This is a genomic window from Streptomyces sp. NPDC021749 (genome assembly GCF_040640655.1).
GTDB lineage: Bacteria > Actinomycetota > Actinomycetes > Streptomycetales > Streptomycetaceae > Streptomyces.
The window spans coordinates 1-56,826 of record NZ_JBFACE010000045.1; the positions used below are offsets into that span (position 1 = coordinate 1).

The window sequence follows — 56,826 nt, forward strand, 5'->3', positions numbered from 1 at the left end:
AGCTACCTCGCGGGACTCCACCTCCGGGCCTCCGTGATCTGGATCAAGGACCTCACGCGAGCGGCCCCTTGATCACAACCAAATACGCTCCCTAGTGGTTGCTAGTTCCTTGTGGGGAGTGAGGGGCTTGGGAGGGCGGGGTGGGGTCGGGTGCGGAGGGTGAAGGCGGCGGTGATGCCGCCCACGAGGCCGAAGAGGTGGGCCTGCCAGCTGACCTGGCCAGCGGTCATGGGGAGGGCGCCCCAGAGGATCGACCCGTAGACCGCGCCGACGGCGAGGCCGATGGCGATGTCGAGGAGGGAGCGCTCGATGAAGCCGCGCACCAGGAGGTAGCCGAAGAGGCCGAAGATGACGCCGGAGGCGCCCGCGGTGTTGCTGCCAGGCGCTGCGGTGAGCCAGACGCCCAGGCCGCTGGCGCAGATGATCAGCAGCACGACGGCCAGGAAGCGGCGGATGCCGCTGCGCAGGGCGGCGAGGAAGCCGAGCAGCAGCAACGGCAGGGTGTTGGCAGCCAGGTGACCGAAGCCGAAGTGGAGGAAGGCGGCCGGTACGACGTCGACGAGCTCGGAGGGCTCGCGCGGCTGTATGCCGAAGGTGTCCAGGGCCCCGCCGGTGACGACGTCGACGCCTTCCAGCAGCCAGAGCAGCGCGACCCAGCCCAGCATCAGCATCAGGCACGTTACGGGCCTCGCCCGTCCGTCGCGCATCGCGTTCCGCCCCGTCGCCGCGGTTCGTCCTGTGCCGGTCATCCCTGCCTGCCCCTCATTCTCGTCCGCCCCTCATCGTCCTCGTCAGTTCCGTTCCGTTCTGTTCCCGCTCCGCTTCAGTGCCCGCCCGGACTGCCCGGACCCGTTCGTTCCGTACCCGTCCAGGCCCCCGTCCCACAGCTAAGAACGGCCATGACCGGGTTCCTGGTTCCGCCGGATAGGCTCGATGCGTGGAGCCGCCGCACAACAACACCAGTCCCGACGCCAGTGACGACACCAGTGACGACAGGAGTCACGACGGGAGTCACCACGTGAGTCACGACGTGAGTCGCAACCTCCGTCAGGACATTCAGCAGGACGCCCGGCAAGACGCTCGGCAAGACGACCGGCAAGACGCCCGTCAGGACGCGCGTGACGACGTCCATCGCGACGTCCATCGCGACGACCGTCTCGACATCCCTGCCGATGTCCCTGCCGATGCCCCCGCCGACACCGGCCGGCAAGGTGCCGAGGGGCGTCGGCCCTGGGTCGTCGGGGTTTCCGGGGCGTCCGGGACGCCGTATGCGGCCTCCGTGCTGCGGGGGCTGCTCGCTGCCGGGGAGGCGGTGGACCTGGTGGTGAGCCGGGCGTCGCGGTTGACGTTGCTGGATGAGACCGGGATTGCGTTCCGGGATGCGCATTGGCGTGCCGACCTGCGGGAATGGCTGGCGCGCGGGGCGGACGGAAAGCCGGAGACGTTTCGGGTGACGGACGCGGAGCTGGCGCGGGTGCGCTACTGGCCGGCCGGGGATCTGGCGGCCGGGCCGTCGTCGGGTTCGTACCCGGTGAAGGGGATGCTGATCGTCCCCGCCAGTACGGCGTGCGTGGCCGGGGTGGCGCTGGGGCTGTCGAAGGACCTGCTGCAGCGGGTGGCGAGCGTGACGCTCAAGGAGCGGCGGCGGCTGGTGGTCGCGGTGCGGGAGACTCCGCTGAACGGGCCGACGCTGAAGCATCTGGTGACGCTGGACGAGGCGGGCGCGATCGTGCTGCCCGCCTCGCCGGCGTTCTATGCGGGGGCGACGCACATCCAGGATCTGGTGGATTTCGTCGCGGGCCGGGTGCTCGATGCGGCGGAGGTGCCGCACGGGTTGTACCGGCGCTGGGAGGGGGAGCTTCGGGGTGGCTCCAAGGACGAGGAGGAGGCCCCGGACGCTCCTTAGCGCTTCTTCGCCGCGGCGGCGCGCCCGAAGCGGCGCCGGGCCCGCGGCTCGGCGGGCTTGTGGGCACGTGAACGATTGGCCTGGTCCTGCAGCTCGCGCATGCGGGCGTAGGCCATCTCGATCGAGTACACGGTGACAACTCCTGTGAGATCGTCTTTGATCGCTTGAAAATCGCAGGGTCAAGGCCCTGTATGCCTTAGATTCTACATGCAGAACTCGAAAATGCGTAAAGATTGGAAGGCTTGAGGGCATGGACGCGGTGGATAGGCAGCTCATCCAGGCGCTGCGTGAGAACGGCCGGGCCTCGTATGCGGAGCTCGGCCGGCTCGTCGGCCTCTCCGGGCCGAGCGTCACCGACCGGATCAACCGCCTCGAAGCGGCGGGTGTGATCACCGGCTACCGCGCGACGGTCAACGCCGCCTCGCTCGGCCTCGGCGTCACCGCCCTGGTCGGCATCTCGCTGTCGGACGCGGCCGACCACGAGGACGTGGCCCGCCGGCTGCGCGACCTCGAAGAGATCGAGGACTGCTGGTTCATCGCGGGCGACGACTCGTACATGCTCAAGGTCCGGGTGGGCGACGTGGACGGGCTGGAGCGCACCATCCGGCGGCTGTCCGGCACCAAGGGCGTCTCCCGTACGCGCACCACGATCGTGCTGTCCACCAAGTGGGAGAACCGCGTCGGGGAACTGCCCGAAGAGGGCGCGGAGTAGCGACCGGGGGCCGGCGGTGACCGGGGGCCGGCAGCGACCAGGCGGCGGGGCGGAGCGGAGGGGCCGAGCGTCCCCCGCGCGGACACACCGGCCGTGGGCGGGCGCGCCAAGGGCGCCCCGTCCGCGCCGATTACGGGGGAGTACGCTCGACGAAGCCCGTTTCCGGCACCGCAACCGTGCCGCGGGTCGGCACAGATACGGCAGAGACTGGGAGGCGACCGGATGGCTGCGTCGATGGATGTGGGCCTCAAGCGTGAGCTGGAGGCGAAGGTCCACGCCGGGGAGCGGCTGACCCGCGAGGACGGTATCGCCCTCTACGAGTGCGACGACCTGGCATGGCTGGGCGGTCTCGCCCACGAGGTGCGTACCCGCAAGAACGGTGACGTCGTCCACTTCAACGTCAACCGTCACCTCAACATGACGAACGTGTGCACCGCGTCCTGCGCGTACTGCTCCTTCCAGCGCAAGCCGGGGGAGAAGGACGCGTACACGATGCGCATCGAGGAGGCCGTCCGCCTCGCCAAGGCGATGGAGAACGAGAACCTCACCGAGCTGCACATCGTCAACGGCCTGCACCCCAACCTGCCGTGGCGCTACTACCCGCGCTCCCTGCGCGAGTTGAAGCAGGCCCTGCCGAACGTCTCCCTCAAGGCCTTCACCGCGACGGAGATCCACCACTTCGAGACGATCTCCGGCATGACCGCCTCCGAGATCCTCGACGAGCTGATCGACGCCGGCCTGGAGTCGCTCACCGGCGGCGGCGCCGAGATCTTCGACTGGGAGGTCCGGCAGCACATCGTCGACCACCGCACCCACTGGGAGGACTGGTCGCGGATCCACCGCCTGGCGCACGAGAAGGGCCTCAAGACGCCCTCGACGATGCTCTACGGGCACATCGAGGAGCCCCGGCACCGCGTCGACCACGTGCTGCGGCTGCGTGAACTCCAGGACGAGACCGGCGGTTTCCAGGTCTTCATCCCGCTGCGCTACCAGCACGACTTCGTCGACATGAAGGACGGCAAGATCCGCAACCGCCTCCAGGCGCGCACGACCATGGCGACCGGCGCCGAGGCGCTCAAGGTCTTCGCGGTCTCCCGTCTGCTGTTCGACAACGTCCCGCACGTCAAGTGCTTCTGGGTGATGCACGGTCTGCAGACCACCCAGCTCGCGCTCCAGCACGGTGCGGACGACATGGACGGCTCGGTCGTCGAGTACAAGATCACGCACGACGCGGACAACTACGGCACGCCGAACAAGCTGACCCGCGAGGACCTGCTGGAGCTGATCCGCGACGCCGGCTTCCGCCCCGTCGAGCGCAACACGCGCTACGAGGCGATCCGCGAGTACCCGGGCCCGGACCCGGACCGCCGTGAGTCGCCCCAGCCGATGCGCGTCTGAGCACCACGCCGGCGGAGGCCGCGGCTCACCCTGGGTGAGGTCCTGTAGGTCACGTAGGTCTCGTAGGGCTCGAAGGCAAGGCCCCGCCGGTGGGCCCCGTCCGTGGGGCCCGTTGGTGGGGCCGATGTATGCGGCAGGGGCCCGGAAGATCGCCCCTGCCGTTGTGCTTGACTGGAGGCGACCCTTTCGGTTGCCGTTGAGAAGAAGGTCCCGTCCGTGAGTAGCCCCAACTTCGCCACGCTCCGCTACACCGCCCTTCGCCTCGGCCTGTTCGTCGCCTGCTTCGCGGTGGTGTGGGTGCTGTCCTACTTCCGGATCATTCCGCTCGCGGTGGGTGCGTCGAACACCGTCTGGATGCTGCTGCTCGCCATCGTGATCTCCGCGCCGCTCAGCTTCGTACTGCTGCGCAAGCAGCGGGACGCGATGTCCGAGCAGATCGTCGCCAAGGTCGACCGCCAGCGTCAGCGCATCGCGGCCAACGCGGGCCAGGAGGACGACCTCTCCTGACGCCCGCCCCGGCGCCACCCCACCGGCGCCCGCGGCAGGGAGCCGCCCCGCGGCAACGAGCCACCCCGGGGCAGTGAGGCGCCCCGACCGCCCGTCCCCGCGGCAGTGAGACACCTCACGCCCCCTCATCCGTCCGGCAGGCGCCGGCCCCTGGAGTTTGTCTCCACGGGCCGGCGCCTGCCGCGTTGTTGACGCCCGTTCCGCTTCCGGTTCCCCGGGGCACCTCCATGGAACTCAAAGATTTTCTTTGGGTTCCTCAAAGTTCGAGTGTTAACGTACTTCTCATGAAGACAGCAGCTGCGCCTCCGACCCCCATGAGCGTTCCGCTCGTGGTGCGCCTGCACGTCGATCTTTGCCGCTGTATGTCCGCGGCCTGTCGTCGCCGCTGACCGACCTCTTGCAGCGGCCGGAGATCCTGCTCTTCCGTACGGACCTCCTGGCGCTTTTTCACGCCGTTTCCCGACGCCTTACCTGTTCCCGGAGTGTGTCCGTGTCCACCTCGTCCGCGCCTTCCACGAAGACGCCGAAGTCCTCCCGCATACCCAAGGTCCCGTTCTGGGCCCAGATCCTGGCGGGTCTCGTCCTGGGTGTGCTGCTCGGCTGGGTAGCCAAGAGCAATGACCTCGGCTGGCTCACCTCGACGCTTCAGCACATCGGCGACCTCTTCGTCCAGCTGCTCAAGCTGGCCGTCGCCCCGCTGGTGTTCTTCGCGATCCTGGTGTCGATCACCAACCTGCGGCAGGTCAACAACGCCGCCCGGCTCGCCACCCGCACCCTGCTGTGGTTCATGGCCACCTCGCTGATCGCGGTGGCGATCGGCCTGGCCATCGGCCTGCTCACCCACCCCGGCGCGGGCACCGGCCTCACCCCCAAGGACGGCAAGCTCCCCGACCACGCCGGCTCCTGGATCGACTTCCTGACCGGCATCGTCCCGACCGACGTCATCACCCCGTTCACCGAGCTGAACGTGCTGCAGATCGTCTTCATGGCGGCCGTCGCCGGTATCGCCGCGCTCCAGCTCGGCGAGAAGGCCGAGCCGGTCCTGGGGCTCAGCCGCTCGGTCCTCGAACTGCTGCAGAAGGCCCTGTGGTGGGTCATCCGCCTCGCCCCGATCGGCACCGTCGGCCTCATCGGCAACGCCATCGCGACGTACGGCTGGAACCTGATCGGCAAGTACGCGACCTTCACCGTCGACATCTACGTCGGCTGCGCGCTCGTCCTCTTCGGCGTCTACCCGCTGCTGCTGGCGACCGTCGCCAAGGCCAACCCGCTGCAGTTCTTCCGCGGCGCCTGGCCCGCCATCCAGCTGGCCTTCGTCTCCCGCTCCTCGGTCGGCACCATGCCGGTCACCCAGAAGGTCACCGAGCGGCTCGGCGTGCCGCGCGAGTACGCCTCCTTCGCGGTGCCGTTCGGCTCGACGACCAAGATGGACGGCTGCGCCTCGATCTACCCGGCGATCGCCGCGATCTTCATCGCCCAGATCTTCGACGTCCAGCTCGGCGTCGGCGACTACATCCTGATCGCGTTCGTCTCCGTCATCGGCTCGGCCGCCACCGCTGGCCTCACCGGTGCCACGGTCATGCTGACCCTGACCCTCTCCACCCTGGGCCTGCCCCTGGAGGGCGTCGGTCTGCTGATGGCCATCGACCCGATCCTGGACATGATGCGCACGGCCACCAACGTGGCCGGTCAGTCGGTCATCCCGATCCTGGTCTCCGCCAGGGAGAAGATCCTGGACCGCGAGGCGTACAACAGCGCCAAGAGCATCAGCCTGACCGCGGCCACTGCTCCTGACACGGAGGAGAAGGTCGCCGTGCCGGCTGCCGCATAGCCTGAGCCGGTTGCTTTCCGACTGCGCCCCGACCTTCTTTAGGTCGGGGCGCAGACGTTTCCGCCTCGTCTGCCGGCCGGGCTCTGTCGGCTCTCAGCTCTCCGGCTCCTCGCGTCGCGCGCGCCTAGCTGCGCTGGCGGACCCGGCGGGCGGTGGGGCCGGGGCCGGGGGTGGGGGTGCTCAGGTGGCCGGTGGCCAGGTGGGTGAGGAGGCGGAGGAAGGTTTCGCGGTCCTCGTCGGGGAGGGCTGCGAGGGCTCGTTCGTGCACCTCGTCCACGATCCGCTGGCTGCGTTCGGCGGTGCGTGCGCCCTCCTCCGTGACGGCGATGATCCGGGCCCGCCGGTCGGTGCTGGAGGGGCGGCGCTCGGCGAGGCCGGCCTTCTCCAGGGCGTCGACGGTCACCACCATCGTGGTCTTGTCCATGTCGCCGATCTCGGCGAGCTGGATCTGGGTGCGTTCCTCCTCCAGCGCGTGCACCAGGACGCAGTGCATGCGGGCGGTGAGGCCGATCTCGGCGAGTGCCGCCGCCATCTGGGTGCGCAGCACATGTCCGGTGTGGTCCAGCAGGTAGGAGAGGTCCGGCTGGGTGCGGGTCGGGGCCGGTGACATGGCGGTCATGGATCCAGCGTAATCCAGGTTCGGTCCGAGAAATATAGTCTGCAACGGAACTATCTGTTACGGTCCCTCTGTCGCGCCGCCCGGCGCGCCTCCGTACGTACTGCGACAGGAGGGCGCCACCGTGCCCATGTCCCGTTCCGTGCCTCCCCGTTCACCGCGACGCGGCCTCGCCCTCGGCGTCACCGCCGCCAGCACGCTGATGATCGTGCTGGACGGCTCCATCGTCACCGTGGCCATGCCTGCCATCCAGCACGACCTCCGGTTCCGCCCCGAGGGCCTGAGCTGGGTCGTCAACGCCTATCTCGTCGCCTTCGGCAGCCTGCTGCTCCTTGCCGGGCGGCTCGGCGACCTCCTCGGGCGCAAGCGGATGTTCGTCGCCGGCACCGCCGTCTTCACCGCCTCGTCCCTGCTGGCAGGTCTCGCCTCCGGCCCCGCCGTGCTGCTAGCCGCCCGCTTCCTGCAGGGCATCGGCAGCGCCATGACGGCGGCCGTGGGCCTCGGCATCCTCGCCGCCCTCTACCCCGAGGGGCGCGAACGGGCCCGTGCCCTCGCGGTGTTCAGCTTCACCGGCGCCGCCGGGGCCTCGATCGGCCAGGTGCTCGGCGGCCTGCTGACCGACGCCCTGGACTGGCACTGGGTCTTCCTGATCAACCTGCCCATCGGGGCCGCCGTCCTCGCCCTGGCCGGACCCGCACTGCCCGCAGGCCGGGGGCCCGGTCTGCGGGCCGGGGCCGACGCCTGGGGAGCGCTCCTGATCACCGCAGGCCTCATGGCGACGCTGTACGGCATCGTCAACACCGCGACGTACGGCTGGACTTCGCCGCACACGCTGGTTCCGGCGCTCGCCGGAACGGCACTGGTCGCCGCCTTCTTCCTGCGCCAGTCCCGGGCCCGCACCCCGCTGCTGCCGCCGCGCCTGCTGCGCTCGCGCGCCGTGGTCACGGCCAATCTCGTCCAAATGCTCATGATCGCCGCCCTGTTCGCCTTCCAGGTGCTGGTGGCGCTCTACCTGCAGGGCGTACGCGGCTACGACGCCGCCCGTACCGGGCTGGCGATGCTCCCCGCCGCCCTGGCCATCGGCGCCGTCTCGCTGGGCGTCTCGGCCCGGCTGATCGCCCGCTACGGGGAGCGCGCCGTGCTGCGTACCGCCCTCGTCCCGCTGATCGGCGCCCTCGCCCTGCTCGCCCGGCTGCCCGTGCACGCCTCCTACGTCACCGATCTGCTGCCCGTGATGCTGCTCGCGGCCGGATTCGGCCTGGCCCTGCCCGCGCTCACCGGACTCGGCATGTCCGGCATCGACAGCCGGGACGCCGGACTCGCCTCCGGCCTGTTCAACACCACCCAGCAGCTCGGCTCGGCGCTCGGCGTCGCGGCGCTGTCCACCCTGGCGGCCGGCCGCACCGACGCCCTCACCCGGCAGGGCAGCCCCCGCCCCGAAGCCCTCACCGCCGGCTACCACGTCGCCTTCGCCACCGGCGCCGGACTGCTCGTCCTGGCCCTGCTGGCCGCCACGGTCCTGCTGCGGCGGCCCACGGCGCCGGACGTGACCGTGGTGCCGGACGTGGCGGTGGCGGCCTGAACCGGCACCACACGAACGACCACAAGCCCCCCACCCACCGAAACGGAGCACCCCATGCCCGGCCCCGCCCCCCTCGTCCTCACCGACACCGAACTCGACGGCATCCTCCAGGAGCAGCAGTTCGGCGTGCTCGCCAGCGTCCGCAAGACCGGCCACCCGCACCTCGCCACCGTCCTGTACCGCTGGGACCCGGCGGAGCGGATCGTACGGGTCTCCAGCACGCAGGACCGCCTCAAGCCCCGCCACCTGCGCGCCGATCCGCACGCCGCCCTGCACGTCAGCCGCGATGTGTGGGCCTACGCGGTCGCCGAGGGCGAGGTGGAGGTCTCGCCGCCCACCACCGTCCCCGGCGACGCGGTCGGCCGCGAACTGCTCGCCATGGCGGCCGCGGGCGGGGCCCCGCTGGACGAGGACGCCTTCCTGGCGGAGGCCGTCGCCGAACGGCGCGTCGTCCTCCGCCTCAAGGTGTCCCGCCTCTACGGCACGGCACTGGACGTCACCGAAGGCTCCTGACACGCCCAAGGGGCGGGGAGTTCCCCAAGGGGGGCTCCCCAAGGGGCTCCCCAAGGGGTCTCCCGTTGGGGCAAGCGCGCACCTGTCAGGCCGTCGTCGCCGTCACCGCCCCCGTGTGCGCCAGGATCGCCTCCGCCAGCGGCCCCTGTACGGCCGGCGGCAGGGCGTGCCCCATCCCCGGGATCTCGACGAGATGCGCGCCGCCGATGCACTGCGCGAGGTGCTGCGGATGCGGCGGTGGGAACACCGGCTCGGCGGGCGCCGCGATCACCAGCGTGGGCACCTCGTTCCGCGCCAGCTGCTCCGTACGCAGCATCCCGCTGTCGTCCGCCCGCCCGTGCGCGGTGCCCACCCGGTGGTGCCCGGTGTGCTCGATGACCCGCCGATCCAGGGCACCGTAGTACTCGGCGTCGAACGGGAGTTGACTACCGGCGAGTACCCGCCAGTGTTCGAGCCGGCGCGCCACCTCCGCCGCCGGGCCGTGGTCCTCGACCGGGCGGGCCCACAGCTCCAGGACCTCGGGCCTGATACCGGGGAGCTCACCGACCGGTACGACGGTGCCGTCCGGCGCGGTGTAGGGGGTGGTGCTGAGGGCCATGGTGCCGATGAGAGTGGCGCCGATCCATCGGTCGGGGTGGTCGGCGAGCACCATCTGGGCCAGCATGCCGCCCAATGACATGCCGACGAGATGCGCACGCTCGATGCCCAGCCCGTCCAGGACGGCGATCACGTCGTCCGCGAGATCGGCGATCCGGTACGGCCGGTCGTCATACGACCAGGTGGAGCGGCCGGTGTCGCGGTGGTCGTAGCGGATCACCCGGTGGTGCTCGGCCAGCGCGTCGACCAGCTCGTCCGGCCAGCCGACGCCGCTCGCCTGGGCCCCCATGACGAGCAGCAGCGGGGGCGCATCGGCGGCGCCGCGCTGCTCGGTCCACAGGCGGATGCCGGGGGCGGCGTCGATGAACTGCTGCACGGTGATGTTCTCCAGGAAGCGAAGCGGGTGAAGGGGTGGTCAGCCCCTCGGCCCTGTGAGGAAACGAAAAGAAACGACGCCGACCGACCCGAATCGAAGCGGCCGACCGACGCGCGAAGCGAATCGAAGCGAAGGGAAGCGAAGGAAAAGCGAAGGGAAGCGAACCGAAACGTATCGTCTCGCCGCGCGCCCGGCGCTGTCAAACGGCTTCAAGAAAATCTGTGCAAGCAGAGGGAGGGGTGCTGTGGATGCTGCCGTCCTGCGGATGGCGGGAAGCCGTCGGAAACCCGGGCGCGGAAGGCGAAGATCGTAAACTTACTTTGCGGTAAAGGGGCGGGGCGGAGGGATATTCAGGGTGGGAGCTGTGAAGAGCAAGCGGGTGCCGAGGGCCGTCCGGGAGCAGCAGATGCTCGATGCCGCGGTGCGGACCTTCGCCCGGCGCGGCTACCGAGCGGCGTCGATGGACGAGATCGCCGAGGTGGCCGGGGTCTCCAAACCGCTGGTCTACCTCTACCTGAACTCGAAGGAAGAACTGTTCAGCACGGTGATCCGGCGCGAGTCGGCGGCGCTGGTGGCGGCCGTGACCGCGGCCGTGGAGCCCCGCGCCGCGGCCGACCACCAGCTGTGGAGCGGCCTGCGCGGCTTCTTCACGCACACCGCCGAGCACCCGGACGGCTGGGCCGTACTCCACCAGCAGGCCCGTACGCACGGCGAACCGTTCGCGCGCGAAGTCGCCGCCATGCGCGCGGAGGTCGTCTCCTTCGTCACGGACCTGATCGGCGTCGCCGCGAAGGAGGCGGGCTGCGCCGGTGAACTGGCCGAACGCGAGGTGGCCGGGCTCGCGCACGCCCTGGTCGGCGCGGCCGAGTCGCTCGCGGAATGGGCCAACGTCCGTACGGACGAGGGGCCTTCGGGGGAGCGCGTGCATCCGACGGCGAAGGACGCCGCCGCCACGATGATGAACTTCGCCTGGGCCGGCCTGGGCCGCTTGATGGCGGGGCAGCGCTGGGCGCCGGGTGGGCCCGCCGGCCCGGCGGGCCCACCCGGCAGCCACGGCGAGTACGCGTGAGTGCTCCTCACTCCGGCTCTTCCGCCTCTTGCGGCTGCTGTTCCTGATTCCGGTTCCTTCGGTTCCTCCGCCTCCTGCGGCTGCTGTTCCCGACTCCGGCTCCTCCGGGTTCCTCCGGCTTCCCCGACTCCTGCGGCCCCGGCGTCGCCCTCAAGGCCGCCCGCAAGCTCTACGACGCGCAACCGACCCCGACAGATGGCTCCCCACCGCGACCTGGGCGCCGTCGGCGACGCCAACGCGCTCGTCTCCCGCGCCGAGTCCATCCGCCGCTTCGCGGTCCTCCCCGCGGAATTCAGCGAACAGACCGGACATCTCACCCCCTCCCTGAAGCTGTGGCGGGCCGCCGCGGCGCGAGATTTCGCCAAAGACATAGAAGCCCTTTACGAAAGGACGTGACCCCCCTCTGGAGCCAGGGCCGTCCGCGCGTCAAACTGGAACCCCGTGTCACCTCTGTGGGGGAGGTGGCACGGGGCCTTTGCGCTGCCCGGGTGCTGGCGGGGCAGCGGTCCGGGCCGCGGCTACCCCGCGACCCCGCACCACACGGTCTTCCGGCCCGCCCCCTGCCGTACGCCCCACCGCACCGCGACCGCGTCCAGCAGCGCCATACCGCGCCCGGTTTCCGCGTCCTCCGCCGCCCGCACCAGCACCGGCAGCGCCCGCGGATCGGGATCGTTCACCTCGACACGGGTACGGCCCCCGGCCGCGCTCCTGATGTGCACGGTCACCGGAGTGCCCTCCCCCAGGTGCCGGATCACGTTCCCCACTATCTCGCTCACACACAGCTGCACGTCCGCGCACGGCCCGCCCAGATGCGCCCGCACCGCCCGCCGCAGCCCCGGCACCTCCTTCGGCACGGCGAGCAGCTCCAGCGTGAGCGGCCCGCCCGGCGCTCTCACCGCCCGGCCGCCTTCCGCAGCACGTCGGCGAGCCGGCGGGCGGTCTCCGTATTGCAGTTACCGAGTGCCACGAGCGGCAGCGCGTAGCTGCCCGCGAGCCCCGGCAGATCGACGCCGAGCGACGGCAACGTGATGTCGTGGGCCCGCAGCGCACTCCGTAGCAGCTCGGTGCAGTCGTGGACCTCGTCGTGGAGGTGGCTGGGCATGGGTGGTACGCCTTCCTGTCTGGCCCGCAGGCCGTGTGCGGATGGTGACGAACGCCTCACAGAGTGCCGTCACGCGGCGTAACGTTGAAGGGGTTCGGACCCCACTGCGCGAACCGTGGAACGGTGAACCATGCCCGCACGCAAAGACGTTGACGGATCGGCGAGCGTCCCCGCCTTCTACGGTGCCGAGCTGCGCTGGAAGCGGGAGGCAGCGGGCCGCACGCTCCAGGAAACGGTCGACGGCAGCTTCTACGGCGCGAGCTACCTCAGCGAAATCGAGCGCGGAACGCGACGGATGCCGCTGGACCTCGCCCGGCACGTCGACCGCGTGCTGGACACGGACGGGTTCTTCGAGCGGCGGTGCGAGGACGTACGGAAGGCGCGGCGGAGCGGGCATGCGGAGTACTTCGAGAAGGTGCTGGAGGCCGAGAAGCACGCGGACCTCATCGAGGAATGGTGCCCCAGCCTCATCCCGGGTCTGTTGCAGACGGGCGCGTACGCACGGGCGGTCGTCCGGGCCACTCATCCCGTCGAGCCGCTTGAGGAGACGGACGCCAAGGTCAACGCCCGGCTGGCGCGAGCCAGGCTGTTCGACGACCCGGTCAGGCCCGAGTACTGGGTGATCCTGCACGAATCGCTGCTCCGGCTGCCGATCCTCCCGCCGGACGCGATGGCCGAACAGCTCGACCACATCACGGCCTTGGCACGCCGGTGCCGCATCACTCCACAGGTGCTGCCGTGGAACTGCGGGGCGCACCCGTTCATGCTCGGTACGGCGAAGATCATGACCTTCGCCGACGCTCCGCCGCTGGTCTACACGGAGTCGCTGCACACGGGAGACACCATCGACGATCCGGCTCTCGTGAAGGAGTACCGCAGGTCGTACGATCGGCTCAGGGCCGCCACGCTGCCGCCGGAGGCGTCCCTCAACCTGATCGAGAATGCGGCTGAGGACTATCGAAATGGCAACCAGCCAGCCTGACTTGAGCGCCGCACGCTGGAGAAAAAGCAGCTACAGCAATGGCAGCGGAGGAGACTGCCTCGAAGTGGCGGAGGGTTTCAGCGGCGCTGCCCAGTGGCGTAAGTCCAGCTACAGCAACGGCAGCGGCGGCAACTGCCTCGAAGTCGCCGACACCGTAAGCGGCGGCGTGGTCCCCGTCCGCGACTCCAAGGACCCCGCCGGCCCCGCCCTGGTCATCCCCGCGGCGGCCTGGTCCGCCTTCGTCTCCGCGGTCAAATCCGCAACGTTCTCGCCTCGCGTAGCGCGGTGACGCGGCGACGCGTCAATTGCGGCACGTCTTTCACCGCCTGGCTGAACGCCCGGTGGTCGGCCTCGCCCGCCAGCCAGTCGTCGAGGGTCTGCCAGGCCGCCGCGTACCCCGTGGAGAGCCGCTGGACCACCTTCGCGTCCAGACGGGTCACCCCGTTCGCGGCGGCCTCCCGCAGCACCCGCTGACCCCGCTGGCAGTTGGCGTAGGGCCGGTCGAGAGCACCGCTCGCGCGGGCGAGCGCCCGTCGCCTTTCCAGATCGTGCTGGAGAGTGGTCAGCGATTTCTCGATCTCGCCGGAATCCGGGTGACCGTTCTGCCCGGCAGTTTCGTCCGGGACCAGCGGGGGCGGGAAACCCAGCGCGGACGTCGCCGCGGGCTGGCAGTTCGCCTGCAGGTAGCGGATGAAACTCACCCGGTCCTGCCATCTGCGCCGGCTGTCCGGATCGGCGATCTCCCGTACCGACTTCCAGATGCCGCGCTCCGTCCGGAGCCATTCCGTGGCGAGCCGGATATCCGCGTCGCCCTGCGCGTAGCGCTGGCTCCAGAGCTCCTGCATGACCTTGGCGATCTCTTCGAGGAGCCGGTAGTCGTATTCCCGTAGTTGCGCCTCGGAACGGCTGCTGGGCGGGCTCTGCTCGAACGTCTCCGCGCTGGGGTACATCGTCCGCACGAAGTTGTTGAAGAGCGTGCTCGTGGGGTTGTCCTTGTCCTGCAGCGCCTTGAGATCGGCGTCCTCCTTGACCAGCCATGACCGTTCGACGGCGGCAGCCTTGCCCCGCGTGGCCTGTATCGCATGGTCGAGGTGGGAGATGGCGCGCCCGGCGAGTTTCCGCTGCACGGTCGTGTCCGAAGCGGGTGCATTCATGGCCACGGCATACACACATGCGGTGTTGTAGTGCGTGTGCCAGTCATGACGCGCCCAGAGAAGCGCCGCGAGAGCGAGCCGCCAACGGAGGGGCCGGATCTTCAGTTGCTTCCAATGGAGCGGGTTCACCGGGAGGCGCCAGGTATAAGGCAGCCGCCACTCGTACGGGTGCCTGGTCTCGTCGTATGTGCTGGTCGCCCAGGCCAGACGCAGCGGGGCCCACACCCTCCGGTTGATGTGGAATGCGCCACGGGTGACGGAGGAGGCCCCGCCGCGCACGCTCTGGTAGTAGGAGACGGGCCAGAAGAACCGGGTCCAACTCCACACCCACGAAGGCCAGTAGAGCCAGAACCGGGCCCAGGTGTCATCGGCGGCGAGGCGCGCCGTTTCCTGCATCGCGGCCCGCTGCATCACGACCCGGATTTCGGCGACGTCGTCGCTCTGCAACGTCTGCCGCAGCGAATCCCGGCCCGCTTCTTTCCGCACTTTCCGCTTCTTCCGGCACATGAAGAAGGGCACGCGCGTGTAGTCGAGGTCGAGGGCGGCCGGCCAATACCGGTTCACCAGCAAGGGAATGAGGTTCTTGCTGGTCCGTTCTCCTTGGGTGCCCGTTTCCCCGACCCAGTCCTCTGCGGTTCTCTCGGACGTGCCCAGGATGACCGAATTGCGGTACCGGAGGCCGAGCAGTTCGCGGTACACGCGCGGGTGCACGAAATACCGCAGCCGCCGCCACAGGTTCGGGTTCCAGTGGCTCAGCCACAGCCGTTTGCGGTATTCACGCGCGCTCTGCCCGTCGAGGGTGAGCGCCCGCTGGCAGGTGTCCAGTGCATCGATGTGCAGCCCCATCTTCTCCTGCGTTTCGGCGAGTTCCGCCCGGAGGTAGGGGTTGACCGGATCCAGACGTACAGCGGTGAAGTACTGCTCCAGCGCCTCGTGCTGGCGGCCCGCGCGGCTCAGCGCGTTCGCCTCCTGGTACGCCTCGTACAGCTCGGGCGGGAACTCCTGGCCCCACCAGCGGCGCCAGGGCGGCATCCGTCCCGCGCGGGTCACCGGCAGCAGGGTGCAGATGGTCCAGCTGCCCGCTTTCCGGATGACGTCGTCCCAGTCGCTGCCCCAGACGTCCTTCGCGCGCGAGCCGCCGAAGAGGAACGCGGTCACGGTGACCGTCATGCCGTACGGGTCCGGTCCGTCCGCCTTGTACTGGAGCACTCCGCTGACCCGGTACGCCAGCTTCGGGCGCAGCCGGCCGAGCAGCTTCGGCAGCGCGGTCCCCAGCTTGTCCGGGTCGATCTCGACGTCGCCGAGCAGTTCCAGGAAGGACTCGGCCGGGGCCTGCGCGGGGAGCGTGGCCGGTGGGTACATGCTGCTGTCGGAGAGGCGGCGGCGCAGCCGGGCGGTGAGGTCTGCATCGCTTGGCTTCGGCGTCCCCTCGGGGGTGGCGTCCTCCAACTGCTGGACGTCCACCGCGCCGGGCTTGTACGCCAGCCACGCGCGCGTCGCCCGCCACAGGAAGTACAGCAGCACCAGGATGATCAACAGGATCGCCAGTCGCACACCGATCGACGCGCCGCCGTCCCCCGGCCTGAAGACGGCGCCCAGGCCGCCGAAGACCTGCCCCACGAATCCGAAGGGCCCGGGGCCCTTCCATGCGGCCTGGGTGCCATCTCCCACCTGCCCCAGGGCGGCGATCAGCCCGGCGAAGCTCATCGCGCTCCACACCCACCAGCCCACGTACCGGGGCGCCGGCAGCGGCGCGTTCAGACTGCGTTCGGATTCTGCGCTGTTGAACATGGCGCCCACGCCTCGTGCGACCGTGTCAGGCTCATGCCTTACGGCCCACGCTACCCGTGGGATGGGTGGTAGACAGGGCAACCAACGGGGCGTCCGGCGGCGAGCCGGGCCGGTCACCGGGGTGGACGGGGCCGACCACCGTGTAGACCGGGCCGGATGGGGCAGAACGGGCCGGTCACCGAGGCGGACGGGGCGGAGCGGGCCGGTCACCGGGCCGGACGAGGCGGACGGGGCGGACGGGGCCGGTCACCGAGGCGGACGGGGCTGGACCGGGCCGGTCACCGCAACGGCTGCGGGCCGGTCACCGCGGCGGCAGCGCCACCGCCGTCTGCATCTCGCAGGAGTTGCACCAGAACGCCCAGCCGTTCGCGTCGACGGACCGCGAACCGCACGCCAGACATGGATCACCGACGAAGCTCGCGGCGACCCAGCCCCCGGCCGTCGCCGCCCGCCGGCCGGCCGCGGCGCACTCGTCGGCGTAACAGGGGATGCAGACCCCGCCCTGGCGTCCGGGCAGCTTCATCGACCGTATGCCGCAGAGGCAGCACGGCAGCCTGCCGACGTACTGCGCTTCCAGGCCGACCGGCCTGCCGTTCCTGCCGAAGGCCGCTGATGATGCCGCTGCCATGACGTCGCCTTCGTCTCCTCTACGCCAGGACGGTGCCGGTGCCGCCGCACCCGGAACACTGCGTGGTGACCTTGTCGCCGGTCGGTGTCTCCCAGTCCACGGTTCCTCTGCCGCAGCAGTCGGGGCAGGGCTTCTGCGGAGGCAACTGCTCGCTCATTCTGCCCACGGTAGAGCGCGGCATGTTGTCATGTGACCACTTTCCGTGATCACTTTGGCGCACATTTATCGCACATTTGTTTGCTGGGTCTGATCGTGCTTTGCGGTGCTACGGAGGCGGGTGGAGCGGCGCGCCGACATCTCCGTCATCGCGCCCCGGCAACGGTGCGTAGCGGCCGAGCAGAGCAACCAGACGTAATGCGCCGGCCGGAAAAAGTTCATCAAGCCGCCATTGTTGTGTCGCTGCCGTTGCTGTTGTCGCTGCCGTTGCCGCTGCCACAAAGGCGCCGCCGGTGGGCGCATTCTGCGCGGCGCAGCTAGCGGGGGAGTGGCCGGGGCGACAGGTGACACAAAAAGCGGGCGGGGAAAAGGCGCGAGCGGTGAGGGCGCGCGGGAGAAGGGGAGAGCGGGAGAGGGGGAAGGCGGAGAAGGGAAGGGCGGAGAAGAGGAAGGCAGGAGACAGAAGTCAAGGAAGATTCGGCAAGGCGCGGCGTGGAAAAAAGGCAGGAGCCCCGCTGCGCCACCGAAGTGACGGAGCAGGGCTCCTTGGGTACTACTTTGGTGCGACCAGGAAGAATTCCGGGCCGGGCAACTTAGCTCGCGGTCACGTTCTCCGCCTGCGGACCCTTCGGGCCCTGCGTGACGTCGAAGGTCACCTGCTGGTTCTCCTCCAGGGAGCGGAAGCCAGAGGCGTTGATCGCGGAGTAGTGGACGAAGACATCCGGGCCGCCGCCGTCCTGGGCGATGAAGCCGAAGCCCTTTTCAGCGTTGAACCACTTGACGGTTCCGGTAGCCATAAGCCCTCCTTGGGCCAAAGGGTTGCCCTGCTCCAGAACCTGCAAACAAGTCTGAAAACTACAAAAGCCTGCGGGTCACATGCTCCGCAGGCTCTGTACTGCAAGGGAAACCAAACTGCAACTTGCGCTGAGCGTAGCATGGTGACCTCGTGAGGCGGAAGAGCCAAAGATCACGTTTAACCGTCAGCACTAACGTCCATACGTTGCCTCTGCCGGGGTCTCTGTCGGAGTCTGTGCCGGAGTCTCTGTCGGCGGTCGATAGATCACTCCGCCGACGTGCGCGTTGCCTCACCCAAGGCGCGTGCCTCGCCACCCCGCCGAGGTCCATCCGAGGCACCGCCGACGGCCGCACGCCGGGCCGCCACCCATACGCCGGGCCGCCGGCGTCCCTCCGCAGGAGCGCTGACGGCCATCCGCGGGACCGTCCCCGCCGGTGCGTCGCCCCCGCCGCTCCGGCCCGAAGCCGCCGGGTCTAGCCTCCGCATGTGGACAATTCAACCTTCGAAGACGCATCCGCAGAAGCCGACGCCGACCACCGTCGCAGCCGGCCGCGGGTGGGCCACATCCAGTTCCTGAACTGCCTGCCCCTTTACTGGGGCCTCGCCCGCACCGGCACCCTCCTCGATCTGGACCTCAGCAAGGACACGCCGGAGAAGCTCAGCGAGCAGCTCATCCGCGGCGAACTCGACATCGCCCCCGTCACCCTCGTCGAATTCCTCCGCGCCGCCGACGACCTCGTCGCCTTCCCGGACCTCGCGGTCGGCTGCGACGGCCCGGTGATGTCCTGCGTGATCGTCTCGCAGAAGCCGCTGGAGCAGCTCGACGGCGCCCGGGTCGCCCTCGGCGCCACCTCGCGGACGTCCGTACGCCTCGCGCAGCTGCTGCTCGCCGAGAAGATCGGCGTACGGCCCGACTACTACACCTGCCCGCCGGACCTCGGCCTGATGATGCAGGAGGCGGACGCCGCCGTACTGATCGGCGACGCCGCACTGCGCGCCAATCTGCACGACGGCCCGCGGCTCGGCCTGGAGGTCCACGACCTCGGCCAGATGTGGAAGGACTGGACGGGGCTGCCGTTCGTCTTCGCCGTATGGGCGACGCGGCGCGACTACCTGGAGCGTGAGCCGGTCGTGGTGCAGAAGGTGCACGAGGCGTTCCTTGCCTCCCGCGACCTGTCCTTGGAAGAGGTCGGCAAGGTCGCCGAGCAGGCTGCCCGCTGGGAGACCTTCGCCGAGCCCGTACTGGAGCGCTACTTCACCACCCTGGACTTCCGCTTCGGCCCCGACCAGCTGCGCGGCGTCAGGGAATTCGCCCGGCGGGTCGGCCCGACGACCGGCTTCCCGGCGGACGTGAAGGTGGAACTGCTGGGGGCTGCGGACAGCCGCTGAACGGCAGCAGCCCCTGAACGGCAGCAGCCCCTGAACGGCAGCAGCGGTTGAGCTGCGCCCCGTGGCCCGCGTACTCCGTGGGCCATGCACCCCGTGGGCCACGCGCCCCATGGCCCTGCCACGTGCCCTGCCATGGCGCTGCCACGCGCCCGGTCATGGCCCTGCCACGCGTCCGGACCGGGACGCTAGGGGACCCCTAAGCTGGGGCCGCCGTATCGAGGGGGAGGCGGGGCCATGGAGCCGCTGTCAGGGGACGATCCGCGGGTCCTGGGCGGGTACCGGCTGCTCGGCCGGCTCGGCGCGGGCGGTATGGGGCGCGTCTATCTGGGCCGCAGCGCCGGCGGGCGCACGGTCGCCGTGAAGGTCGTACACGCCCACTTTGCGGTCGACGACCAGTTCCGGGCCCGCTTCCGGCGGGAGATCGAGTCGGCACGGCGGGTCGGCGGCGCCTGGACCGCGCCCGTACTGGACGCCGACCCGGACGCCGCCGTCCCCTGGGTCGCCACCGGCTACGTCGCCGGGCCGTCGCTCACCCAGGCCGTCACCGAGTACGGGCCGCTGGCCGAACGCTCCGTACGGGTGCTGGGCGCCGGACTCGCCGAGGCGCTGGCCGCCGTCCATGCACTCGGCCTCGTCCACCGGGACGTCAAACCGTCGAACGTGCTGCTGACGCTGGACGGCCCGGTACTGATCGACTTCGGCATCGTGCGGGCCACGGAAGGCACCGCCTCCCTCACCACCACCGGGGTCTCGGTGGGTTCCCCCGGCTACATGGCACCGGAGCAGATCCTGGGGAGGGGCGCGGAGAGCGCCGCCGACGTCTTCTCGCTGGGCGCGGTCCTCGCGTACGCGGCGACCGGCACCAGCCCGTTCCCGGGCGACTCCTCGGCCAGCCTGCTCTACAAGGTCGTCCACGAGGAGCCGGAACTCGGCTCCCAACTGGTCGGCGAACTGCGGGAATTGGTGGCCCAGTGCCTCTCCAAGGACCCGGCGGACCGCCCCGCTCCGGCCGACCTCGCGGTACGCCTCGCGGGGGAGGCGGGAGAGGGCAGCGGCGGCGCGGCAGGCCTCGTACGGGCCGGCTGGTTGCCCGGCCCCCTGGTCGAACGGGTCAGCCGCCAGGCCGTGGAACTGCTGAACCTCGACGCGGGGGTCGGCGGGCCGGGGCAGCCAGGGGCGGGGGCGGCCGCACCGGGAGAGGCGACGTCGGGAGAGGCGGCCCCGGGGCTGTCCGTGTCGGGAGAGGCGGCCCCGGGGCTGTCCGTGTCGGGAGAGGCAGTGTTGGGGGTGGCCTCGGGGGTGGCCTCCTCGGGAGGGGTGGCCTCGGGGCTGGCCTCATCGGGGCTGGTGCCGTTCGACGCGCCGGCACAAAACCCGGGGGCCGGCTACCCCAGCGGAGCCGCCCACCCCCCGACCGCCCCCGACCTCGCCGGCCTGCCGACCGGCACGGGCGGTGGAACGGGCGGGCTCGTCCCGGAGGGGCGGCCGGCTCCCGGGGAGCGGAGGTTCGCGCTGACCGGTGCGGTCGGCGGCAAGGACGCGGACCGCCCACGCCGGGTGAGCTGCACCCTCGTCCTCTCGGTGGCCGGTGCGCTGGCCGCCGCGACGACCGCGGGCTTCGTCTTCACCCTGCTGCCCAATACGGGCGGTGACGCCGCCGGCGGCGACCACGCGGGCGCCAAGCCGCCTGCGACGGGCCACACCCCGTCCGGCCGGCCCACCGACCCCGGTGGCTACAACGGCCCATCCGCCGTCGCCAAGCCGTTCCTCGGCACCTGGACGGGCAGCATCACCACTTCGCACGGCTTCCCCAACGGCACCATGACCAGCACCATCACCACGGGTGGCAAGGGCGACTACGTCATCCACACCACCTACGACGCGGTGCTGGTGAGCTGCGAGGCCAAGGCGAAACTGGAATCCGCGACGGACCGGCGCCTGATCCTCATCGAGCGCCCCGACGGCAAACAGGGCCCCGGCTGCACCGGCAACAAGTCCCGGGTGACGTACACGCTCGCCAAGGACGGCACCACGATCGCGTTCACCTCGAACGACCCGGCGGGCGGCACACCGAAGGCGACCCTGACGAAGAGGTGAGGGGCGGGCAGGTCAGAACTCGGGTCAGTGGTCAGGTCAGGACTCAGGTCAGTGGTGGTCGGGTCGGTGGTCAGGTCAGGGCTCAGGTCGGGTGGTCGGGTCAGTGGTCAGGGCCTGCCAAGGGACTGTCAGAGGGCTGACGTACGCTGGGTCCGTTGTGATGCCCGCCTGCGAAAGGGACGCCCCGGTGACCGAGAACGCCGACCTCCAGTCCGTACTCGACCGCGCCGCGCAGGGCGGCCGCATCACGCCGGAGGAAGCCCTCGACCTGTACCGCTCCGCGCCGCTGCACGCGCTGGGCCGGGCCGCCGACGCCGTGCGCCGCCGCCGTTACGCCGGCACCGAGCACATCGCGACGTACATCATCGAGCGCAACATCAACTACACCAACGTGTGCGTGACGGCCTGCAAGTTCTGCGCCTTCTACGCCGCGCCCAAGGACACCGCCAAGGGGTGGACGCGGGATCTGGACGACATCCTGCGGCGCTGCGCGGAGACCGTAGAGCTGGGCGGCACCCAGATCATGTTCCAGGGCGGCCACCACCCCGACTACGGCGTCGAGTACTACGAGAAGCACTTCTCGGCCATCAAGAAGGAATTCCCGGAGCTGGTCATCCACTCCCTCGGCGCCTCCGAGGTCGAGCACATGGCCCGTATCTCCGGGGTGTCGATCGAGGAGGCGATCCAGCGGATCCACGCCGCCGGCCTCGACTCCTTCGCGGGCGCCGGTGCCGAGCTGCTCCCCGCCCGTCCGCGTAAGGCGATCGCCCCGCTGAAGGAGTCCGGCGAGCGCTGGCTGGAAATCATGGAGGCGGCCCACAAGCTGGGCGTCGAATCGACCTCCACGATGCTCATGGGCACCGGCGAGACCAACGCCGAGCGGATCGAGCACCTCCGGATGATCCGCGACGTCCAGGACCGTACGGGCGGCTTCCGCGCCTTCATCCCGTACACCTACCAGCCCGAGAACAACCACCTGAAGGGCCAGACGCAGGCCACCATCTTCGAGTACCTGCGGATGATCGCGATCGCCCGGATCTTCCTCGACAACGTCGCCCACATCCAGGGCTCCTGGCTGACCACCGGCAAGGAGATCGGCCAGCTGTCGCTCCACTACGGCGCGGACGACCTGGGCTCCATCATGCTGGAGGAGAACGTCGTCTCCTCGGCCGGCGCCAAGCACCGTTCCAACCGCATGGAGATCATCGACCTGATCCGCAAGGCGGACCGGGTCCCGGCGCAGCGCGCGACGACCTACGAGCACCTGGTGGTCCACGACGACCCCGCCAACGACCCGATCGACGAACGCGTCGTCTCCCACCTCTCCTCGACGGCCATCGAGGGCGGCACCGCCCACCCCGAACTGAAGCTCATCGAAGCCAGGTAGGCCCCCCATGCTGACACTTCACCGAGCCCGGCGAGGTGTCCACCTCACCGACACCCCCGACGCCCCCGACGCCACCCGTGCCGCCGCTCGCAGCACGAACGCCGGCGAGAGCGGCGCGGGTGTCGGCGACATCAGCGCGCCGACCAGCGCGCTGACCAGCGCGCTGACCGGTGACAGCGGCGTGGTCGTCGACGGCTCCCGAATCGCCGCCATCGGCCCGTACGACGAACTCTCCACGAGCTACGGCGACCGCGCCCGCCTCCGCGACTGGGACGGCATCCTCACCCCCGGCCGCTACGAACCCGACGGCGCCGCACTACTGGAGGCGGCCTACCACCCGGACCCGCGCGAGGCCGACGAACTCGGCACCGAACCCCTCACGGGCGAGGCTCTCGCGGCTCTCGACATGACCGAGACCCGCTGGGGCGCCAGCGCCCGTCGCGGCCTGCAACGCCTCCTCGCCACCGGCACAACGGCCCTGACCGGCCCCTTCACCCGCCCCGCGGTCCGCACCGCCGTACAACGTTCCGGCCTCGAAGAACTCCCCGACGCCCGCCCCCGCACCCTCCAGGTAGGCGGCCCCGCCAACTTCGCCGTCTTCGCCCCCGACGGCACCCCGCTGGCCACCATCCTCTCCGGCCGCCTCCTCCACCGCCGCCACTAGCCCACCGCCGCCAGTGGCCGATCTCCTTCCCTGGGCCCAGATGCGTGCCCCGGGCGGGGTGCGGGCGGGGCACGGTGGAGAATGGCCGGGTGACCCGAGCATCCCTGGACAAGCAGCCGCACGAAGTCGCCGCGATGTTCGACGACGTGGCGGCGCGGTACGACCTCACCAACGACGTGCTCTCCCTGGGGCAGGCGCGGCTGTGGCGCAAGGAGGTGGAACGCGCGGTGGCCGCGCGGCCGGCCGAGCGAGTGCTCGACCTGGCGGCCGGGACCGGCACCTCCTCGCTGCCGTTCGCCCGGAACGGTGCGTTCGTCGTGCCCTGCGACTTCTCCGTGGGCATGCTGACCGAGGGCAAGAAGCGGCATCCGTGGTTGCCGTTCACCGCGGGGGACGGCACTCGGCTGCCGTTCGCGGACGACGTGTTCGACGCGGTCACCATCTCCTTCGGGCTGCGCAACATCCAGGACATCGACGCGGCGCTGGCGGAGCTGTACCGGGTGACCAAGCCCGGTGGGCGGGTGGTCATCAGCGAGTTCAGCGAGCCGACCTGGGCGCCGTTCCGGACCGTGTACACCGAGTACCTGATGCGGGCACTGCTGCCGGTTGCGCGGGCGGTCAGCAGCAACCCGGACGCGTACGTCTACCTGGCCGAGTCCATCCGTACCTGGCCCAACCAGCCCGAACTCGCGGCTCGGTTGCAGGGCGCGGGGTGGACGAAGGTGGCCTGGCGGAACCTGACCGGGGGGATCGTGGCGCTGCACCGGGGCACCAAGCCGGCCTAGCGAGGCGATGGGGACGCGACTGGAATCGAGGCGGTCTGGGCGTCAAGGCGGTCTGGGCGCCAAGGCAGCCTAAGCGCCAAGTGGTGTAGGCCTGTTGGGGCTGACGGGCGGGCGATGGTCGGCGCTTGGCGGCCATCGCGTCGGCCTGGGGTGGCGCGTGGGGCTGGGGTGGCGCGTGGGGCTGGGGGTGGCATTCTGGCTGGGGTGGCGTTCTGGCTGGGGTTGGGGGGAACCGGGGGTGCTGGGGTGGTGTCTGTAGGTTACGGTCGCTCGCGGTAGGCGCGGGCGATGTTCCTTGACCTTCCCGGAGTCCGTCTTGTCGTCGTTCTGTCCGGATTGTGGTTCCGCCTCGCCGCCGGAAGCCCGTTTTTGTATGGACTGTGGGCGGGAGCGGCAGGGTGCCGCGTCGCCATCACCTGTTTCGCTGTCTGGGCCTGATGGGTCTGCTGGGCCTGATGCGTCTGCGCCTTCCGCCGTGCCGCCTGTGCCTTCTGTGCCTCCTGTTCCGAGTGGGGCGCCTGTGGCTTCTGCGCCTTCTGGGGTGGGGGCGTATGGGGGGACCGGGCGGGCCTCGGGTGTTGGGGGGCTGCTTGTTCGGGCGGCCAAGGGGGACTGGCTGGCGGCGGTGAAGGTGGCCGTGTGGCCGACGCTGTTGCTGCCGGTGCTCGCTGGTGTGGCGGCGATGTTCTTCGCGGACGATGCACACTCGGGCGGGCTCGGGTGGGGCGTACGGATGCGGATCGCACTGGCGTTGCTGCTGCAGAGCGTGGGTGGTGGCGTCACGATATCGGGCAACATGTCTGAATCGTTTGGGCCGTTCGGTGGGCGGCTCGGGGGTGAGGCGACGCTGTCCCTGGTGCCGTTGGTGGTGACGGCGGCCTGGGCGGGGGTGTTGGTGTTCGCCGCTCGGCGGGTGCTGCGGCCGGCTTCTATCTCGTCGGTTGGCGCCCCGATGGCGGGCAGTGCCCCGATGGCCGGCGGAGCTGCTGGCGCGCCAGGGGTCGGTGCGGACGGTGTGGTCGGTGCGGCCGGTTCGGTCAGGGCGGCCGGTGTGGCTGGTGTGGTGGAAGCGGTGCTGCGGGTTGCGGTGCTGTGTGGGGCGGGAAGCTTCGTGTTGGGGCTGCTGGCGCAGCCTTCGTACGACGGTGTGGAGTTGTCGTCGGCGCCGTTCCTCTCCTTGCTGTGCTCGTTCCTGCTGGCCGCCGTGGTTGTCGGGATGGCGACGGCCGGGGCCGAGGCGGGGGCGTGGCTCGCCGCCCGGCCCGCGTGGCAGCTCGCCGTCGGCGCGCTGCGTACCGCGCTGCTGACGCTGCTGATCGTGGTCACCGTGGCCGGGATCGTCACGGTCGTGACGCTGCTCGCCACGGCGGAGAAGGACATCAGCGGCGGCGCTGTAGTGGCGATGCTGGTGCTGCTGCCCAATATCGGTGCGTTGGCGCTCGCGATGGCCTGGGGCGCGCCGTTGAACGCGGAGTGGACCCTTCCCGACATTCCGTTCCTCGATCCCTCGGGCCGTCAGTCGATCGGCTACGGAGAGTTGGGGGATCAGGGCGGCGGCTGGGTGCTGTTCGGGGTCATCGTCGGCGGGCTGGTGTGTGCGCTGCTGATCGGATTCCTGGTCGTACGGCGTAGCGCCGACCGCCGTGAACAGCTGCTGTCCGCGGGCTTCTTCGTCGCTTCCCTGATGGCGCTGGTGCTGGTCGCGGGGGCGAGCGCGAGCGCGGCGTTCCGGGCGGGCGGTGGCTACGGCTCCGGCGGTGGCTATGGCTATGGCGAGGGCTACGGCGGTTACGGCGGCGGTTACGGCGGTGGGTACGGCGGCGAGGCCATGGGCGCTCATGGCGAGATCGCCGTGGGCGGTGCCGAGACGCTGCTGTTCGCGCTGCTGTGGGTGTTCGGCGCGGTGCTGGTCGTTCCGTATCTGCGGCGGGTGACGGGGGCTGCGACGGGGACTGCGAGCGGGGCTGCGACGGGGGCTGCGGGGGCGCCGTTGATGCCTCCGACGCCCCCGCTGGCGGCTGGGCTGCCGGGTGCGGTTCCTGGGGCTGCGCCGTTCGTTTCGTCCCCGGGGTCGGGTGGTGTTCCCGTACCGTCCTCCGCGTCGGGCGGGGTTCCCTTTGCGTCCCCCGCGTCGGGCGACGGTCCCGTACCGTCCTCCGCGTCGGGCGATGGTCCCGCCCTGTCCGCGCCCTCTGCCCCCTCCGCGCCGCCCACCCTTCCGCAGGCCGCCCCGGCGGCCGGCTCCCCGTCGGTCGGCGCCCCGCCCACCAACGCCACACCGACCTCCTCCACACCGACCTCCTCCACACCGACCTCCGCCACACCGACGTCCGCCCCACCGCCCGTCGCCCCGCCCCAGGGGCGGCCCCGGCGTCGGGTCGGGAAGTGGGTGGCGCTGGCGCTGGCTGCGTTTCTGGTCGGTGGGGGTGCGATGGCGGGAGCGCTGTATTTCCTGGGGCATCGGGATGCCGGCAACCACAAGGGCGCCGGCAGCGGCAAGGTTGGCGATGCCGGAAAGGGCGGCGGGGCCGGGGAGTCGGCATCGGCGTCTCCGTCGCCGTCCCCTGCGCCGACGGGCACCGGCGGACCGAGCGCGACGCCCACGGGTGACCCCGCGGGAGGCCCCACCCCGGGCTCGACCGCCGGCCTCCCTGACGGGTTCGTCCAGAAGTACGACCCGTACGGGTTCTCGCTCGCCGTGAAGAGTGACTGGACGCGTTCGGTGAAGGGCACCCAGGTCGACTACACGGCCCCGGCCGGCAAGCAGTACCTGCGCATCGGCGTCATCGCGCACGCACCGACCTCGTCGTACGGGAACTTCGTGAATCTGGAGAAGGGTGCCAAGAAGCGGACGAACTACCAGCGGGTGGAGCTGAAGAAGAACACCTTCGCCCACCGCCCGGGCGCCCGCTGGGAGTTCACGTACGTCAACGAGACCGGGAACACCGTGCACGCCATCGACCAGGCGTACGTGGCCGAGGACGGGACCGAGTACAGCGTCTACTACGAGTGTCTGGACGTGCTGTACGACCCCGAGAACGACAAGGTCTTCAGCACGGCGCTCAGCACGTGGTCCGTCAGCGACGTGGATGTGGATTAGGCAAGGAAGGAGGTGGATGGCACCCCCACCCCCACCCCCACCCCCACGCTTACCCTCACCCCCACGCCCACCCCGGCCCCCTCACACCTCCAACCGATAGCAGTGCCCCGTGCGCCCGCTCACCGGCGTCAGCAGGGTTTCGGCGTGGTGCATGCCCAGGCGCCGGGTCACCGCGATCGAGCGGGTGTTGCGGGCGTCGACCATGGCGACGACGTGGCGTACGCCCGCTGCTCGTACGGATTCCAGGGCCGCGGTGGCCGCGGCGGTGGCGTAGCCCTTGCCCCAGTACGCACGGCCGAGGCGCCAGCCGATCTCGATCTCGCCCACCGGGCCCCAGTCGCCGGGCCAGGGCTGGGCGCCGGTGAAGCCCATGACGGCGCCGTCGGCCGGGTCGAGCAGGGTGTAGAGGCAGAAGCCGAGTTCGGCGTGGTGGCGGCGCTGGCGGGCGGTGAGTTCTTCGTAGACGGAGGGTTCGGCGGGGGCGCCGCCGTGGAACTCCATGACGTCCCGGTCGTTGAAGACCCGGTGCCAGTGCAGGGCGTCCTCGTCGGTGGGCACGCGGAGTTCGACGGCGGGCAGCGGCCGGTCCGCGTGCGGTCCGGGCAGGGCCGACGGGATCGGGGACGGGGAGGGGGAGGGAGCCGGGGTCGGGGCGGGGGACGTGGCCGGGGTCGGGGTCAGCGGGGTTGGCGAGGTGAGCGGGGGCAGCGGGGTCCGGTGTGCGGTCGGCGGGGTCTGGGACGTCATGGCACAACCCTTCGGCTTCATGGGACAGCCCTTCGGCTTCATGGACGGACAACCCTTCAGGCGCTGATCACCAGGGCCCCCATAGACTGCACATGCCCGGTGCCGGTCGGCACCCAGATATCCAGATATCGACTTCCGGGAGACACCGCCGTGACCGAGTCCGCGTCCGAGCCCGCGCCCGAGTCCGAGTCCGTGTCCGAGCCTGCGACGTCCGAGCCTGCGACCGGGTCTGCGACCGGGTCCGTGCCCGCGACCGAGTCCGTGACCGCCGTCGGCGCGAAGCACAGCGTCGGCTCGGAGCCCACCGTCCTCTCGGAGCACACCGCGGATGTGATCGTCGTCGGTGCCGGGCCGGCCGGCTCGGCCACCGCGTACCACCTCGCCAAGTCCGGTCTGGACGTGCTGCTGCTGGAGAAGACCGCCTTCCCCCGGGAGAAGGTCTGCGGTGACGGGCTGACGCCGCGCGCGACCAAGCAGCTGGTGGCGATGGGCATCGACATCTCGGAGGAAGCGGGCTGGCTGCGCAACAAGGGTCTGCGGATCATCGGCGGCGGCTCCCGGCTGCAGCTGGACTGGCCGGAACTCGCCTCCTTCCCGGACTACGGGCTCGTCCGCAAGCGCGACGACTTCGACGAGCAGCTGGCACGGCAGGCGCAGAAGGCGGGCGCGCGGCTGTACGAGCGCTGCAACGTGGGCGCGCCGATCGTGAACGAGCTGACCGGCCACATCACGGGCGTGCACGCCAAGCTCGGTGAGGAGAAGACCCCGGTCACCTTCCACGCCCCGCTGGTGGTCGCCGCCGACGGCAATTCCAGCCGGCTGTCGCTGGCGATGGGCCTGCACCGCCGTGAGGACCGTCCGATGGGCGTCGCGGTCCGTACGTACTTCACGTCGCCGCGGCACGACGACGACTACCTGGAGTCGTGGCTGGAGCTGTGGGACCGGCGCGGGGCCCAGGACCGGCTGCTGCCCGGTTACGGCTGGATCTTCGGGATGGGTGACGGGACGAGCAACGTCGGGCTGGGCGTGCTGAACACCTCCGCGTCGTTCCGGGAGCTGGACTGGCGGGAGATCCTCAAGGCGTGGTGTGCGTCGATGCCGGAGGAGTGGGGGTACACCCCGGAGAACATGACCGGCCCGATCCGTGGCGCGGCGCTGCCGATGGCCTTCAACCGCCAGCCGCACTACACCAAGGGGCTGCTGCTGGTCGGTGACGCGGGCGGGCTGGTCAATCCGTTCAACGGGGAGGGCATCGCGTACGCCATGGAGTCGGGGGCGATCGCGGCGGAGGTGATCGTGCAGGCGCAGGCGCGTGCCACCTACGCCCAGCGGGAGCTGGCCCTGCAGCGGTACCCGAAGGTCCTCAAGGACACCTACGGCGGTTACTACTCGCTGGGCCGGGCCTTCGTGAAGCTGATCGGCAACCCGAAGGTCATGCAGATCGCCACCCAGCGCGGGCTGACCCATCCGCTGCTGATGCGCTTCACGCTGAAGATGCTCGCCAACCTCACCGACCCGACGGGCGGCGACGCGATGGACCGCATCATCAACGGGCTGAGCAAGGTGGCGCCGAAGGCCTAGCGGGAACGCGGAGCGGGAAGGCGGGGCGGGAAGGCGGGCGCGAGGGCGTACCGCGATCGCGATCTGCTTCAGGGCGGCCGGGAATTCCTTCCGGCCGCCCTGTCGCATTCTCCTGTCACCTTCTCCTGTCACCTTCTCCTGTCACCTTCCCTGTCACCTTCTCCTGTCACATTCTCCCGGCGGGATCCGTCAGTGCGGTGACGAAGGTTGTTCCGCCGATCCCTTGAGGAGCGCAGTGATGGACGCACGTATGAAGAACCCCGCGGTGGTCATCCCCGAGGCCATGCAGCCGCTGCTCGACGTGGTCAAGGCGACGCGTGCGGGCGGGGTGTCCGAGGAGGTGCTGGAGCTGGTGCACCTGCGGGCCAGCCAGATCAACGGGTGCAGCTTCTGCGTCGACGGGGGGGTGAAGAGCGCCCGCAAGGCGGGGATCAGCGACGACAAGCTGTTCGCGGTGGCGGCCTGGCGGGAGGCGCCGTACTTCTCGGACGAGGAGCGGGCCGCGCTGGCCCTGGTGGAGTCGGCGACCCGGCTCGCGGACAGTGCGGACCCGGTGCCGGACGCGGTGTGGGACGCGGCCGCCGACCACTTCGACGAGAAGCAGCTGGCCGCGCTCGTCCTGTCGATCGGCATCGCCAACCTCTTCAACCGGCTCAACGCCACGACCCGGCAGCCGGCCGGCGCGGGCTGGTGACACCCGGGAGCTCCGGTAGCGGCCACCCATGAGGTCACGGCCACGGCGCACCTGCCCTGACCTCACGGCCACATGACCTCATGGGTAATTGAGCCGCCGGTGGCCTGCCGCGAAGCTTGTGTGCGTCAAGGACACGGGCGGCAGGGGCCGCTCACAGCGGGGAGGAAGCGGCATGTTCTTCGAGACGCACGACGGTACGCAGCTGTGGTACGAGGAGTACGGCACCGGCGAGACGCTGGTGTTCGTGGCGAGCGCGATGCTGAACACCGAGATGTGGGAGTACCAGCTCCCGTTCTTCGCGGAGAACGGCTTCCGTTGTGTGGCGTTCGACCGGCGCGGTCACGGCCGTTCGGACCGGCCCTCCGGCGGGTACGACATCGACTCCACCGCCGACGATCTCGCCGCGCTGCTGGACCACCTAGACCTGCGGGACGTCACCCTCGTCGGGCACTCCCTGGGCGGCGCGGAGATCGCGCGCTATCTGGCGCGGCACGGCTCGGGGCGGGTCCGCCGGGCGGTGCTGATCGCGGCGATGCTGCCGTTCCTGGCCCGTACCGAGGACAACCCGGACGGTCTGCCGGAGGAGGCGGTGGCGGCGACGATGGCGCAGCTGCGGGCGGACCGGCCCAAGTGGCTGACCCGTCAGGCGCAGGCGTTCTTCGCCACCCACCTGGGCAACGACGTCTCCCCGGCCCTGGTGGACCACACGCTGGCGCAGTGTCTGTCGGCCTCGCCGTGGGCGACGCTCCAGGCGCAGCGGGAGGCGTTGTTCAACGATCAGCGGGCCACGCTGCCGGAGATCGACGTCCCGGTGCTGGTGATCCACGGCGCGGCCGACATGTCCGCCCCGGTGGAGATCACCGGCCGGCGGACCGCCCGGCTGATCCCCGGGGCGGTGTACGAGGAGTACCCGACGGCCGGGCACGGCATCTACGCCAGCCACCACGAGCAGCTCAACGCGGATGTGCTGGCCTTTGTGAAGGGGTGACGCGGGGGTCGGCGGGGTGACGCGGGGGTCCGCGGACGGGAGCCGGCCGACGTACGCGAGCCCCGGCCGACGTACGCGAGCCGGCCGACATGGGCGAGCCGGTCGGGGCGCGGGGCCCCGGCCGGCTCGCCCATGTTCAGACGGTTACGCCCGAATTGACGCCAAGTGGGCGTGATTCAGTGTGAGTTCACCGGGTCCCGGCCCGGCTCGGGGTTCCGGTCCGGGACCGGCAGGCGGCGGGCCGGGTCGGGGGAGAGCCGGCGGGTCGGGGCGGTCAGCCGTTCCGCGCCGGGCGGGACCGGGACCGCCGCGAAGATCGCGTCCTGCTTCTCCTGGAGCTCGCGGACGCGCTCCGGCGGGGTGTTGGGCAGCCGCTGCTCCTCATACAGCTTGTGCGTCTCCAGTTGGGCCGCCTTGCTCTGCGGGGTGTGGAACTGGACCTCGAAGAGCTGGTGGGAGCGGGGGGCGCGCCAGGCGGAGTTGATCGCCTTGTAGCCGGTGGGGCGGTGCCAGGTGTTGGACCAGCGGGTGGAGTCGTTGCCCCACGCGGACAGCAGGGCGGAGGCGGTGGTGACGCCCTGGCTGTACTTCGCGTCCGGCCACTGGAGCGTGAACCGGACCGCGTCGTTGATCTTGCCGAGCGACTCGTCGACGGTCCGTCCCGGGTTCTCCCGCATGGCGGTGGCGACCTTCCGCTTCAGCGAGTCCGGTGACTTCAGCCGGTGGTCGAACCCGACGAGTTCGGCGTGGCTGATCTTGGCGGCGGCGCGGACCTGGGGGCTGATGGAGCGCTCGGCGCGGCGGGCGCGGGCCGCGAAGGCGTCCACCCTCTTGTTGTCGGCGGCGGTCAGCGACAGACCGTCCTGGTGCCAGCCGCCGCCGTCGGCCGTACCGGCGGCGGCGGGGACGGCGCCCAGGCCCAGGCCGAGGCCGAGGGTGGTGGCGAGGGCGGCGGCGGTGGCTGCCCGCCCGCCGAGGCAGTGGCCTGGATGGCGGGCCGCGCTCGGGACGGGCCTACGGACGGGCGTACGGGCGGGCCTACGGACGGACGTACGGGTGGTCGTGCGGATGGTCAGGCGGATGGTCATCGGTGCGCGTGATCCCTCTCTCGTGCCCGGGTACGGGGTACGGGCATGGCGAGAGATGCAACGGCGCGCACCGCCCCTCGGTGACGGCGCGCCTACGGATAACCGGGAACGGCGCGCCTACGGATAACCGGGAACGGCGCAATATGGATCACTGGTAACGCAAAAGACCGCCCCTCCCGAAGGAGAGGCGGCCCTCGTACGTGACTTGTCCGCGACTCGTACGCGACTCGTGCGCGCCCCGGCGCAGTCCTACAGGACGCGCACCGCGCCGGTCGGCATGTCGTAGCTGAGCGGGCGCTCGACGATGCCGGTGCTCGGGTTCTGGGCGCCGATGAACTTGCCGTCGCCGACGTAGACGGCGACGTGGTAGGCGCTGCCGGCGCTGCCCCAGTAGAGGATGTCGCCGACCTGGAGGTTGTCGAGGCCGACCTGGGTGCCCTGCGTCGACTGGTCCTGCGACACGCGCGGCAGGTCGATGCCGATCTGGCTGAAGGCGGCCTGGGTGAGGCCGGAGCAGTCGTACGAGGAGGGGCCGCTGGCTCCCAGGACGTACGCCTTGCCCAGCTGGGCCTTGAGGAAGGAGACGAGGGTGGCGGTGGAGCCGGTGCCGGTGGAGGGCGCCGACAGGGTGGTCCGCTCGGCGGAGCGCGAGGCCCGGGCCTGGGCGGCCTCCTTGGCCTTGCGGGCCGCCTCGGCCTTCTTCTTCGCCTCGGCCTTGGCCTTCTTCACGGCCTCGGCCTTGTGCTTCTCCGCTGCCTTGGCGGCCTTGGAGAAGGCACTGTCCTGGAGCGCCTGACGCTCGTAGTTGAACGCGACCTGCTCGGCGGTGTCGGCGCTCTTGGCGGCGCTGGTGGCCAGCGCCGTCGTGATCGTCGGCATCTCCTGCGTCTCGGAGACGGGCTTTTCCGCGGCGCTGGCCGGCACGTTCGCTCCGGTCACCGCGAGGGTGAGGAAGCCACCGGTCACACCCGCGCGCAGCGCCCGGGAGGACGCGGAAGGGCGGCGGGGCTTCCGGTGGCTGGGTATGTGTGCGTTCGGGGACATGGCCCAACGGCTATCAGGAGCCGCTGGTTGCTGCCAACAAGAGTGCAGTGCGCCACACTTGACGCGTACGCGATGAATAAAAGGGACTTTTTGCCGCTCGCGGCTCCGCCGGTGCGATGCCCGAATTTCGCGATCATGTTCCTACGCACGGCATTTGAGGGTCCGTAGGGGCTCAAAGGGGGCCTACCACTTCCCTACGCGCCACGCCAAGGCTTCCCAGGCGTCAAGGACTTAGTGCTCGAAATAGCGTGGGATAGGTCACTCCTGAGTGTCCGTTATGTTCCCGTGACGTGGTCCGTTATGTCCCCGTGACCCGCTGCCCCGCCGGAGTTCGTGAACGCGAGCACGTGCCGACGATCACGGCGGGGTCACGAGCGGGTCACGGCCACGGGGCGGGCCGCGTATACCAGTTGAATCGGCCAGACGCCAATTTGCCCTGGGCGGGCACCCCTTGATATTGGCCAATCCGCGCTGACCAGCGGTAACCCGTGTGAATGTCACCTCTGGTGATCACTCGCGCGCTTCACGTATGAAGATCACCGCTCATCCGGCTTCATGATCCTTCGCCGGGTGGTGAAGATCACAAAGGCGTTGTTCACCCCCGTGTCGCAGATCACAGACCAGCAGGCATAAGATGCAGGCGGTTCGGGCTTGTGAACTGCCTCACATGTGCACGATCTCCGAGGGGCGGTGAGCGGGCCCGGGCGGACCGCCATCCAGTCATCGTCGACTGAAGGGAGCGGGGACGGTGAACGCTTACGCGCCCATCCTCGTACTGGGAGCCCTCGGGGCAGGCTTTGCGATCTTCTCCGTCGTCATGGCCACGCTCGTCGGGCCCAGGCGCTACAACCGGGCCAAGCTCGAAGCGTACGAATGCGGAATCGAGCCGACGCCACAACCGTCCGGTGGCGGCCGCTTCCCGATCAAGTACTACCTGACGGCGATGCTCTTCATCGTCTTCGACATCGAGATCGTCTTCCTCTATCCCTGGGCCGTCACCTTCGACGCCCTGGGGTTGTTCGGGCTCGTCGAGATGCTCCTCTTCGCGCTCACCGTCTTCGTCGCCTACGCCTACGTCTGGCGTCGCGGCGGCCTGGAATGGGACTAGGGGCCACCCATGGGACTTGAAGAGAAGCTGCCCAGCGGCTTTCTGCTGACCACCGTCGAACAGGCCGCGGGCTGGGTGCGCAAGTCATCGGTCTTCCCGGCGACCTTCGGTCTGGCCTGCTGCGCCATCGAGATGATGACGACCGGCGCCGGCCGCTACGACCTGGCCCGCTTCGGCATGGAGGTCTTCCGCGGCTCCCCGCGGCAGGCGGACCTGATGATCGTGGCCGGCCGGGTCAGCCAGAAGATGGCCCCCGTGCTGCGGCAGGTCTACGACCAGATGCCGAACCCGAAGTGGGTGATCTCCATGGGGGTTTGCGCCTCCTCGGGCGGCATGTTCAACAACTACGCGATCGTGCAGGGCGTCGACCACATCGTGCCCGTCGACATCTATCTCCCGGGCTGCCCGCCGCGCCCCGAAATGCTGATGGACGCCATCCTCAAGCTCCACGACAAGATCCAGCACACCAAGCTCGGGGTCAACCAGCAGCAGGCCGCCCGCGAGGCCGAGGAAGCCGCGCTCAAGGCGCTCCCGCTGATCGAGATGAAGGGGCTGCTGCGGTGAGTGAGCAGAAGAACCCCGAGCGTCCGGACGACGAGCCGCGCGGCGGCAACGCCGCGGAGGACGCCGTACCGGCGCAGCGCGACGACACCGGCGAGGTGATCGCCACCCGCCGCGGGATGTTCGGCGCCAACAACGGCGGCGACACCAGCGGCTACGGCGGCCTGGTCCGGACCGTCCGGCTGCCCGGCGCGACCCCCCGGCCGTACGGCGGGCCCGGTGCCCGGGACGGGTACGGGGACTTCGACGAGATCGCCGACGAACTGGAGGGCGCCCTCGACGAACAGGGGCTGGTCCCCGAGAACGTGATCTCCAAGACCGTCGTCGACCGCGGCGAGCTGACCTTCCACATCGAGCGGGAGTACCTGCCGACGGTCGCCCGGACCCTGCGCGACGACCCGGCGCTCCGCTTCGAGCTGTGTACCGGCGTCAGCGGCGTCCACTTCCCCGGCGACACGGGCCGCGAGCTGCACGCCGTCTACCACCTGCGCTCGATCACCCACAACCGGCTGATCCGGCTGGAGGTCTCCGCGCCGGACGCGGACCCGCACATCCCCTCGCTCGTCGCGGTCTACCCGACCAACGACTGGCACGAGCGCGAGACCTACGACTTCTTCGGCCTGGTCTTCGACGGCCATCCCGCGCTGACCCGGATCATGATGCCGGACGACTGGCAGGGCTTCCCGCAGCGCAAGGACTACCCGCTCGGCGGCATTCCCGTCGAGTACAAGGGCGCCCAGATTCCGGCTCCCGACCAGCGGAGGTCGTACAGCTGATGACTACTGCACCGCACTCCCACTCCCCGAACGGCCACCGCACGTCCAGCGACTTCGACACGACCGAGTCGCTCGCCCGGGAGACCACCGAGGGCACCGTCTACAACGTCACCGGCGGCGACTGGGACGAGATCGCGGCGTCCGCGGCGAAGTCCGACGACGAGCGGATCATCGTCAACATGGGGCCGCAGCACCCGTCCACGCACGGCGTGCTCCGGCTGATCCTGGAGATCGACGGGGAGACCGTCACCGAGGCCCGCTGCGGCATCGGCTACCTCCACACCGGCATCGAGAAGAACCTCGAATACCGGACCTGGACGCAGGGCACCACCTTCGTGACGAGGATGGATTACCTCACCCCCTTCTTCAACGAGACGGCCTACTGCCTGGCCGTGGAGAAGCTGCTCGGCATCACCGACGACATCCCCGACCGGGCCTCGGTGGTCCGCGTGATGCTGATGGAACTCAACCGGCTCTCCTCCCACCTGGTGTGCATCGCCACCGGCGGCATGGAGCTGGGCGCCACCACGATCATGATCTACGGCTTCCGGGACCGCGAGCTGATCCTCGACATCTACGAGCTGATCACCGGCCTGCGGATGAACCACGCCTACATCCGGCCCGGCGGCCTGGCCCAGGACCTGCCCCCGGGCGCCGTCGACCAGGTGCGCGCCTTCGTCAAGAAGATGCGCAAGAACCTCCCCGAATACGACAAGCTCGCCACCGGCAACCCGGTCTTCAAGGGCCGCATGGAGGGCATCGGCTACCTCGACCTGGCCGGCTGCATGGCCACCGGAGCCACCGGGCCCATCGTCCGCTCCGCCGGCCTGCCGCACGACCTGCGCAAGACGCAGCCGTACTGCGGATACGAGGACTACGAGTTCGACATCCCGACCGCCGACACCTGCGACGCCTACGGGCGGTTCCTGATCCGGCTGGAGGAGATGCGGCAGTCGCTGCGGATCATCGAGCAGTGCCTGGACCGGCTCGAACCGGGGCCGGTGATGGTCGCGGACAAGAAGATCGCCTGGCCCGCCCAGCTGGCGCTCGGCCCGGACGGCCTGGGCAACTCCCTCGACCACATCAAGAAGATCATGGGCACCTCGATGGAGGCCCTGATCCACCACTTCAAGCTCGTGACCGAGGGCTTCCGGGTCCCGCCCGGTCAGGCCTACGCGGCCGTCGAGTCACCCAAGGGCGAGCTGGGCGTGCACGCGGTCAGCGACGGCGGCACCCGCCCCTACCGGGTGCACTTCCGCGATCCGTCCTTCACCAACCTGCAGGCCATGGCGGCGATGTGCGAAGGCGGCCAGGTCGCCGACGTCATCGTCGCCGTCGCGTCCATCGACCCCGTGATGGGAGGCGTCGACCGGTGACCACTGCGTCTTCTCCGCAGGGAGCCTCCGCAAGCCCCACCAGTCTGGGGATGCCCGCGCTCCCCGCCCCCGACTACCCGGCCGACGTCCGGGCCCGGCTGGAGGCGGACGCCAAGGAGGTGATCGCCCGCTACCCCGGCCCGCGCTCGGCGCTGCTGCCGCTGCTGCACCTCGTCCAGGCCGAGGACGGGCACGTCACCCGCACCGGCATCCGCTTCTGCGCCGAGCTGCTGGACCTCACCACCGCCGAGGTCACCGCCGTCTCGACGTTCTACTCCATGTACCGGCGCAAGGCCGGCGGCGACTACCAGGTCGGGGTCTGCACCAACACCCTGTGCGCGGTGATGGGCGGCGACGCCATCTTCGAGGAGCTCCAGGAGCACCTCGGCGTCGGCAACGGCGAGACCACCGAGGACGGCGCCGTCACCCTCGAACACATCGAGTGCAACGCCGCCTGCGACTTCGCGCCCGTCGTGATGGTCAACTGGGAGTTCTTCGACAACCAGACGCCGGAGTCCGCCCGGCGGCTCGTCGACGACCTGAGGGCCGGCCGGCCCGTCGCACCCACCCGCGGCGCGCCGCTGTGCACCTTCAAGGAGACCGCCCGCATCCTCGCCGGCTTCCCCGACGAGCGGCCGGGCGCCACCGCCGCCACCGGGAGCGCCGGGCCCGCCTCGCTGATCGGGCTCCGCCTGGCCAAGGGGGAGGCCGCGCCCGGCCGCGGCGCCGGCGCGGACCACGTCGTGTCGCCCCGTACCGGAGAGGGCGGCCGGCCCGACGAGGGCACCGCGGGGGAGCCCCCCAGCGGCCACCCCCGGGAGGAGGCGCCCGCGGGGCACCCCAGCTCCCACGACGCCCCGCAGGAAACCTCGGACTCCGACGCAGACCACCCTGCCGGGCCCACCGCTAAGGAGGGGGAGTGATGACCGTGGCAGCCGAATACGGCGGCTCCTCCCGGCCAACGGCCGGGGGAGAGGCCAGCCCCGAGAAGCTCCTCGTGCCCGTCCTGTCCGCCCTCTGGGACCAGCCCGAGTCCTGGACGCTGGAGACCTACCGCCGGCACGAGGGCTACGAGGGCCTGCGCAAGGCGCTCGCGATGTCCCCCGACGACGTCATCGCCTACGTCAAGGACTCCGGTCTGCGCGGCCGCGGCGGCGCGGGCTTCCCCACCGGAATGAAATGGCAGTTCATTCCGCAGGGCGACGGCAAACCGCACTATCTCGTTGTCAACGCCGACGAATCGGAGCCGGGGACCTGCAAGGACATCCCCCTCCTCTTCGCGAACCCGCATGCCCTCATCGAAGGGATCGTGATCGCCTGTCACGCGATCCGTGCGCACCACGCCTTCATCTACCTGCGCGGTGAGGTCGTACCCGTCCTGCGCCGGCTGCACGAAGCCGTGCGCGAGGCCTACGCGGCGGGCTTCCTCGGAAAGAACATCCTCGGGTCGGGACTCGACCTGGACGTGATCGTGCACGCGGGCGCCGGCGCGTACATCTGCGGTGAGGAAACCGCGCTGCTGGACTCCCTGGAGGGCCGTCGCGGACAGCCCCGGCTGCGTCCTCCCTTCCCTGCGGTGGCCGGCCTCTACGCCTGCCCCACTGTCGTCAACAACGTCGAATCCATCGCGTCGGTTCCCGCGATCCTCAACAAGGGAAAAGACTGGTTCAGGTCGATGGGCAGCGAGAAGTCCCCGGGCTTCACGCTGTACTCGCTCAGCGGCCATGTCGCCAACCCCGGCCAGTACGAAGCCCCGTTGGGCATCACCCTGCGCCAGCTGCTCGACATGAGCGGCGGGATGCGCCGCGGCCACCGGCTGAAGTTCTGGACGCCCGGCGGCTCCTCCACGCCGATGTTCACCGACGAGCACCTCGACGTGCCCCTCGACTACGAAGGCGTCGGCGCGGCCGGCTCGATGCTCGGCACCAAGGCGCTGCAGTGCTTCGACGAGACCACCTGCGTCGTGCGGGCGGTCACCCGCTGGACCGAGTTCTACGCCCACGAGTCCTGCGGCAAGTGCACGCCCTGCCGTGAAGGGACGTACTGGCTGGTGCAGTTGCTGCGCGACATCGAGGCGGGCAATGCCCAGCCGGCCGACCTCGACAAGATCGCCGACATCGCCGACAACATCAACGGCAAGTCGTTCTGCGCGCTCGGCGACGGCGCCGCCTCGCCGATCTTCTCCTCGCTCAAGTACTTCCGCGAGGAGTACGAGCAGCACGTCACCGGCAAGGGCTGCCCGTTCGACCCCGACAAGTCGACCCTGTGGGCCGACGACGACGCTCACCTGGGGGTGAATGCATGACCGTCACCACTACGGGGTCGAGCAGCGGCGCCGCCGCGGTCCCCCCGGAAGACCTCGTCACCCTGACGATCGACGGCATCGAGATCTCCGTCCCCAAGGGGACGCTGGTCATCCGCGCCGCCGAACTCCTCGGCATCGAGATCCCGCGCTTCTGCGACCACCCGCTGCTGGACCCCGCGGGCGCCTGCCGGCAGTGCATCGTCGAGGTCGAGGGCCAGCGCAAGCCCATGGCGTCCTGCACGATCACCTGCACCGACGGCATGGTCGTCAAGTCGCAGCTGACGTCCCCGGTGGCCGAGAAGGCGCAGCGCGGCGTGATGGAGCTGCTGCTGATCAACCACCCGCTGGACTGCCCGGTCTGCGACAAGGGCGGCGAGTGCCCGCTGCAGAACCAGGCGATGCAGGTCGGTGAGCCGGACACGCGCTTCGAGGGCAAGAAGCGCACGTTCGCCAAGCCGGTGCCGATCTCCACCCAGGTGCTGCTGGACCGCGAACGCTGCGTGCTGTGCGCGCGGTGCACCCGCTTCAGCAACCAGATCGCCGGCGACCCGATGATCGAGCTGGTCGAGCGCGGCGCGCTCCAGCAGGTCGGCACCGGGGAGGGCGACCCCTTCCAGTCGTACTTCTCCGGCAACACCATCCAGATCTGCCCGGTCGGCGCGCTCACCTCGGCCGCGTACCGCTTCCGCTCCCGCCCCTTCGACCTGGTGTCGTCGCCGTCGGTGTGCGAGCACTGCGCGGGCGGCTGCGCGACGCGCACCGACCACCGGCGCGGCAAGGTCATGCGGCGGCTGGCCGCCAACGACCCGGAGGTCAACGAGGAGTGGATCTGCGACAAGGGGCGCTTCGCCTTCCGGTACGCGCAGCAGCGTGACCGGCTGGAGCACCCGTTGGTGCGCAACGCGGAGTCCGGGGAACTGGAGCCGGCGAGCTGGCCGGTTGCCCTGGAGGCCGCGGCCCGCGGACTGGCCGCGGCCAAGGGCCGTACCGGTGTGCTGACCGGCGGCCGGCTGACCGTCGAGGACGCCTACGCGTACGCCAAGTTCGCCCGGATCGCGCTGCACACCAACGACATCGACTTCCGGGCGCGGGTGCACAGCGCCGAGGAGGCGGACTTCCTGGCCGCCCGGGTCGCCGGCCGCGGCCGCGACCTCGGGGGCGGCGGGGTCACGTACACCGCCCTGGAGAAGGCGCCGGCGGTGCTGTTGGCGGGCATCGAGGCGGAGGAGGAGGCGCCCGGCGTCTTCCTGCGGCTGCGCAAGGCCCACCGCAAGTACGGTCAGCGCACCTTCGGGCTCGCCGCCTACGCCTCCCGCGGGCTGATCAAGGCCGGCGGGACGCTGCTGCCGGCCGCGCCCGGCACCGAAACGGAATGGCTGGACGCGCTGGCCGGCAATGAGGGACACGCCGCGGCCGAGGCGCTGCGGGCGGACGGCGCGGTGATCGTCGTCGGTGAGCGGCTGGCGGCGGTGCCGGGCGCGTTGACCGCCGCGGTGCGCGTCGCCGCCGCGACCGGCGCGCAGCTGGTGTGGATCCCGCGGCGGGCGGGCGAACGCGGGGCCGTGGAGGCGGGCGCGCTGCCCGGTCTGCTGCCCGGTGGCCGGCCGGCCACCGACCCGCGGGCCCGCGACGAGGTCGCCGCCGTCTGGGGTGTGGCCGCGCTGCCGCACCGGCACGGCCGGGACACCGGCCAGATCATCGAGGCCGCGGCGACCGGTGAGCTGAGTGCGCTGCTGGTGGCCGGTGTCGAGGTCGCCGACCTGCCGGACCCGGCCCGGGCGCTGACCGCCCTGGACGAGATCGGTTTCCTGGTCAGCCTGGAGTTGCGGCCCTCCCAGGTCACCGAGCGGGCCGATGTGGTCCTCCCGGTGGCGGCCGTGGTGGAGAAGGCCGGAACGTTTCTCAACTGGGAGGGCCGGGCCCGGCTGTTCGAGGCCGCGCTCAAGCCCGACCAGATGACCCGCCGCCATCTGCTGCCGGACTCCCGGGTGCTGCACATGCTCGCCGACGCCCTCGACGTCCACCTGGCGCTGCCGGACGTCGCCTCCGTACGCCGCGAACTGACCCGGCTCGGTACCTGGGGCGGCCCGTACGCGGGCGACCCGCTGGAGATCGGGCAGCCGCTGCCCCGGACCGGCGCCGGTGAGGCGGTGCTCGCCGGGCACCGGCTGCTGCTGGACCAGGGCGTCCTCCAGGAAGGCGACGAGGCACTGGCCGGCACCCGGCACGCGGCCGTCGCCCGGCTGTCGGAGGCCACCGCCGCCGAGACCGGGGTCAAGGACGGCGACCTGCTGGCGGTCAGCGGGCCGGCCGGTTCGGTGCGGCTGCCGCTGCAGGTGACGCCGATGCCCGACCGGGTGGTGTGGCTGCCGCTCAACTCCACGGGCGGGGGCGTGGCCGCCGACACCGGTGCGCGCCCCGGCGAACTGGTGAGGATCTCCGCCGCCCCGGGCACGCCGAAGCCGGCCAAGGAGGTGGACGCATGATGCAGCTCGGTCAACTGGCCTCCGCGCAGACCGCGCTGGCCCAGGAGGACCTGTCGATGTTCGGCCGCGACCCGTGGTGGCTGGTCGTCATCAAGGCGGTCTTCTGCTTCGCGTTCCTGATGCTGACGGTGCTGTTCTCCATCGTGTGGGAGCGCAAGGTCGTCGCCTGGATGCAGTTGCGCATCGGCCCCAACCGGCACGGGCCCTGGGGCATGCTCCAGTCGCTCGCCGACGGCATCAAGCTGATGCTGAAGGAGGACCTGGTCGTCCGGCGGGCCGACAAGGTCGTCTACGTCCTCGCGCCGATCGTGGCGGCCATCCCGGCGTTCATGGCGATCGCGGTGATCCCCTTCGGCCCGGCCGACAACGAGGTCTCGATCTTCGGCCAGCGCACCACGATGCAGCTGACCGACCTGCCGATCGGCGTCCTCTACATCCTGGCCACCGCGTCGGTCGGCATCTACGGCATCGTGCTGGCGGGCTGGTCCTCCGGCTCGACGTACCCGCTGCTCGGCGGTCTCCGCTCGTGCGCGCAGATGATCTCGTACGAGATCGCGATGGGCGCCGCCTTCGCCTCGGTCTTCCTGTACTCCGGGTCGATGTCGACCTCCACCATCGTGGAGTCGCAAGCGAACAGGTGGTACGTCCTGCTGCTGCCGGTGTCGTTCCTCATCTACATCGCGACGATGGTGGGGGAGACCAACCGGGCGCCGTTCGACATGCCGGAGTCCGAGGGCGACCTGGTCGGCGGCTTCAACACCGAGTACTCGTCCATCAAGTTCGCGATGTTCATGCTCGCCGAGTACGTGAACATGGTGACGGTCTCGGCGGTCGCGACCACCCTCTTCCTCGGCGGCTGGCGGGCCCCGTACCCGATCTCGGCGTTCTGGGAGGGCGCCAACCACGGCTGGTGGCCGATGCTGTGGTTCACGATCAAGGTCCAGCTGCTGCTGTTCTTCTTCATCTGGCTGCGCGGCACGCTCCCCCGGGTGCGCTACGACCAGCTGATGAAGCTGGGCTGGAAGGTCCTCATCCCCCTCTCGCTGGTCTGGCTGATGCTCGTCGCCACCGTCCGGGCGCTGAAGAACGAGGGCTACGACTTCTCCCAGATCGTGCTCTACGTCGCCGGCGGCGCGGTCGTGCTGCTGCTGATCTCGCTGCTCGTGGACTTCTTCCGGCGCGGTGCGGTGGAGGAGGAGCCGGACGGTGAGGGCGCGTTCGACCCGATGGCCGGCGGGTTCCCGGTGCCGCCGCTGCCCGGTCAGAGCCTGCCGCCGGTGCCGCGCCGACGCCCGCGCCATGACCGTGAGTTGATTGTCAGTGGTCGGATGGACACTGTCAGTGACGGAAACGAAACCGACGGAAAGGGGGGCGACGGTGCCTGAGTTCCAGAACCCCGTGGCCGGCTTCGGCGTGACCTTCAAGGCCATGTTCAAGAAGCGGCTGACCGAGCAGTACCCGGAGGAGAAGAAGCCGACGGCGCCGCGTTTCCACGGCCGCCATCAGCTCAACCGCCATCCCGACGGGCTGGAGAAGTGCGTCGGCTGCGAGCTGTGCGCCTGGGCCTGCCCGGCGGACGCGATCTACGTCGAGGGCGCGGACAACACCGACGAGGAGCGCTACTCCCCGGGCGAGCGCTACGGCCGCGTCTACCAGATCAACTACCTGCGCTGCATCCTGTGCGGCCTGTGCGTGGAGGCCTGCCCCACCCGCGCACTGACCATGACCAATGAGTACGAACTCGCCGACCGGTCCCGCGCCTCGCTCATCTACACCAAGGAGGAGCTGCTCGCCGGCCTGGAGGACACGATGGTCGACACGCCGCATGCGATCCACCCGGGCATGACGGAGAAGGACTACTACAGCGGCCTGGTGACCGAGGCCGCCCCGGGGACGGTCCGTCAGGTCGCGGTGTCCAAGGGGGAGCAGCCCCAGGAGGCCGCCGCCACGACCGGCCCGCAGGAGCCCGCCGCGCGGGAGGTGACCGAGCGATGATCTCCCTGGCCGCCGCGGCCTCCACCGGTGAGGCCGTGCAGTTCTGGCTCCTGGGCACCGTCGCCGTCGTCGGCGCCCTCTGCACGGTCCTGATGAAGCGGGCCGTGCACAGCGCCCTGTCGCTGGCCGGCACCATGATCGTCCTGGCGGTCTTCTACCTCGCCAACGGTGCGTACTTCCTCGGCGTCGTGCAGATCGTCGTCTACACCGGCGCGATCATGATGCTGTTCCTGTTCGTGGTCATGCTGGTCGGCGTCACCGCGGCGGACTCTCTCAAGGAGACGCTCAAGGGCCAGCGCTGGCTCGCCGCCGGACTGGGCCTCGGCTTCGGCATCCTGCTGATCGCCGGCATCGGCAACGCCTCGCTGAAGGAGTTCAACGGCCTGGGCGAGGCCAACGCCGGCGGCAACGTCCAGGGGCTGGCCGCGCTGATCTTCACCAAGTACGTCTTCGCCTTCGAGATCACCGGCGCCCTGCTGATCACCGCGGCCGTCGGCGCGATGGTGCTCACCCACCGGGAGCGCACCGAGCGCGCCCGGACCCAGCGCGAGCAGTCCGAGGCCCGTGTCCGCGAGGGCAAGCAGGTGCCGCCGCTGCCCGCCCCCGGGGTCTACGCCCGGCACAACGCCGTGGACATCCCCGGCCTGCTGCCCGACGGCACCGCGTCCGAGCTGACCGTCAGTCCGACGCTGCGCGCCCGCGGCCAGCTCCGGGACGTCTCCCGCGAGTCGCTCGCCGACCTGAAGGCGCTGGAGCGGCGCTCCGAGGAGTGGCTGGGCCGCGGCTCCGGTGAGGAGCCCGAAGCCCCGCCGTCCGGCGGCGCGTCGCCCAAGGAGCACAAGGAGGGCGCCAAGAAATGAACCCGGTCTACTACCTGTACCTCGCCGCCCTGTTGTTCACCATCGGCGCGGCCGGGGTGCTGATCAGGCGGAACGCCATCGTGGTGTTCATGTGCATCGAGCTGATGCTCAACGCCTGCAACCTCGCCTTCGTCACCTTCTCCCGGCTGCACGGGAATCTGGACGGCCAGATCATCGCCTTCTTCACGATGGTCGTCGCCGCGGCCGAGGTCGTGGTCGGCCTGGCGATCATCGTGACGATCTTCCGCACCCGTCATACGGCCTCGGTCGACGACGCCAGCCTGATGAAGCTGTAAGGGGTCGCCCAAAGTGGAGAACTTGATCGCGCTGCTCGTCGCGGCACCGCTGGTCGGTGCGGCCCTGCTGCTGTGCGGCGGAAAACGGCTCGACCGCACCGGCCACTGGATCGGCACGCTCTTCGCGGTGGCCTCGTTCGCCGTCGGGGTGGCGCTCTTCGCCGACATGCTCGGCAGGAGCGCCGACCACCGGACGCTGCACCAGCACCTGTTCAGCTGGATCCCGGTCGGCGGCTTCAGGGCCGACGTCGCCTTCCAGCTCGACCAGCTGTCCATGACCTTCGTCCTGCTGATCACCGGCGTCGGCTCACTGATCCACGTCTACTCGATCGGCTACATGGAGCACGACGAACGGCGCCGCCGCTTCTTCGGCTACCTCAACCTCTTCCTCGCGGCGATGCTGCTGCTCGTCCTCGCCGACAACTACCTCCTGCTGTACGTCGGTTGGGAGGGCGTCGGCCTCGCCTCGTACCTGCTGATCGGCTTCTGGCAGCACAAGCCCAGCGCGGCCACCGCCGCCAAGAAGGCGTTCCTGGTCAACCGCGTCGGCGACATGGGCCTGTCCATCGCGATCATGCTGATGTTCACGACGTTCGGGACGTTCGCGTTCGGCCCGGTGCTGGCGTCCACCGGCGCCACCTCCGAGGGCAAGCTCACCGCCATCGGACTGATGCTGCTGCTGGCCGCCTGCGGCAAGTCGGCCCAGGTGCCGCTGCAGTCCTGGCTCGGGGACGCCATGGAGGGCCCCACCCCGGTCTCGGCCCTGATCCACGCCGCCACGATGGTCACCGCCGGCGTGTATCTGATCACCCGCTCCGGGGCGATCTTCAACGCCGCACCGGACGCCCAGACCGCGGTCGTCGCGGTCGGCGCGGTCACCCTCCTCTTCGGTGCGATCGTCGGTTGCGCCAAGGACGACATCAAGAAGGCCCTGGCCGGCTCGACGATGTCGCAGATCGGCTACATGATCCTGGCCGCCGGCCTCGGCCCCATCGGCTACGCCTTCGCGATCATGCACCTGGTCACCCACGGCTTCTTCAAGGCGGGCCTCTTCCTCGGCGCCGGCTCGGTGATGCACGGCATGAACGACGAGGTGGACATGCGCCGCTACGGCGGCCTGCGGAAATACATGCCGGTCACCTTCGTCACCTTCGGCCTCGGCTATCTGGCGATCATCGGCTTCCCCGGCCTGTCCGGCTTCTTCTCCAAGGACAAGATCATCGAGGCGGCGTTCGCCAAGGGCGGCACCGAAGGCTGGATCCTCGGCGGCGCGGCCCTCCTGGGCGCCGCGATCACCGCGTTCTACATGACCCGGGTGATGCTGATGACGTTCTTCGGAGAGGAGCGCTGGCGCAAGGCACCCACCCCGTCGCCCGACCGGCCCTCCGTCGAGCCCGCGGCCGAGACCCGGGGCGAGTACGCTCCGCCACACCCGCACGAGTCGCCGAAGGTCATGACCCTCCCCATGATCGTGCTGGCCATCGGATCGGTCTTCGCCGGCGGCCTGTTCAGCCTCAACGAGGCCTTCGTGAAGTGGCTGGAGCCGGTCACGTCCTTCGCACACGGCCACTCCCCGGTCAGCGCCACGACCGTCACGGCCGCCACCATCGCCGTCCTCCTCCTCGGCGTCGGCGTCGCCTGGCTGATGTACGGCCGCCGGCCCGTCCCGTCGCTCGCCCCCCGCGGCTCGCTGCTCACCCGCGCCGCCCGCCGCGACCTCCTCCAGGACGACTTCAACGACATCGTCTTCGTCCGCGGCGGCGGCCACCTGACCACCACCCTCGTCCAGCTCGACCACACCCTGGTGGACGGCGCGGTCAACGGCACGGCCGCCGCCATGGGCGGACTCTCCGCCCTGCTGCGCCAGTTGCAGAGCGGCTTCGTCCGCTCCTACGCGGTCCAGATGCTGGGCGGGGCCGCCGTACTCGTCGCCGCGACCCTGCTGATGAGGGGTGTCTGAGCCATGTCGTTTCCCCTGCTGACGGCGACGGCCGTGGTACCGGCGATCGGCGCGATCGCCACCGCCGCGCTGCCCGCCGCCAAGCGCACCGCGGCCAAATGGCTCGCGCTGCTGTTCTCCCTGCTCACCTTCGCGCTGGCCCTGATCGTCGCGTTCCGCTTCGACCCCGGCGCCCAGGGCCCCTTCCAGCTCACCGAATCACACGCCTGGATCAGCGACTTCGGGGTCCGCTACGAACTCGGCGTCGACGGCATCGCGGTCGCCCTGATCGCGCTGACCGCCCTGCTCGTCCCGTTCGTCATCCTGGCCGGCTGGCACGACGCCGACCCGCTGGAGGAGGCCACGCCCAACCGGCGCTGGCGGCCCACCCAGGGCTTCTTCGCGCTGATCCTCGCCGTCGAGGCGATGGTGGTGATCTCCTTCGAGGCCACCGACGTCTTCCTCTTCTACATCTTCTTCGAAGCCATGCTGATCCCGATGTACTTCCTCATCGGAGGCTTCGGGGACCGCGCCGGCGCCGACGGCGAGGAACGCTCCGCCGACCGCAGGTCGCAGGCCGCGGTGAAGTTCCTGCTCTACAACCTCGCCGGCGGACTGATCATGCTGGCCGCGGTCATCGGGCTGTACGCCGCCACCGCCGACCAGCTCGGCACCGGCACCTTCTCCCTGACGCAGATCGTCGAGGCCCGCGCGGCCGGCCGGCTGGACCTCGGCGCCACCACCGAACGCCTGCTGTTCCTCGGCTTCTTCTTCGCCTTCGCCGTCAAGGCCCCGCTCTGGCCGCTGCACACCTGGCTGCCCGGTGCCATGGGCGAATCAACCGCCCCCGTCGCCGTGCTGATCACTGCGGTGGTCGACAAGGTCGGCACCTTCGCCATGCTCCGCTTCTGCCTCCAGCTCTTCCCGGAGGCCAGCAGCTGGGCCACCCCCGTCATCCTGGTCCTCGCCCTGATCAGCATCGTCTACGGCGCCCTGCTCGCGGTCGCCCAGCGGGACATCAAACGGCTGATCGCCTACGCCTCGATCTCCCACTTCGGCTTCATCATCCTGGGCATCTTCGCCATGACGTCCCAGGGACAGGGCGGCGCCACGCTCTACATGGTCAACCACGGCATCTCGACCGCCGCCCTGATGCTGGTCGCCGGCTTCCTCATCAGCCGCCGCGGCTCCCGGCTCATCGCGGACTTCGGCGGCGTCCAGAAGGTCGCCCCCGTCCTCGCCGGCACGTTCCTGATCGGCGGCCTGGCCACCCTCTCCCTGCCCGGCCTGGCCCCGTTCGTCAGCGAATTCCTCGTCCTGGTCGGCACGTTCAGCCGCTACCCGGTCATCGGCGTCATCGCCACCCTCGGCATCGTCCTCGCCGCGCTCTACGTCCTCGTCCTCTACCAGCGGACGATGACCGGGCCGGTGAAGAGCGAGGTCAGCACCATGCCCGACCTGCGAACCCGGGAACTGGTGGTGGTCGCGCCGCTGATCGCGCTGCTGCTCTTCCTCGGCGTGTACCCCAAACCGCTCACCGACCTCGTCAACCCGGCGGTCGAGCACACCCTGTCCGTCGTGGACAAGAAGGACCCCAAGCCCACTGTGCAGGTGAACGCCGTGCCCGGCAGCGGCCGGACCGGACACGCCGCGAGTGATCAAGATGTGGAGGCCGCGAAGTGAGTTCCGTGGCAAGTGTCCACAGCCTGTGGACAGCGGCGGCCGGAGCGCCGGGCAAGATCCCGGGGCCGCACATCGAGTACGCCCAGCTCTCACCCACCCTGATCGTCCTCGGCGCCGCGGTGCTCGGCATCATGATCGAGGCCTTCGTCCCGCGCCGCAGCCGCTACTACTCCCAGCTGCTGCTGTCCCTGGTGGCGCTGGCCGCCGCGTTCGCCGCGGTGATCGGACTGGCGGCCGCCGGATTCGGCTCGTCCAAGGCCCATGTCGCCGCGATGGGCGCCGTCGCCGTCGACGGCCCCGCTCTGTTCCTCCAGGGCACGATCCTGCTGGTCTCCCTGATCGCGGTCTTCACCTTCGCCGAGCGCCGCCTCGACCCGGCCGCGCATGGCGCACATGTGGACTCCTTCGCCGCCCAGCCCGCGGCCGTCCCCGGCGGCGCCGCCGAACAGGCCGCCGTCAAGGCCGGGTTCACCACCACCGAGGTCTTCCCGATCCTGCTCTTCGCGGTCGGCGGCATGCTGATCTTCCCGGCGGCCAACGACCTGCTGACGCTCTTCGTCGCGCTGGAGGTCTTCTCCCTCCCGCTGTACATCCTGTGCGCACTGGCCCGCCGCCAGCGGCTGCTGTCGCAGGAGTCCGCGCTCAAGTACTTCCTCCTCGGCGCGTTTTCCTCCGCCTTCCTCCTGTTCGGCATCGCCCTGCTGTACGGCTACGCGGGCACGGTGACGTACGCCGGCATCGCCGAGGTGGTCTCGGACGGAGCCAAGCAGATCGACCCGGCGCTGGCCGGCACGATGAGCAATGACGCACTGCTGCTGATCGGCGGCGCGCTGGTGCTGATGGGCCTGCTGTTCAAGGTCGGCGCGGTCCCGTTCCACATGTGGACCCCGGACGTCTACCAGGGCGCCCCGACTCCGGTCACCGGCTTCATGGCGGCCGCCACCAAGGTCGCCGCGTTCGGTGCGCTGCTGCGGGTGCTGTACGTCGTCCTGCCGGGCATGCGCTGGGACTGGCGGCCGGTGATGTGGGGCGTCGCGATCATCACGATGCTGGGCGGTGCGATCGTCGCCATCACCCAGACCGACATCAAGCGGCTGCTGGCGTACTCCTCCATCGCGCACGCCGGGTTCATCCTCGCCGGTGTCATCGCCACCAGTAAGGACGGCGTCTCCTCGGTGCTGTTCTATCTGGGCGCCTACTCCTTCGTGACGCTCGGCGCGTTCGCCGTCGTGACCCTGGTGCGGGACGCGGGCGGCGAGGCCACCCAGCTCTCCAAGTGGGCCGGCCTCGGCCGGCGTTCGCCGCTGGTGGCCGCGGTCTTCGCGGTGTTCCTGCTGGCCTTCGCCGGCATCCCCCTGACCTCCGGGTTCGCCGGTAAGTTCGCGGTCTTCAAGGCGGCCGCGCAGAGCGGCGCGGGCTGGCTGGTGGTCGTCGGTGTGATCTCCTCCGCCATCGCCGCGTTCTTCTACATCCGCGTCATCGTCCTGATGTTCTTCAACGAGCCCAAGGCCGAAGGCCCGACCGTGGCGGTGCCCAGCCCGCTGACCTCCACGGCCATCGCCATCGGCGTCACCGCCACCCTGGTCCTGGGCCTGGCACCGCAGTACTTCCTCGACCTGGCCGGGCACGCGGGAGTCTTCGTGCGCTGAACGGTATGCGCTGAACGGCGGGAGGCCGGCCCTCGGCCCGGCCGATCGCCGGCCCGGCACCGCGGAGGCTTCCGTGGTGCCCGCGGCAACGGCCGCCGTCCGGAGCCCTCGGGGGTTCCGGACGGCGGCCGTTCGCCGTGCAGGACGGGCCGACCGCGGGCCGACCGCGGGCCGACCGCCCAGTGGTCGGCCCCGTGGGCGGCGTCAGCTCTTGGGCATACCGCTCGGCAGCTCGGGCATGTCGGGGATCTTCACGCTGCCGTCGCTGGTCTTGGTGTACTTCTCGGTGGGGCCGTTCTTCCAGTCGACGGTCAGGGTCTTGCCGTCCGAACCGGCCTTGAGCGTGCCCATGGTGCGGGTGGTGTCCCCGTCAGTGCACTTGACGACGGCCATGGTCATCCCGGCCATCTCCTGGACCTTGCCCAGACACGCGGACTTGTGGCCGTTGCTGAAGGCGACCGTGCCCTTGGTGATCACCAGGACCAGCGGGCTGCTGTCCGTGCCGGCCTTCCAGGCACCCTCGACCGCCTTGGGGCTCGCGGGCTTGTCCGCGCCTCCCGGAGTCGACGGCGGAGCCTCCGGCGTCTTGCTCGGCTTGCTGTCGCTGCCGTTGTCGCCGCTGCTTCCGCAACCGCTGAGCAGCATCGCGGCGATGGCTGCCGCCCCGGCGATCTGTGCTGCCTTGCGCACGTACGTCTCCTCCGTTGTGGGTCAGGGATCGTGAGGCTAACAGCGCCCCGACTCACCGTCCGCCCCGTCAGCGCTCTTGCATCAACGCCGGTACGCAGTTGGTGTGGGGCTGTGACGTAGGGGCGGGGGAGGGGAGGGGCTGCAGGGTGTGCGGTCAGGGCTGGCTGGGCTGGAGGAGGGGCCGAGGGTGGGTGAGGGGGCCGGAGGGTGGGCGGTGCGGGGGAGGGTCGCGGCGGGCTTGCTCTTTGCCGGGGGGGCTCCCCCTCCCCCCTCCCCACCCCACCCTCCTCCCCCTCCCCACCCCACCCTCCTCCCCCGCCCCTACCCCCCCGCCGCGCTCTTGTCCTGCTGTACGGCGTGGTGGACCGCGCGGGACGTCCAGCACTCCTTGGCCAGGCCGCGCAGAGCGCGCCGGCGCGAGCGGCCGGCGGCGCCGGGCAGGAGCCTGACGTCCAGGTCGCAGGCCGCCACCTGCGCGGCCAGCAGCCGGTCGCGCCAGCCGGGCAGCCCGGCGTCGACGGCCGCCGTGAAGCGGGCCCGGGCCGGCCCGGTGAGGTCCACCGGCCCCACCGGGAACCGCTCGTAGGGAAACAGGCCCAGTGCCCGGTGGGTCTCCCTGCGCAGTGCGCCGCGCTTCTCCAGCACGCGCAGGCACAGCTCATGCAGGGGGCGGCCGGCGCCGTGGACCCAGCGGTGCGCCTTGACGCCCTTGCCGCCCTTGGCCGGGGCGGGCAGTGCCGCCAGCGCGCCGTCCCCTATCGCGTTGCCGAGCGGCAGCGGATTGGTCACCGTGATCCGGTCACCGCGCTCCACGGTGATCCGCCCGGCCGCCTCCAGGTCCGCCAGCGCCGCGCCGGCCAGCCCGTAGTGCAGATACTTCGGGTTGGTCAGGGGGCGGCCGCGCACCGGGTCGAGGCCGAGGAGGAGCAGTTCCTCGGGGAGGGTGAGCGGCGTGCCGGTGCCGGGGCCGGTGCCGATGCCGTTCATGTCGCGTCGCGGGCCGGAATCGTGCGCGCGGGCTGGATGCTGCCGGTGACCTCGCCCAGGCCGATCCGGGCGCCGTCCGGGCCGGGCGCCCAGGCGGTCAGGGTGACCTCGTCGCCGTCCTGGAGATAGGGGCCCTTGCCCTGGGTGAGTTCGAGCAGGCAGCCGAGCTGGTCGGGTTCCGGGCCGGAGACCGTGCCGGAGGCGAACAGATCGCCGGTGCGCAGCGAGGCGCCGTTGACGGTCATATGGGCCAGCTGCTGGGCGGCGGTCCAGTACATGGCGGAGAAGGGCGGGTGGGAGACCGTCTCGTCATTGATCCGCACCTCGATACGGATGTCGATGCCGCCCGGTTCGACTCCTGTGTCGTCGAGGTAGGGCAGCAGCGGGTGGTCGCGGGTGGGCGGGGGCGTGCGGGCGTGGTCCAGGGCGTCGAGCGGGGTGATCCAGGCGGAGACGGACGTGGCGAAGGACTTCCCCAGGAACGGGCCGAGCGGCATGTACTCCCAGGCCTGGATGTCGCGGGCGGACCAGTCGTTGACGAGGCAGACGCCGAAGACGTGGTCACGGAAGGAGTCGAGTCCGACGGGTTCGTGGAGGGCGGAGGGAGTGCCGACGACGAAGCCGATCTCGGCCTCGATGTCGAGGCGGGTGGAGGGGCCGAAGACGGGGGCGTCGTCCGTGGCGGTCTTGCGCTGCCCGTTGGGCCGGACGATCGGGGTGCCGGTGGCGACGACGGTGCCCGCGCGGCCGTGGTAACCGATCGGCAGATGCTTCCAGTTGGGCGGAAGGGCCGCGCCGTTGGGGCGGAAGATCCGGCCGACGTTCGTGGCGTGGTGCTCGCTGGAGTAGAAGTCGACGTAGTCGGCGACCTCGAAGGGGAGGTGCAGGGTGACGTCGGCCAGTGGGTGGAGCAGCGGGGCGACCTCGTCGCGGTGCGCGGGGTCGGTGACCGCGCTGTGCACGGCCGCGCGGATCTGCTGCCATACGGGCCGGCCGGCCGCCAGCAGCGGGTTGAGGGTGGGTGCGGTGAGGAGTTCGGCGTGCGGGTGGATGGCGGCGGGCAGGGCGCTGGGCAGTGCGCTCAGGTCGAGGACGTAACTGCCGTAGCGGACGCCGATCCGGTGTTGTCCGGGGGCGTCGGGGGTGCTGAAGACGCCGTAGGGGAGGTTGTGCGGGCCGAAGGGGTCGCCTTCCGCCAGGTCGAACGGGCTCTGCTCGGGCATGGACAGCTCCTCGCGTTCGTCGTCGCCGGTGAGCGGCCGGTCCGGCCGGGGCGGTGGGCCCGGGCCGGTGGCTCGGTGATCAGAGTACGGCTGGCGGCGTCGCAGCGAAGGAGCCTGTGGATAACTTCCGAAAGGCGTGGTCGGCGCGGTGGACGGCGGGCGGGAACGGCCCGCGGAAGGCCGCCGGACGGCTCCGGCGGGCGTGCCGAACCGGCTTGGTGGAGGCGCGACGGTGCGGGCGGGACCGGCCCGAGCCGGGCGGGGAGGGAAGCGGGGCGAGGCGGCCGGGGTGAGGAAGGCGCGGCACACGGGCCCGGGCGCGCCGGGGACGCCGTACGCCCGGTACGGCGCCGGGGACGCCGTACCGGGCGCACGCCGGTTGGCGGCGCGCCGGGTCCGCAGGGGAGTGAACGGCGCGCGGCGTGGCGAGGCGGCCAACGGGTGCCCGACGTCGCACGCCCCAAGTCCCGGCAATGTCCTGAAAAGCCTTGCCGCACCGCGCAATTCGGGCCTAGCTTCCTTTCCTGGCACGGGCCGGGGCGGGACCGTTCCGAGGGGGGACACGTGGCTCGCAGTGGCGCACGGCTCGCGGTCGACCGGAAGGTTCCCGGCCTGATCGTGAAGATCGGGGCGTACCCCCTGCATCACGGCGGTGTGGGTGCCATCCGCAGCCTGGGGCGGCTGGGCGTCCCCCTGTACGCCGTGGCGGAGGACCGTTTCACGCCCGCTGTGGCCTCCCGCTATCTGTGCGGGCGTCTCGTCTGGCCGACCACGGGCCGCGAGGAGCCGGATCGGCTGGTCGCGGGGCTGCTGCGGATCGGGCGCCGGATCGGCCGGCCGGCGGTGCTGCTGCCCGCCGATGACGAGGCCGCGGTGTTGATCGCCGAGCATGCCGGAGCGCTCGACGGGCCGTTTCTTCTCGCCCGCCCCGCTCCCGGCCCGCCGCGCCGGCTGGCCGGCAAACAGGGGCTGCACGACCTGTGTGCCGTGCACGGCGTCCCGTCACCGGCCGCCGTCTTCCCCGCGTCGTACGGGGACGTCGAGGCGTACGCCGGGCGGGGGCGCTTCCTCGTGGTGGCGAAGAACCGGGAGGCGTTCGTCCGGCGCAGCCCGCCCGCGGTCGCCGGCACCACCCGGATCGCGGGTTCTGAGTACCTGCTCGCGCCGGCTCGGGACTGGGGCCCGCGGCCTGCCGTGGTGGTGCAGGAGTGCCTACCGCGGGAGCAGTCCGAGGACTGGATCGTGCACGCCTGTTTCGCGGCACACGGCGCGCCGCTGGCGCTGTTCAGCGGCGTCAAGGTGCGCTCGTGGCCGCCGCACGCGGGTATGACGGCCTGCGCCCGGGCATCGACAAACCCGAACTGGCGTGGCAGGCCACGCGGTTCGCCGGCCGGATCGGGTTCACCGGGACCGCCGACCTGGACTGGCGGCTCGACCCGCCCGACGGCCGGTACAAGCTGCTGGACTTCAACCGCCGTATGGGCGCGCCGTTCCGGCTGTTCGAAACCACGGCCGGCGTCGATGTGGTCCGCGCGCCCTGCATCTGCACCTCACGGGGTGCGCCGTTCCCGAGGGCATCTGTGGCGACTGCGCCGGGCGGCCCGCCGGGCGGCCACCACCGTGAGCCCCGGCGTGAGGCACCGCCTGGCCAGGCACCTGCGAGGCGCGACGCACCACCCCGGCAGGCACCCACGGAACACGCGTCTCCACCTGGGCGCGAGGCACCACAGAGGCAAGGGGAGGAACGGCAGTGAGCACTCCGGTAGCGGTCATCGGGGCCGGTCCCTACGGCCTGTCGACGGCGGCCCATCTACGGGCGCGGGGCGTGCCGGTGCGGGTCTTCGGCCGCCCGATGGCCAGCTGGCAGGAGCAGATGCCCACGGGCATGCTGCTGAAGTCGACGCCCGTGGCGTCGAGCATCGACGTACCGTTGGAGGGCCATGCGCTCGCCGACTACTGCGCCGCGGCGGGCGAGCCGCGCTACGAGTCGGACTGGGAGCTCCTGCCCGTCGAGACGTTCGTCCGTTACGGGCAGTGGGTGCAGCGGCGGCTGGTGCCCGATGTGGAGCGGGTCCGGGTGGTGTCGGTGGACAGGCGGGCGGACGGATTCGAGCTCAAGCTGGACTGCGGTGACCAGGTGGGTGCCCGGGCCGTGGTCGTCGCCACCGGGCTGAGCGGGCTGGCCCATCTGCCCCGCCGGCTGGCCGCCGCGGTCCCGGACGGGCCGTCCGCCACCGGGCCGGTCTCGCACAGCTCCCAGCACCGCGATCTGGCGGCGCTGGCGGGCCGGGAGGTGGTCGTGGTCGGTGCCGGGCAGTCGGCGCTGGAGAGCGCGGTCCTGCTCGCCGAGGCGGGTGCGGCGTCCGTACGGGTCGTGGCGCGCGGGCCCGCCGCGGTGGGCTTCGGGGCGCCACCGGACCGCCGGCCGCGGTGGCGGCCTGGCTCGCCGTTCGGCAAGGCCTGGTCGCTGTACGCGCTGACGCACCACGCCGGCGCGTTCCGGTTCCTGCCGCCTCCGGTGCGCCGCCTCCTGGTGCGGCGGGTCCTCGGTCCGCTCGGCGCGTGGTGGCTCCGGGACCGCTTCACCGGCCGGGTGCAGGTCACGCAGGGCCGGCGGATCGTACGGGCCACGGTCCGCGACGGCCGCCCCGTACTGGCGCTGCGCGGCGCCGACGGGCACGGGGGCGAGCTGGCCGCGGACCATGTGCTGGCGGCGACCGGCTACCGGATGGACCTCGCGGCGCTGGACTTCCTCGGGCCGGGGCTGCGCACCGGGATCGTGGCGCGGGCCGGCGGTCCTCTTCTGGACGCCGGGTTCGGCTCGTCGGTACCGGGGCTGTATTTCACCGGGCTGCCGGCCGCCGCGTCGTTCGGCCCGGTGATGCGCTTCGTGTGCGGCACGGCCTTCGCCGGGCCCCGGCTGGCCCGGGCGGTGGCGCGGGCATACGGCTGACGGCCCGTGGGAGGGGGTGGCACCGCGTCGCCGGTGAGGCGGGCGGGTCGCGAAGATGGCCGAAGTGCGTGTGGTACGGGTGGATATCCGGCTCATCGGTGAGCGGTGTGGCTGCTGGGGTTCACGGGGTCTGCCGGCCCCGGCGGGCCCCCACTTCGGCGTCAAAGCCGCGCCAAAACGTGATCAACGGTGATCAACAAGGTGCGGGGTGGGGCGTAGCTGTGCTTCCCGGGTGGTTCGGGGGGCGGGCGCTCACGGTGATCGAACTGCGACCGGATACGCTGGCCAATGGTGGAGACAGCGACAGATCGACATTCAGTTTGATCGTCAGCAGACAGGAGTACCCCTCGTGACCGTCGTCGGGCCCTTCGGGCTGAGCGTGCGGGACCAGGCTCTTGAGGCCGATGTCCAGGCCGGGTTGGCGGCTGTCGAGGAGGGCCTGCTGGAGGCCACCAAGAGCGACGTGCCGTTCATCACCGAAGCCGCGCAGCATCTCGTGCGCGCGGGCGGCAAGCGGTTCCGGCCGCTGCTGGTGATGCTGGCCGCCCAATTCGGTGACCCTCACACTCCGGGTGTGGTGCCCTCCGCCGTCGTCGTGGAGCTCACGCATCTGGCGACGCTCTACCACGACGACGTGATGGACGAGGCGGAAGTGCGCC

Annotated in this window: 52 protein-coding genes and 1 pseudogene (1 of these 53 only partly in view); 37 read left to right on the top strand and 16 right to left on the bottom strand. The window is 70.7% G+C overall.

Going from position 1 to position 56,826, the window contains the following annotated elements:
* Window positions 1-101 precede the first annotated feature (101 nt).
* Entirely contained in the window at window positions 102-707 is a 606-nt protein-coding gene (locus tag AB0G35_RS31365; RefSeq protein ID WP_360956553.1) for a rhomboid family intramembrane serine protease, read from the bottom strand.
* A gap of 455 nt (window positions 708-1,162) precedes the next feature.
* Between AB0G35_RS31365 and AB0G35_RS31370 the strand changes: the two genes are divergently transcribed.
* A complete protein-coding gene (locus AB0G35_RS31370) occupies window positions 1,163-1,906 on the top strand; it encodes a UbiX family flavin prenyltransferase (RefSeq protein WP_360956555.1) in 744 nt (247 codons plus the stop codon).
* Here the strand turns inward: AB0G35_RS31370 and AB0G35_RS31375 are convergent.
* The gene (locus AB0G35_RS31375; RefSeq protein WP_267881512.1) at window positions 1,903-2,037 is read right to left on the bottom strand and encodes a hypothetical protein; all 135 of its coding nucleotides are present in this window, start codon (window positions 2,035-2,037) and stop codon (window positions 1,903-1,905) included. The two genes, AB0G35_RS31370 and AB0G35_RS31375, sit on opposite strands and share 4 nt — an antisense overlap.
* A gap of 119 nt (window positions 2,038-2,156) precedes the next feature.
* Between AB0G35_RS31375 and AB0G35_RS31380 the strand changes: the two genes are divergently transcribed.
* The 4 genes from AB0G35_RS31380 (at window position 2,157) to AB0G35_RS31395 (ending at window position 6,354) form a co-directional block, all read left to right on the top strand.
* Window positions 2,157-2,618 carry an Lrp/AsnC family transcriptional regulator gene (locus AB0G35_RS31380; RefSeq protein ID WP_360956461.1) on the top strand — a complete coding sequence of 154 codons (462 nt, stop codon included), beginning with the start codon at window positions 2,157-2,159 and terminating at the stop codon, window positions 2,616-2,618.
* Window positions 2,619-2,852: 234 nt separating this feature from the next.
* Complete coding sequence (mqnE, locus tag AB0G35_RS31385) at window positions 2,853-4,016, top strand: aminofutalosine synthase MqnE (protein ID WP_360956557.1); 1,164 nt, start codon at window positions 2,853-2,855, stop codon at window positions 4,014-4,016.
* 216 nt (window positions 4,017-4,232) lie between these two features.
* Complete coding sequence (locus AB0G35_RS31390; protein WP_360956463.1) at window positions 4,233-4,523, top strand: DUF4229 domain-containing protein; 291 nt, start codon at window positions 4,233-4,235, stop codon at window positions 4,521-4,523.
* A 490-nt stretch (window positions 4,524-5,013) separates the two neighbouring features.
* The gene (locus tag AB0G35_RS31395) at window positions 5,014-6,354 is read left to right on the top strand and encodes a dicarboxylate/amino acid:cation symporter (RefSeq protein ID WP_360956465.1); all 1,341 of its coding nucleotides are present in this window, start codon (window positions 5,014-5,016) and stop codon (window positions 6,352-6,354) included.
* A 124-nt stretch (window positions 6,355-6,478) separates the two neighbouring features.
* Here AB0G35_RS31395 and AB0G35_RS31400 read toward each other — a convergent pair whose 3' ends face one another.
* On the bottom strand, window positions 6,479-6,973 hold the full coding sequence (locus tag AB0G35_RS31400; protein ID WP_360956467.1) for a MarR family winged helix-turn-helix transcriptional regulator: 495 nt from the start codon (window positions 6,971-6,973) through the stop codon (window positions 6,479-6,481).
* 127 nt (window positions 6,974-7,100) lie between these two features.
* Between AB0G35_RS31400 and AB0G35_RS31405 the strand changes: the two genes are divergently transcribed.
* Window positions 7,101-8,552: an MFS transporter gene (locus tag AB0G35_RS31405; protein ID WP_360956559.1), complete on the top strand. Its 1,452-nt coding sequence runs from the start codon at window positions 7,101-7,103 to the stop codon at window positions 8,550-8,552.
* A 54-nt stretch (window positions 8,553-8,606) separates the two neighbouring features.
* Window positions 8,607-9,065: a TIGR03618 family F420-dependent PPOX class oxidoreductase gene (locus AB0G35_RS31410; protein ID WP_360956469.1), complete on the top strand. Its 459-nt coding sequence runs from the start codon at window positions 8,607-8,609 to the stop codon at window positions 9,063-9,065.
* Between the two features lie 85 nt (window positions 9,066-9,150).
* Here the strand turns inward: AB0G35_RS31410 and AB0G35_RS31415 are convergent, their stop codons facing one another.
* Window positions 9,151-10,038 (bottom strand): alpha/beta hydrolase, encoded by an 888-nt coding sequence (locus tag AB0G35_RS31415; protein ID WP_360956471.1) that lies wholly within the window; start codon window positions 10,036-10,038, stop codon window positions 9,151-9,153.
* Window positions 10,039-10,393: 355 nt separating this feature from the next.
* On the opposite strand from AB0G35_RS31415, the gene AB0G35_RS31420 reads away from it, so the two are divergent.
* Entirely contained in the window at window positions 10,394-11,107 is a 714-nt protein-coding gene (locus AB0G35_RS31420) for a TetR/AcrR family transcriptional regulator (RefSeq protein WP_360956473.1), read from the top strand.
* Window positions 11,108-11,302: 195 nt separating this feature from the next.
* On the top strand, window positions 11,303-11,503 hold the full coding sequence (locus tag AB0G35_RS31425; RefSeq protein ID WP_360956567.1) for a hypothetical protein: 201 nt from the start codon (window positions 11,303-11,305) through the stop codon (window positions 11,501-11,503).
* A 122-nt stretch (window positions 11,504-11,625) separates the two neighbouring features.
* On the opposite strand, the gene AB0G35_RS31430 is transcribed toward AB0G35_RS31425, so the two are convergent.
* Together AB0G35_RS31430 and AB0G35_RS31435 are read right to left on the bottom strand one after the other, a co-directional pair.
* Window positions 11,626-12,003, bottom strand: a complete 378-nt coding sequence (locus AB0G35_RS31430) for an ATP-binding protein (protein WP_360956475.1) — start codon at window positions 12,001-12,003, stop codon at window positions 11,626-11,628.
* Window positions 12,000-12,209 carry a hypothetical protein gene (locus AB0G35_RS31435; protein WP_360956477.1) on the bottom strand — a complete coding sequence of 70 codons (210 nt, stop codon included), beginning with the start codon at window positions 12,207-12,209 and terminating at the stop codon, window positions 12,000-12,002. The genes AB0G35_RS31430 and AB0G35_RS31435 overlap by 4 nt, the downstream gene beginning before the upstream one ends.
* Before the next feature lie 130 nt (window positions 12,210-12,339).
* Between AB0G35_RS31435 and AB0G35_RS31440 the strand changes: the two genes are divergently transcribed.
* Complete coding sequence (locus tag AB0G35_RS31440; protein ID WP_360956479.1) at window positions 12,340-13,191, top strand: helix-turn-helix transcriptional regulator; 852 nt, start codon at window positions 12,340-12,342, stop codon at window positions 13,189-13,191.
* Window positions 13,172-13,480 (top strand): DUF397 domain-containing protein, encoded by a 309-nt coding sequence (locus AB0G35_RS31445; RefSeq protein ID WP_360956481.1) that lies wholly within the window; start codon window positions 13,172-13,174, stop codon window positions 13,478-13,480. Before AB0G35_RS31440 ends, AB0G35_RS31445 begins: the two co-directional genes overlap by 20 nt.
* Here the strand turns inward: AB0G35_RS31445 and AB0G35_RS31450 are convergent.
* The 4 genes from AB0G35_RS31450 to AB0G35_RS31465 all read right to left on the bottom strand — a co-directional run bounded on the left by AB0G35_RS31450 (window position 13,443) and on the right by AB0G35_RS31465 (window position 17,717).
* Complete coding sequence (locus AB0G35_RS31450) at window positions 13,443-16,136, bottom strand: hypothetical protein (protein WP_360956483.1); 2,694 nt, start codon at window positions 16,134-16,136, stop codon at window positions 13,443-13,445. The genes AB0G35_RS31445 and AB0G35_RS31450 overlap by 38 nt on opposite strands.
* Window positions 16,137-16,437: 301 nt before the next feature.
* Window positions 16,438-16,764 (bottom strand): hypothetical protein, encoded by a 327-nt coding sequence (locus AB0G35_RS31455; protein ID WP_360956485.1) that lies wholly within the window; start codon window positions 16,762-16,764, stop codon window positions 16,438-16,440.
* Window positions 16,765-16,783: 19 nt separating this feature from the next.
* Window positions 16,784-16,921 (bottom strand): hypothetical protein, encoded by a 138-nt coding sequence (locus AB0G35_RS31460; protein ID WP_360956487.1) that lies wholly within the window; start codon window positions 16,919-16,921, stop codon window positions 16,784-16,786.
* Between the two features lie 592 nt (window positions 16,922-17,513).
* The gene (locus AB0G35_RS31465) at window positions 17,514-17,717 is read right to left on the bottom strand and encodes a cold-shock protein (protein ID WP_360956489.1); all 204 of its coding nucleotides are present in this window, start codon (window positions 17,715-17,717) and stop codon (window positions 17,514-17,516) included.
* Window positions 17,718-18,202: 485 nt separating this feature from the next.
* Between AB0G35_RS31465 and AB0G35_RS31470 the strand changes: the two genes are divergently transcribed.
* From AB0G35_RS31470 to AB0G35_RS31495, 6 genes are all read left to right on the top strand, one after another.
* Window positions 18,203-19,105, top strand: a complete 903-nt coding sequence (locus AB0G35_RS31470) for a menaquinone biosynthesis protein (RefSeq protein ID WP_360956491.1) — start codon at window positions 18,203-18,205, stop codon at window positions 19,103-19,105.
* Window positions 19,106-19,339: 234 nt separating this feature from the next.
* Window positions 19,340-21,202 (top strand): serine/threonine-protein kinase, encoded by a 1,863-nt coding sequence (locus AB0G35_RS31475; RefSeq protein WP_360956493.1) that lies wholly within the window; start codon window positions 19,340-19,342, stop codon window positions 21,200-21,202.
* A gap of 187 nt (window positions 21,203-21,389) precedes the next feature.
* A complete protein-coding gene (mqnC, locus tag AB0G35_RS31480; RefSeq protein WP_360956495.1) occupies window positions 21,390-22,589 on the top strand; it encodes a cyclic dehypoxanthinyl futalosine synthase in 1,200 nt (399 codons plus the stop codon).
* Between the two features lie 7 nt (window positions 22,590-22,596).
* Window positions 22,597-23,253, top strand: coding sequence for a hypothetical protein (locus AB0G35_RS31485; RefSeq protein WP_360956497.1), 657 nt, complete (start codon window positions 22,597-22,599; stop codon window positions 23,251-23,253).
* Between the two features lie 89 nt (window positions 23,254-23,342).
* Window positions 23,343-24,038, top strand: a complete 696-nt coding sequence (locus AB0G35_RS31490; RefSeq protein WP_360956499.1) for a demethylmenaquinone methyltransferase — start codon at window positions 23,343-23,345, stop codon at window positions 24,036-24,038.
* A gap of 625 nt (window positions 24,039-24,663) precedes the next feature.
* Window positions 24,664-27,138 (top strand): hypothetical protein, encoded by a 2,475-nt coding sequence (locus AB0G35_RS31495; protein WP_360956501.1) that lies wholly within the window; start codon window positions 24,664-24,666, stop codon window positions 27,136-27,138.
* Between the two features lie 81 nt (window positions 27,139-27,219).
* On the opposite strand, the gene AB0G35_RS31500 is transcribed toward AB0G35_RS31495, so the two are convergent.
* A complete protein-coding gene (locus tag AB0G35_RS31500) occupies window positions 27,220-27,744 on the bottom strand; it encodes a GNAT family N-acetyltransferase (protein ID WP_360956561.1) in 525 nt (174 codons plus the stop codon).
* A gap of 402 nt (window positions 27,745-28,146) precedes the next feature.
* On the opposite strand from AB0G35_RS31500, the gene AB0G35_RS31505 reads away from it, so the two are divergent.
* The 3 genes from AB0G35_RS31505 (at window position 28,147) to AB0G35_RS31515 (ending at window position 31,148) form a co-directional block, all read left to right on the top strand.
* Window positions 28,147-29,466 carry a geranylgeranyl reductase family protein gene (locus tag AB0G35_RS31505; RefSeq protein ID WP_360956563.1) on the top strand — a complete coding sequence of 440 codons (1,320 nt, stop codon included), beginning with the start codon at window positions 28,147-28,149 and terminating at the stop codon, window positions 29,464-29,466.
* Between the two features lie 238 nt (window positions 29,467-29,704).
* Entirely contained in the window at window positions 29,705-30,160 is a 456-nt protein-coding gene (locus AB0G35_RS31510) for a carboxymuconolactone decarboxylase family protein (RefSeq protein ID WP_360956503.1), read from the top strand.
* A gap of 172 nt (window positions 30,161-30,332) precedes the next feature.
* Window positions 30,333-31,148, top strand: a complete 816-nt coding sequence (locus AB0G35_RS31515; protein ID WP_360956505.1) for an alpha/beta hydrolase — start codon at window positions 30,333-30,335, stop codon at window positions 31,146-31,148.
* Window positions 31,149-31,324: 176 nt separating this feature from the next.
* Here the strand turns inward: AB0G35_RS31515 and AB0G35_RS31520 are convergent, their stop codons facing one another.
* Both AB0G35_RS31520 and AB0G35_RS31525 read right to left on the bottom strand, forming a co-directional pair.
* On the bottom strand, window positions 31,325-32,236 hold the full coding sequence (locus AB0G35_RS31520) for an ATP nucleotide 3'-pyrophosphokinase (protein ID WP_360956507.1): 912 nt from the start codon (window positions 32,234-32,236) through the stop codon (window positions 31,325-31,327).
* A 249-nt stretch (window positions 32,237-32,485) separates the two neighbouring features.
* Window positions 32,486-33,280: an NlpC/P60 family protein gene (locus tag AB0G35_RS31525; RefSeq protein ID WP_360956509.1), complete on the bottom strand. Its 795-nt coding sequence runs from the start codon at window positions 33,278-33,280 to the stop codon at window positions 32,486-32,488.
* A 748-nt stretch (window positions 33,281-34,028) separates the two neighbouring features.
* On the opposite strand from AB0G35_RS31525, the gene AB0G35_RS31530 reads away from it, so the two are divergent.
* The 14 genes from AB0G35_RS31530 to nuoN are packed head-to-tail and all read left to right on the top strand — an operon-like array spanning window position 34,029 to window position 50,314.
* Window positions 34,029-34,388, top strand: coding sequence for an NADH-quinone oxidoreductase subunit A (locus AB0G35_RS31530; protein WP_030262580.1), 360 nt, complete (start codon window positions 34,029-34,031; stop codon window positions 34,386-34,388).
* A gap of 9 nt (window positions 34,389-34,397) precedes the next feature.
* Window positions 34,398-34,952: an NADH-quinone oxidoreductase subunit B gene (locus tag AB0G35_RS31535; RefSeq protein ID WP_030416193.1), complete on the top strand. Its 555-nt coding sequence runs from the start codon at window positions 34,398-34,400 to the stop codon at window positions 34,950-34,952.
* Window positions 34,949-35,725: an NADH-quinone oxidoreductase subunit C gene (locus AB0G35_RS31540; RefSeq protein WP_360956512.1), complete on the top strand. Its 777-nt coding sequence runs from the start codon at window positions 34,949-34,951 to the stop codon at window positions 35,723-35,725. Before AB0G35_RS31535 ends, AB0G35_RS31540 begins: the two co-directional genes overlap by 4 nt.
* A complete protein-coding gene (locus AB0G35_RS31545) occupies window positions 35,725-37,101 on the top strand; it encodes an NADH-quinone oxidoreductase subunit D (RefSeq protein ID WP_261956998.1) in 1,377 nt (458 codons plus the stop codon). Before AB0G35_RS31540 ends, AB0G35_RS31545 begins: the two co-directional genes overlap by 1 nt.
* Window positions 37,102-37,151: 50 nt before the next feature.
* On the top strand, window positions 37,152-38,024 hold the full coding sequence (nuoE, locus tag AB0G35_RS31550; protein ID WP_360956514.1) for an NADH-quinone oxidoreductase subunit NuoE: 873 nt from the start codon (window positions 37,152-37,154) through the stop codon (window positions 38,022-38,024).
* On the top strand, window positions 38,024-39,406 hold the full coding sequence (gene nuoF / locus AB0G35_RS31555) for an NADH-quinone oxidoreductase subunit NuoF (protein WP_360956516.1): 1,383 nt from the start codon (window positions 38,024-38,026) through the stop codon (window positions 39,404-39,406). The genes nuoE and nuoF overlap by 1 nt, the downstream gene beginning before the upstream one ends.
* On the top strand, window positions 39,403-41,892 hold the full coding sequence (locus AB0G35_RS31560; RefSeq protein ID WP_360956518.1) for an NADH-quinone oxidoreductase subunit G: 2,490 nt from the start codon (window positions 39,403-39,405) through the stop codon (window positions 41,890-41,892). The genes nuoF and AB0G35_RS31560 overlap by 4 nt, the downstream gene beginning before the upstream one ends.
* Window positions 41,892-43,277 (top strand): NADH-quinone oxidoreductase subunit NuoH, encoded by a 1,386-nt coding sequence (gene nuoH / locus AB0G35_RS31565; RefSeq protein ID WP_360956565.1) that lies wholly within the window; start codon window positions 41,892-41,894, stop codon window positions 43,275-43,277. The genes AB0G35_RS31560 and nuoH overlap by 1 nt, the downstream gene beginning before the upstream one ends.
* Entirely contained in the window at window positions 43,270-43,887 is a 618-nt protein-coding gene (gene nuoI / locus AB0G35_RS31570) for an NADH-quinone oxidoreductase subunit NuoI (RefSeq protein WP_360956520.1), read from the top strand. Before nuoH ends, nuoI begins: the two co-directional genes overlap by 8 nt.
* A complete protein-coding gene (locus tag AB0G35_RS31575) occupies window positions 43,884-44,747 on the top strand; it encodes an NADH-quinone oxidoreductase subunit J (protein ID WP_360956522.1) in 864 nt (287 codons plus the stop codon). The genes nuoI and AB0G35_RS31575 overlap by 4 nt, the downstream gene beginning before the upstream one ends.
* Window positions 44,744-45,043 carry an NADH-quinone oxidoreductase subunit NuoK gene (nuoK, locus tag AB0G35_RS31580; RefSeq protein WP_030283548.1) on the top strand — a complete coding sequence of 100 codons (300 nt, stop codon included), beginning with the start codon at window positions 44,744-44,746 and terminating at the stop codon, window positions 45,041-45,043. The genes AB0G35_RS31575 and nuoK overlap by 4 nt, the downstream gene beginning before the upstream one ends.
* Before the next feature lie 13 nt (window positions 45,044-45,056).
* Window positions 45,057-47,003, top strand: a complete 1,947-nt coding sequence (gene nuoL, locus AB0G35_RS31585) for an NADH-quinone oxidoreductase subunit L (protein WP_360956525.1) — start codon at window positions 45,057-45,059, stop codon at window positions 47,001-47,003.
* 3 nt (window positions 47,004-47,006) lie between these two features.
* Window positions 47,007-48,665 carry an NADH-quinone oxidoreductase subunit M gene (locus AB0G35_RS31590; protein WP_360956527.1) on the top strand — a complete coding sequence of 553 codons (1,659 nt, stop codon included), beginning with the start codon at window positions 47,007-47,009 and terminating at the stop codon, window positions 48,663-48,665.
* The gene (nuoN, locus tag AB0G35_RS31595; protein ID WP_360956529.1) at window positions 48,662-50,314 is read left to right on the top strand and encodes an NADH-quinone oxidoreductase subunit NuoN; all 1,653 of its coding nucleotides are present in this window, start codon (window positions 48,662-48,664) and stop codon (window positions 50,312-50,314) included. Before AB0G35_RS31590 ends, nuoN begins: the two co-directional genes overlap by 4 nt.
* A 204-nt stretch (window positions 50,315-50,518) precedes the next feature.
* Here the strand turns inward: nuoN and AB0G35_RS31600 are convergent, their stop codons facing one another.
* The 3 genes from AB0G35_RS31600 to fahA all read right to left on the bottom strand — a co-directional run bounded on the left by AB0G35_RS31600 (window position 50,519) and on the right by fahA (window position 53,214).
* Entirely contained in the window at window positions 50,519-51,004 is a 486-nt protein-coding gene (locus tag AB0G35_RS31600; RefSeq protein ID WP_360956531.1) for a hypothetical protein, read from the bottom strand.
* Window positions 51,005-51,325: 321 nt separating this feature from the next.
* Window positions 51,326-51,991: a GPP34 family phosphoprotein gene (locus tag AB0G35_RS31605; protein WP_360956533.1), complete on the bottom strand. Its 666-nt coding sequence runs from the start codon at window positions 51,989-51,991 to the stop codon at window positions 51,326-51,328.
* Window positions 51,988-53,214 (bottom strand): fumarylacetoacetase, encoded by a 1,227-nt coding sequence (gene fahA, locus AB0G35_RS31610; protein ID WP_360956535.1) that lies wholly within the window; start codon window positions 53,212-53,214, stop codon window positions 51,988-51,990. The genes AB0G35_RS31605 and fahA overlap by 4 nt, the downstream gene beginning before the upstream one ends.
* A gap of 564 nt (window positions 53,215-53,778) precedes the next feature.
* On the opposite strand from fahA, the pseudogene AB0G35_RS31615 reads away from it, so the two are divergent.
* From AB0G35_RS31615 to AB0G35_RS31625, 3 genes and pseudogenes are all read left to right on the top strand, one after another.
* Window positions 53,779-54,835, top strand: a pseudogene (locus AB0G35_RS31615) (ATP-grasp domain-containing protein); the annotation flags it as partial.
* Between the two features lie 129 nt (window positions 54,836-54,964).
* The gene (locus AB0G35_RS31620; protein ID WP_360956537.1) at window positions 54,965-56,167 is read left to right on the top strand and encodes an FAD-dependent oxidoreductase; all 1,203 of its coding nucleotides are present in this window, start codon (window positions 54,965-54,967) and stop codon (window positions 56,165-56,167) included.
* 349 nt (window positions 56,168-56,516) lie between these two features.
* Window positions 56,517-56,826 carry the start of a polyprenyl synthetase family protein gene (locus tag AB0G35_RS31625; RefSeq protein ID WP_360956539.1) on the top strand. 704 nt of this gene lie beyond the right edge of the window, so the window shows 310 of its 1,014 coding nt (coding positions 1-310); its start codon is at window positions 56,517-56,519; its stop codon lies off the right edge, out of view.

Coding starts and splice junctions, on each gene's coding strand:
- AB0G35_RS31365 (WP_360956553.1), bottom strand. CDS start 707: ATGCGCGACGGACGGGCGAGGCCCGTAACGTGCCTGATGCTGATGCTG.
- AB0G35_RS31380 (WP_360956461.1), top strand. CDS start 2,157: ATGGACGCGGTGGATAGGCAGCTCATCCAGGCGCTGCGTGAGAACGGC.
- mqnE (WP_360956557.1), top strand. CDS start 2,853: ATGGATGTGGGCCTCAAGCGTGAGCTGGAGGCGAAGGTCCACGCCGGG.
- AB0G35_RS31400 (WP_360956467.1), bottom strand. CDS start 6,973: ATGACCGCCATGTCACCGGCCCCGACCCGCACCCAGCCGGACCTCTCC.
- AB0G35_RS31405 (WP_360956559.1), top strand. CDS start 7,101: ATGTCCCGTTCCGTGCCTCCCCGTTCACCGCGACGCGGCCTCGCCCTC.
- AB0G35_RS31410 (WP_360956469.1), top strand. CDS start 8,607: ATGCCCGGCCCCGCCCCCCTCGTCCTCACCGACACCGAACTCGACGGC.
- AB0G35_RS31425 (WP_360956567.1), top strand. CDS start 11,303: ATGGCTCCCCACCGCGACCTGGGCGCCGTCGGCGACGCCAACGCGCTC.
- AB0G35_RS31435 (WP_360956477.1), bottom strand. CDS start 12,209: ATGCCCAGCCACCTCCACGACGAGGTCCACGACTGCACCGAGCTGCTA.
- AB0G35_RS31440 (WP_360956479.1), top strand. CDS start 12,340: ATGCCCGCACGCAAAGACGTTGACGGATCGGCGAGCGTCCCCGCCTTC.
- AB0G35_RS31445 (WP_360956481.1), top strand. CDS start 13,172: ATGGCAACCAGCCAGCCTGACTTGAGCGCCGCACGCTGGAGAAAAAGC.
- AB0G35_RS31450 (WP_360956483.1), bottom strand. CDS start 16,136: ATGTTCAACAGCGCAGAATCCGAACGCAGTCTGAACGCGCCGCTGCCG.
- AB0G35_RS31455 (WP_360956485.1), bottom strand. CDS start 16,764: ATGGCAGCGGCATCATCAGCGGCCTTCGGCAGGAACGGCAGGCCGGTC.
- AB0G35_RS31460 (WP_360956487.1), bottom strand. CDS start 16,921: ATGAGCGAGCAGTTGCCTCCGCAGAAGCCCTGCCCCGACTGCTGCGGC.
- AB0G35_RS31465 (WP_360956489.1), bottom strand. CDS start 17,717: ATGGCTACCGGAACCGTCAAGTGGTTCAACGCTGAAAAGGGCTTCGGC.
- AB0G35_RS31475 (WP_360956493.1), top strand. CDS start 19,340: ATGGAGCCGCTGTCAGGGGACGATCCGCGGGTCCTGGGCGGGTACCGG.
- AB0G35_RS31485 (WP_360956497.1), top strand. CDS start 22,597: ATGCTGACACTTCACCGAGCCCGGCGAGGTGTCCACCTCACCGACACC.
- AB0G35_RS31510 (WP_360956503.1), top strand. CDS start 29,705: ATGGACGCACGTATGAAGAACCCCGCGGTGGTCATCCCCGAGGCCATG.
- AB0G35_RS31515 (WP_360956505.1), top strand. CDS start 30,333: ATGTTCTTCGAGACGCACGACGGTACGCAGCTGTGGTACGAGGAGTAC.
- AB0G35_RS31520 (WP_360956507.1), bottom strand. CDS start 32,236: ATGACCATCCGCCTGACCATCCGCACGACCACCCGTACGTCCGTCCGT.
- AB0G35_RS31525 (WP_360956509.1), bottom strand. CDS start 33,280: ATGTCCCCGAACGCACACATACCCAGCCACCGGAAGCCCCGCCGCCCT.
- AB0G35_RS31535 (WP_030416193.1), top strand. CDS start 34,398: ATGGGACTTGAAGAGAAGCTGCCCAGCGGCTTTCTGCTGACCACCGTC.
- AB0G35_RS31545 (WP_261956998.1), top strand. CDS start 35,725: ATGACTACTGCACCGCACTCCCACTCCCCGAACGGCCACCGCACGTCC.
- nuoE (WP_360956514.1), top strand. CDS start 37,152: ATGCCCGCGCTCCCCGCCCCCGACTACCCGGCCGACGTCCGGGCCCGG.
- nuoF (WP_360956516.1), top strand. CDS start 38,024: ATGACCGTGGCAGCCGAATACGGCGGCTCCTCCCGGCCAACGGCCGGG.
- AB0G35_RS31560 (WP_360956518.1), top strand. CDS start 39,403: ATGACCGTCACCACTACGGGGTCGAGCAGCGGCGCCGCCGCGGTCCCC.
- nuoH (WP_360956565.1), top strand. CDS start 41,892: ATGCAGCTCGGTCAACTGGCCTCCGCGCAGACCGCGCTGGCCCAGGAG.
- AB0G35_RS31575 (WP_360956522.1), top strand. CDS start 43,884: ATGATCTCCCTGGCCGCCGCGGCCTCCACCGGTGAGGCCGTGCAGTTC.
- nuoK (WP_030283548.1), top strand. CDS start 44,744: ATGAACCCGGTCTACTACCTGTACCTCGCCGCCCTGTTGTTCACCATC.
- AB0G35_RS31590 (WP_360956527.1), top strand. CDS start 47,007: ATGTCGTTTCCCCTGCTGACGGCGACGGCCGTGGTACCGGCGATCGGC.
- AB0G35_RS31605 (WP_360956533.1), bottom strand. CDS start 51,991: ATGAACGGCATCGGCACCGGCCCCGGCACCGGCACGCCGCTCACCCTC.
- fahA (WP_360956535.1), bottom strand. CDS start 53,214: ATGCCCGAGCAGAGCCCGTTCGACCTGGCGGAAGGCGACCCCTTCGGC.